Source organism: Shewanella sp. GutCb (assembly GCF_002836135.1).
In the GTDB taxonomy this organism is placed as follows: domain Bacteria; phylum Pseudomonadota; class Gammaproteobacteria; order Enterobacterales; family Shewanellaceae; genus Shewanella.
In genome coordinates this window covers 1-57,671 of sequence record NZ_PJBL01000004.1, presented here as the reverse complement: position 1 = coordinate 57,671, position 57,671 = coordinate 1, and the positions used below count along the sequence as shown (strand labels likewise).

At 43.6% G+C, this 57,671-nt stretch carries 55 protein-coding genes (1 of these 55 running past the window's edge); 51 read left to right on the top strand and 4 right to left on the bottom strand.

The features are described 5' to 3' along the window. From CXF86_RS05030 to CXF86_RS04990, 9 genes are all read left to right on the top strand, one after another. On the top strand, window positions 1–34 hold the 3' end of the coding sequence (locus CXF86_RS05030) for a flagellin (RefSeq protein WP_102038505.1). 1,178 nt of this gene lie to the left of the window's left edge; 34 of the gene's 1,212 nt are visible here — the last part of the coding sequence; the start codon falls outside the window, past its left edge; its stop codon occupies window positions 32–34. Between the two features lie 503 nt (window positions 35–537). After that, entirely contained in the window at window positions 538–1,746 is a 1,209-nt protein-coding gene (locus CXF86_RS05025; protein ID WP_102038504.1) for a flagellin, read from the top strand. 289 nt (window positions 1,747–2,035) lie between these two features. Continuing rightward, a complete protein-coding gene (locus tag CXF86_RS05020; protein WP_102038503.1) occupies window positions 2,036–2,488 on the top strand; it encodes a flagellar protein FlaG in 453 nt (150 codons plus the stop codon). A gap of 89 nt (window positions 2,489–2,577) precedes the next feature. Then, window positions 2,578–3,939 carry a flagellar filament capping protein FliD gene (gene fliD / locus CXF86_RS05015; RefSeq protein WP_102038502.1) on the top strand — a complete coding sequence of 454 codons (1,362 nt, stop codon included), beginning with the start codon at window positions 2,578–2,580 and terminating at the stop codon, window positions 3,937–3,939. A gap of 151 nt (window positions 3,940–4,090) precedes the next feature. After that, the gene (locus CXF86_RS05010) at window positions 4,091–4,444 is read left to right on the top strand and encodes a flagella biosynthesis chaperone for FliD, FliT (RefSeq protein ID WP_102038501.1); all 354 of its coding nucleotides are present in this window, start codon (window positions 4,091–4,093) and stop codon (window positions 4,442–4,444) included. A gap of 6 nt (window positions 4,445–4,450) precedes the next feature. Further along, complete coding sequence (gene fliS / locus CXF86_RS05005; RefSeq protein ID WP_102038500.1) at window positions 4,451–4,852, top strand: flagellar export chaperone FliS; 402 nt, start codon at window positions 4,451–4,453, stop codon at window positions 4,850–4,852. 346 nt (window positions 4,853–5,198) lie between these two features. Continuing rightward, window positions 5,199–6,632, top strand: coding sequence for a sigma-54 dependent transcriptional regulator (locus CXF86_RS05000; protein WP_101092222.1), 1,434 nt, complete (start codon window positions 5,199–5,201; stop codon window positions 6,630–6,632). A gap of 452 nt (window positions 6,633–7,084) precedes the next feature. Beyond that, the gene (locus CXF86_RS04995) at window positions 7,085–8,164 is read left to right on the top strand and encodes a sensor histidine kinase (protein WP_101092221.1); all 1,080 of its coding nucleotides are present in this window, start codon (window positions 7,085–7,087) and stop codon (window positions 8,162–8,164) included. Between the two features lie 4 nt (window positions 8,165–8,168). Continuing rightward, window positions 8,169–9,521 (top strand): sigma-54-dependent transcriptional regulator, encoded by a 1,353-nt coding sequence (locus tag CXF86_RS04990; RefSeq protein WP_101092220.1) that lies wholly within the window; start codon window positions 8,169–8,171, stop codon window positions 9,519–9,521. A 205-nt stretch (window positions 9,522–9,726) separates the two neighbouring features. Here the strand turns inward: CXF86_RS04990 and CXF86_RS22670 are convergent, their stop codons facing one another. Then, the gene (locus CXF86_RS22670) at window positions 9,727–9,897 is read right to left on the bottom strand and encodes a hypothetical protein (RefSeq protein ID WP_180961015.1); all 171 of its coding nucleotides are present in this window, start codon (window positions 9,895–9,897) and stop codon (window positions 9,727–9,729) included. 95 nt (window positions 9,898–9,992) lie between these two features. On the opposite strand from CXF86_RS22670, the gene fliE reads away from it, so the two are divergent. From fliE to CXF86_RS04850, 28 genes are all read left to right on the top strand, one after another. After that, the gene (gene fliE / locus CXF86_RS04985) at window positions 9,993–10,325 is read left to right on the top strand and encodes a flagellar hook-basal body complex protein FliE (protein ID WP_101092219.1); all 333 of its coding nucleotides are present in this window, start codon (window positions 9,993–9,995) and stop codon (window positions 10,323–10,325) included. Window positions 10,326–10,363: 38 nt separating this feature from the next. Further along, window positions 10,364–12,061 (top strand): flagellar basal-body MS-ring/collar protein FliF, encoded by a 1,698-nt coding sequence (gene fliF, locus CXF86_RS04980; RefSeq protein WP_101092218.1) that lies wholly within the window; start codon window positions 10,364–10,366, stop codon window positions 12,059–12,061. Beyond that, window positions 12,051–13,106 carry a flagellar motor switch protein FliG gene (fliG, locus tag CXF86_RS04975; RefSeq protein WP_101092217.1) on the top strand — a complete coding sequence of 352 codons (1,056 nt, stop codon included), beginning with the start codon at window positions 12,051–12,053 and terminating at the stop codon, window positions 13,104–13,106. Before fliF ends, fliG begins: the two co-directional genes overlap by 11 nt. Beyond that, window positions 13,106–14,047 carry a flagellar assembly protein FliH gene (gene fliH / locus CXF86_RS04970; protein ID WP_102038499.1) on the top strand — a complete coding sequence of 314 codons (942 nt, stop codon included), beginning with the start codon at window positions 13,106–13,108 and terminating at the stop codon, window positions 14,045–14,047. Before fliG ends, fliH begins: the two co-directional genes overlap by 1 nt. Beyond that, window positions 14,016–15,356, top strand: coding sequence for a flagellar protein export ATPase FliI (fliI, locus tag CXF86_RS04965; RefSeq protein ID WP_102038498.1), 1,341 nt, complete (start codon window positions 14,016–14,018; stop codon window positions 15,354–15,356). The genes fliH and fliI overlap by 32 nt, the downstream gene beginning before the upstream one ends. A 21-nt stretch (window positions 15,357–15,377) precedes the next feature. Continuing rightward, a complete protein-coding gene (gene fliJ / locus CXF86_RS04960) occupies window positions 15,378–15,824 on the top strand; it encodes a flagellar export protein FliJ (RefSeq protein WP_102038497.1) in 447 nt (148 codons plus the stop codon). A gap of 151 nt (window positions 15,825–15,975) precedes the next feature. Next, the gene (locus CXF86_RS04955; RefSeq protein WP_102038496.1) at window positions 15,976–17,532 is read left to right on the top strand and encodes a flagellar hook-length control protein FliK; all 1,557 of its coding nucleotides are present in this window, start codon (window positions 15,976–15,978) and stop codon (window positions 17,530–17,532) included. A 95-nt stretch (window positions 17,533–17,627) separates the two neighbouring features. Beyond that, a complete protein-coding gene (gene fliL, locus CXF86_RS04950) occupies window positions 17,628–18,137 on the top strand; it encodes a flagellar basal body-associated protein FliL (protein WP_102038495.1) in 510 nt (169 codons plus the stop codon). A 53-nt stretch (window positions 18,138–18,190) separates the two neighbouring features. Then, window positions 18,191–19,219, top strand: coding sequence for a flagellar motor switch protein FliM (gene fliM, locus CXF86_RS04945; protein WP_101092211.1), 1,029 nt, complete (start codon window positions 18,191–18,193; stop codon window positions 19,217–19,219). A gap of 12 nt (window positions 19,220–19,231) precedes the next feature. Continuing rightward, window positions 19,232–19,612, top strand: a complete 381-nt coding sequence (gene fliN, locus CXF86_RS04940) for a flagellar motor switch protein FliN (protein WP_101092210.1) — start codon at window positions 19,232–19,234, stop codon at window positions 19,610–19,612. A gap of 12 nt (window positions 19,613–19,624) precedes the next feature. Then, window positions 19,625–19,999 (top strand): flagellar biosynthetic protein FliO, encoded by a 375-nt coding sequence (gene fliO, locus CXF86_RS04935; RefSeq protein WP_101092209.1) that lies wholly within the window; start codon window positions 19,625–19,627, stop codon window positions 19,997–19,999. A gap of 11 nt (window positions 20,000–20,010) precedes the next feature. Continuing rightward, window positions 20,011–20,745 carry a flagellar type III secretion system pore protein FliP gene (gene fliP / locus CXF86_RS04930; protein WP_374702323.1) on the top strand — a complete coding sequence of 245 codons (735 nt, stop codon included), beginning with the start codon at window positions 20,011–20,013 and terminating at the stop codon, window positions 20,743–20,745. A gap of 96 nt (window positions 20,746–20,841) precedes the next feature. Then, entirely contained in the window at window positions 20,842–21,111 is a 270-nt protein-coding gene (locus CXF86_RS04925) for a flagellar biosynthetic protein FliQ (protein WP_101092207.1), read from the top strand. A 67-nt stretch (window positions 21,112–21,178) separates the two neighbouring features. After that, a complete protein-coding gene (gene fliR, locus CXF86_RS04920; RefSeq protein WP_102038494.1) occupies window positions 21,179–21,979 on the top strand; it encodes a flagellar biosynthetic protein FliR in 801 nt (266 codons plus the stop codon). 105 nt (window positions 21,980–22,084) lie between these two features. Continuing rightward, window positions 22,085–23,218, top strand: coding sequence for a flagellar biosynthesis protein FlhB (gene flhB / locus CXF86_RS04915; protein ID WP_102038493.1), 1,134 nt, complete (start codon window positions 22,085–22,087; stop codon window positions 23,216–23,218). A 189-nt stretch (window positions 23,219–23,407) separates the two neighbouring features. Then, a complete protein-coding gene (gene flhA / locus CXF86_RS04910; RefSeq protein WP_102038492.1) occupies window positions 23,408–25,507 on the top strand; it encodes a flagellar biosynthesis protein FlhA in 2,100 nt (699 codons plus the stop codon). 11 nt (window positions 25,508–25,518) lie between these two features. After that, complete coding sequence (gene flhF, locus CXF86_RS04905; protein ID WP_102038491.1) at window positions 25,519–26,919, top strand: flagellar biosynthesis GTPase FlhF; 1,401 nt, start codon at window positions 25,519–25,521, stop codon at window positions 26,917–26,919. A gap of 4 nt (window positions 26,920–26,923) precedes the next feature. Further along, window positions 26,924–27,805, top strand: coding sequence for a MinD/ParA family protein (locus CXF86_RS04900; RefSeq protein WP_101092310.1), 882 nt, complete (start codon window positions 26,924–26,926; stop codon window positions 27,803–27,805). Beyond that, a complete protein-coding gene (locus tag CXF86_RS04895; protein ID WP_101092202.1) occupies window positions 27,798–28,517 on the top strand; it encodes an RNA polymerase sigma factor FliA in 720 nt (239 codons plus the stop codon). The genes CXF86_RS04900 and CXF86_RS04895 overlap by 8 nt, the downstream gene beginning before the upstream one ends. 40 nt (window positions 28,518–28,557) lie before the next feature. Further along, window positions 28,558–28,941 carry a chemotaxis response regulator CheY gene (gene cheY / locus CXF86_RS04890; RefSeq protein WP_101092201.1) on the top strand — a complete coding sequence of 128 codons (384 nt, stop codon included), beginning with the start codon at window positions 28,558–28,560 and terminating at the stop codon, window positions 28,939–28,941. Between the two features lie 13 nt (window positions 28,942–28,954). After that, window positions 28,955–29,692 (top strand): protein phosphatase CheZ, encoded by a 738-nt coding sequence (locus tag CXF86_RS04885; RefSeq protein WP_101092200.1) that lies wholly within the window; start codon window positions 28,955–28,957, stop codon window positions 29,690–29,692. A gap of 13 nt (window positions 29,693–29,705) precedes the next feature. After that, on the top strand, window positions 29,706–31,850 hold the full coding sequence (locus tag CXF86_RS04880; RefSeq protein ID WP_102038490.1) for a chemotaxis protein CheA: 2,145 nt from the start codon (window positions 29,706–29,708) through the stop codon (window positions 31,848–31,850). 93 nt (window positions 31,851–31,943) lie between these two features. Then, a complete protein-coding gene (locus tag CXF86_RS04875; RefSeq protein ID WP_101092198.1) occupies window positions 31,944–33,092 on the top strand; it encodes a protein-glutamate methylesterase/protein-glutamine glutaminase in 1,149 nt (382 codons plus the stop codon). Continuing rightward, entirely contained in the window at window positions 33,085–33,789 is a 705-nt protein-coding gene (locus tag CXF86_RS04870) for a hypothetical protein (protein ID WP_102038489.1), read from the top strand. The genes CXF86_RS04875 and CXF86_RS04870 overlap by 8 nt, the downstream gene beginning before the upstream one ends. Window positions 33,790–33,853: 64 nt before the next feature. Next, window positions 33,854–34,645 (top strand): ParA family protein, encoded by a 792-nt coding sequence (locus CXF86_RS04865; protein WP_101092196.1) that lies wholly within the window; start codon window positions 33,854–33,856, stop codon window positions 34,643–34,645. After that, on the top strand, window positions 34,629–35,543 hold the full coding sequence (locus CXF86_RS04860; protein WP_102038488.1) for a chemotaxis protein CheW: 915 nt from the start codon (window positions 34,629–34,631) through the stop codon (window positions 35,541–35,543). Before CXF86_RS04865 ends, CXF86_RS04860 begins: the two co-directional genes overlap by 17 nt. Window positions 35,544–35,728: 185 nt before the next feature. Next, window positions 35,729–36,220 carry a chemotaxis protein CheW gene (locus CXF86_RS04855; RefSeq protein ID WP_101092194.1) on the top strand — a complete coding sequence of 164 codons (492 nt, stop codon included), beginning with the start codon at window positions 35,729–35,731 and terminating at the stop codon, window positions 36,218–36,220. Between the two features lie 431 nt (window positions 36,221–36,651). Beyond that, on the top strand, window positions 36,652–37,068 hold the full coding sequence (locus CXF86_RS04850) for a DUF2802 domain-containing protein (protein WP_180961017.1): 417 nt from the start codon (window positions 36,652–36,654) through the stop codon (window positions 37,066–37,068). Between the two features lie 223 nt (window positions 37,069–37,291). Here CXF86_RS04850 and CXF86_RS04845 read toward each other — a convergent pair whose 3' ends face one another. Together CXF86_RS04845 and CXF86_RS04840 are read right to left on the bottom strand one after the other, a co-directional pair. Then, entirely contained in the window at window positions 37,292–37,600 is a 309-nt protein-coding gene (locus CXF86_RS04845) for an EscU/YscU/HrcU family type III secretion system export apparatus switch protein (protein WP_102038487.1), read from the bottom strand. 31 nt (window positions 37,601–37,631) lie between these two features. Further along, complete coding sequence (locus tag CXF86_RS04840; protein WP_145992375.1) at window positions 37,632–39,278, bottom strand: hypothetical protein; 1,647 nt, start codon at window positions 39,276–39,278, stop codon at window positions 37,632–37,634. 233 nt (window positions 39,279–39,511) lie between these two features. On the opposite strand from CXF86_RS04840, the gene CXF86_RS04835 reads away from it, so the two are divergent. The 3 genes from CXF86_RS04835 to CXF86_RS04825 all read left to right on the top strand — a co-directional run bounded on the left by CXF86_RS04835 (window position 39,512) and on the right by CXF86_RS04825 (window position 42,182). Continuing rightward, window positions 39,512–40,276: an MlaA family lipoprotein gene (locus tag CXF86_RS04835; protein ID WP_102038485.1), complete on the top strand. Its 765-nt coding sequence runs from the start codon at window positions 39,512–39,514 to the stop codon at window positions 40,274–40,276. Between the two features lie 101 nt (window positions 40,277–40,377). Continuing rightward, window positions 40,378–41,484, top strand: coding sequence for a response regulator (locus CXF86_RS04830; protein ID WP_102038484.1), 1,107 nt, complete (start codon window positions 40,378–40,380; stop codon window positions 41,482–41,484). 347 nt (window positions 41,485–41,831) lie between these two features. Further along, on the top strand, window positions 41,832–42,182 hold the full coding sequence (locus tag CXF86_RS04825) for a four helix bundle protein (RefSeq protein ID WP_101092187.1): 351 nt from the start codon (window positions 41,832–41,834) through the stop codon (window positions 42,180–42,182). Between the two features lie 489 nt (window positions 42,183–42,671). Here CXF86_RS04825 and CXF86_RS04820 read toward each other — a convergent pair whose 3' ends face one another. Further along, window positions 42,672–44,177, bottom strand: coding sequence for a peptide MFS transporter (locus CXF86_RS04820; RefSeq protein ID WP_101092186.1), 1,506 nt, complete (start codon window positions 44,175–44,177; stop codon window positions 42,672–42,674). A gap of 430 nt (window positions 44,178–44,607) precedes the next feature. Here CXF86_RS04820 and rfaH point away from each other — a divergent pair, with 430 nt between their 5' ends. From rfaH to CXF86_RS04765, 11 genes are all read left to right on the top strand, one after another. After that, window positions 44,608–45,159: a transcription/translation regulatory transformer protein RfaH gene (gene rfaH, locus CXF86_RS04815; RefSeq protein ID WP_102038511.1), complete on the top strand. Its 552-nt coding sequence runs from the start codon at window positions 44,608–44,610 to the stop codon at window positions 45,157–45,159. Between the two features lie 499 nt (window positions 45,160–45,658). Continuing rightward, window positions 45,659–48,430: an SLBB domain-containing protein gene (locus CXF86_RS04810; RefSeq protein WP_102038483.1), complete on the top strand. Its 2,772-nt coding sequence runs from the start codon at window positions 45,659–45,661 to the stop codon at window positions 48,428–48,430. 143 nt (window positions 48,431–48,573) lie between these two features. Next, complete coding sequence (locus tag CXF86_RS04805) at window positions 48,574–49,533, top strand: Wzz/FepE/Etk N-terminal domain-containing protein (RefSeq protein WP_102038482.1); 960 nt, start codon at window positions 48,574–48,576, stop codon at window positions 49,531–49,533. A 230-nt stretch (window positions 49,534–49,763) separates the two neighbouring features. Continuing rightward, window positions 49,764–50,840, top strand: a complete 1,077-nt coding sequence (gene rfbB / locus CXF86_RS04800) for a dTDP-glucose 4,6-dehydratase (protein WP_102038481.1) — start codon at window positions 49,764–49,766, stop codon at window positions 50,838–50,840. Between the two features lie 51 nt (window positions 50,841–50,891). Then, on the top strand, window positions 50,892–51,779 hold the full coding sequence (gene rfbA, locus CXF86_RS04795) for a glucose-1-phosphate thymidylyltransferase RfbA (protein WP_102038480.1): 888 nt from the start codon (window positions 50,892–50,894) through the stop codon (window positions 51,777–51,779). Further along, the gene (gene rfbD, locus CXF86_RS04790; RefSeq protein WP_102038479.1) at window positions 51,779–52,657 is read left to right on the top strand and encodes a dTDP-4-dehydrorhamnose reductase; all 879 of its coding nucleotides are present in this window, start codon (window positions 51,779–51,781) and stop codon (window positions 52,655–52,657) included. The genes rfbA and rfbD overlap by 1 nt, the downstream gene beginning before the upstream one ends. Then, complete coding sequence (rfbC, locus tag CXF86_RS04785; protein ID WP_102038478.1) at window positions 52,658–53,221, top strand: dTDP-4-dehydrorhamnose 3,5-epimerase; 564 nt, start codon at window positions 52,658–52,660, stop codon at window positions 53,219–53,221. After that, a complete protein-coding gene (locus CXF86_RS04780; protein ID WP_102038477.1) occupies window positions 53,215–53,889 on the top strand; it encodes a GNAT family N-acetyltransferase in 675 nt (224 codons plus the stop codon). The genes rfbC and CXF86_RS04780 overlap by 7 nt, the downstream gene beginning before the upstream one ends. A gap of 1 nt (window position 53,890) precedes the next feature. Continuing rightward, window positions 53,891–55,030 carry a dTDP-4-amino-4,6-dideoxygalactose transaminase gene (rffA, locus tag CXF86_RS04775; protein WP_102038476.1) on the top strand — a complete coding sequence of 380 codons (1,140 nt, stop codon included), beginning with the start codon at window positions 53,891–53,893 and terminating at the stop codon, window positions 55,028–55,030. Window positions 55,031–55,065: 35 nt separating this feature from the next. Next, window positions 55,066–56,118, top strand: a complete 1,053-nt coding sequence (locus CXF86_RS04770; RefSeq protein ID WP_102038475.1) for a TDP-N-acetylfucosamine:lipid II N-acetylfucosaminyltransferase family protein — start codon at window positions 55,066–55,068, stop codon at window positions 56,116–56,118. A gap of 19 nt (window positions 56,119–56,137) precedes the next feature. Then, window positions 56,138–57,562, top strand: a complete 1,425-nt coding sequence (locus tag CXF86_RS04765) for an oligosaccharide flippase family protein (RefSeq protein WP_102038474.1) — start codon at window positions 56,138–56,140, stop codon at window positions 57,560–57,562. The last annotated feature ends 109 nt before the right edge of the window (window positions 57,563–57,671 follow it).

Sequence of the window (57,671 nt, the reverse complement as noted above, 5' to 3'; positions counted from 1 at the left end):
ATTACCACAAGCTGCATTGTCACTATTAGGTTAATACTTTTAGACGTCAATTAGGTTAGCATAGCATAGCGTTAGCCCCTGCATTGTACTGTTTTAATGTTTATTACCGTGTAAAAAGCTTCGATATTACTATCGAAGCTTTTTCATTTTGAAGCGTGAATATGTCAAACACATTTGTTAACCCAGTAATTTAAAAGCTTTTCACTGCCGCTTTATATTAATAAAGCCTCCCACCACAGCTCTGAGCTCACCCAAGCGATTGTTTATTAACCCGTTAGATTATGATTACCGGTCTGGCCTTAAGCACTATGGATACGAAGCTCACTAATTTAATTAATATTATGGCTAAATTAAGATGTTGATTTATAGTGATTTATAATTTTTTAGTGCGAAATCCAAAATAAATGCTAAAGGTTAAAAAGAACGTGCCGTTATAGATACTGTAACCAACATGATTCGCCTGGCTTTAGAAAGACAGGCACTAATATAGGTACTGTTGTTAGGTACTGTCTAAAGCAAGGTAATAAGGAATTAATAATGGCTATTTCAGTAAATACCAACGTCACCTCAATGAAAGCGCAAAGCAACTTAAACAGCGCAGGCAGCAAGCAACAAACCTCTATGGAGCGTCTAGCCTCTGGTATGCGCATTAACAGTGCGAAAGATGATGCTGCTGGCCTACAGATTTCTAACCGTATGACCAGCCAGATTAATGGTATCGGTGTCGCCATGCGTAATGCCAACGATGGTATCTCGATTGCGCAAACCGCTGAAGGCGCAATGCAGGAATCAACTAACATCTTGCAGCGTATGCGTGATTTGTCACTGCAATCAGCTAACGGTTCAAACTCTGCTGATGACCGCGGCGCAATGCAAAAAGAAATTAACTCGCTAAACAGTGAGTTAACTCGTATCTCTGACACTACCTCTTTTGGTGGTCAGAAGTTACTTAATGGTGATTTTGAGAGTAAGAATTTCCAAGTTGGTTCTAACGCTAACGAAGTGATTGCAATTGAATTATCTGACATCTCAGCTGACAAATTGGGCGTAGTAGGTGGTAAATCAATTGAAGCTACAATGTCGGCCGCTCACGTTACCAGTGTAATGGCAGATACTGTGACCGCTGATGGTGCTACTCCGGGTACGGATGGTACAGCGGGTACCATTCAGTTTGCTTACACTGACGCTGGTGGTGCTTCATCGACATTGGATGTAGTTGTTCCTGTTGGTGGCACTGCAGAAGACTTAGCGACTGCGATTAATGACCAAATAACTGACACTGGTGTTACTGCTACGGCAGCTGAGGATGGTACAATTGCATTTAGCGGGGCAATTGACAATGATGCGTCATTTGGAATGACAGTGAAGACAGATGTTACTGCTGCGGCTGCTTTAGTAACTACGATTACTGAAGGCGCAGAAGACTCGGGCATAAGCTCAGTCGCTGCTATCGATATCACTTCAGAGGGTGGCTCTCAGAGTGCTATTGGCGTGATTGATGCTGCAATTGCACAAATCGATGGTGAACGTGCTGATTTGGGTGCGGTGCAAAACCGAATGAACTTTACCATTAACAACTTGAGCAATATACAAACTAACGTGTCAGATGCCCGTAGCCGTATTCAAGATGTCGATTTTGCTAAAGAAACTGCCGAGCTAACGAAGCAGCAGATCCTGTCGCAAACCTCTTCTGCAATGCTTGCACAGGCTAACCAATTGCCACAAGCAGCATTGTCACTGTTATAAGTCTAAGTCGCAGTAAGGTTTGACCTTATGTTGATAATAGTAGTTAAGAGTATTTAGCTAATTGATTAAAGGGAGGGTCGGCAACGACGCTCCCTTTGTTGTTTTAATTTGCGAAAATAAGCTTTTTAGATCACGTTTGAACACGGCGATTAATGAGCGTTCTTTGAACTAGCGGTTGTGGATAGGTTATTGCTTAAAGAAACTCGCTTTGAGTGGAGCTTTAAGACGACACCGTGGTGATTTCATCTATCAAACCGACTTATAATAATGAAAGACAGGAGTGGTAAAAATGGAACTTAACTTAAACAGCTCTGTGGCCCCTATAGCTGTTGATACAACTAAAGTTCACAATCAGTTACCAAGTGAAGAGCAAGAGTCGAGTCATACGCTAGCCAGCACAGAAACAGTCAATAAGCTGCAAGATGGCAATACCGTTAATATCATTGAGCCATCCGCAAAAGCGGAAGAGTTAGCGAAGCTTGAAGAGGTAGAACAAGCGACTGAGTCACCTGAAGAGATGGAAGAGGTTGCAGCTAAATTGTCTGATATGATGGCCATGTTACGCAAAGGACTCACCTTTAAGGTCGATGATTCTCTAGGGACCCAAGTTGTTAGTGTACTTGATATCGACACTGGTGAATTGATAAGGCAAATCCCTAATGAAGAAGCATTAGAGTTGGCCATTAAATTGCATGAGAAAATGGCAGAGATGGATGGCATATTGATGTCGACGCAAGTGTAGTGATTTTCGGCTGTTGAAGAACATAAAGATAGTTAGAATAATGGTTTTTTTGGTTTTTTGGTTTTTTGTATTAGCGTATTGAGGTTGTTATGGGATTAACATCGGTTGGTATTGGTTCAGGAATGGACATTAATGGCATTGTATCTGCGTTGGTGCAATCCGAAAGTGCGCCTAAAGTAGCTCAGTTTGATGCTGATGAAGGCAAGATTAATACCCAGATATCAGCAATGGGTACACTCAAAAGTGCATTTACTGATTTTCAAGACAGTCTTGAAAAGTTGACCGACCCAGATACTTTCATTGCCCGAAAAGTTAAACTTTCAAGTAGCGGTTTTATCAGTGCAACGGCGGATGCAAATGCAGTCCCGGGTAGTTACAAAGTTGAAGTCGAGCAGTTAGCCGAGAGCCAAAAATTGGGCTCAGCCCCTGTTACTGATGCGACCGCTGCATTGGGTGCGGGCTCATTAACTTTTGGCGTCGCTGGTGAAGACTTTACCGTAGCCGTTGAAGCGGGCGATTCGCTTGAAACAGTGATGCAGAAAATCAATGATGCTGAAGATAACGTTGGCGTTACGGCTACTATCATCAACGGTGACAATGGTCCGCAGTTAGTGATGACATCGGATAAAACCGGCACTGATAACCTGATTACGGTAACGGCTGCAGATACTGACGGTGGCACGGGCTTAGTTGATACTTTTACCATGACCGAGTTAAGTACTGCTAAAGATGCAGTACTTTATGTTGACGGCCTTAAAGTGACCTCAAGCAGTAATAGCGTTGAAAACGTCATTACCGGCGTAAGCATTACCTTATCTGATGCGGATCTTAGTAAAAGCACCCAGTTAACCGTTTCAGCAGACACTGCCACAGTTGAGAAAAGCATTGAAGGCTTCGTAGAATCTTATAACGCCTTGATGAAAACGGTTTCTGATTTATCAGGTTATAACGCCGAAACGAAAAAAGCGGGGACTTTGCAAGGTGACTCGATGATCCGCAGTATTCAGAGTCAGTTGCGTGGGGTTTTGTCGAGTAGTTTTGATTCTGAAGACGGTGCAACCATGTTAGCCAATATTGGGGTTAAAACCACTCAACAAGGCACATTGGAGATTGACGAGAAGATCCTCGACAAAGCACTTGAAAATGACATGACACAAATTAAGGATATGTTTAGCGCCGAGGATACGGGGCTGGCAGCCAGGCTGGATGGCTTAGTCGAGACCTATGTAAAAAAAGGTGGCACTCTCGATAGTCGTGACGAGACCTTAGATAATCAAATAACCCGTATTACCGATAGTCGCGAGCAACTGACTCGTAAAATGGTCTCCTATGAAGCGAGATTGTTAAAGCAGTTTAATGCGATGGATTTGATTGTGGCTAACTTGAGTGCGCAATCTACCGATTTGACCGCTCGCTTAGCGTCACTCCCTGGCGTAGTACCAAAAAAATAGCAGTGAATTAGCATTTAAGGAGTGACTCAATTACGAGACTCCTTCAAGTTCGATAATCTCCTTACACAAACGACCATGTTAATCAGTGTCCCCTGCGGAAATGCTGGCCTTAGCGATTACCTATATCAGTGACCTTTGAAGTGAATATCTTATGAATACAGCCCAAATTTCAGTAACTGAAATCATTCATCAACTGACCACCGTTGATACAGCTATGACTGAATTACTCGAAAAACTGGAGAAATTGCAGTTTGAAAATGATGACACTGACACCTTGGTATTTAAATTGCATGAAGTCATTAGTGCGCGTCAAATTTTGATTGGTCAGTTAGTGGTCGATAGTCAGTTCGAAGATCGAACTTACCTGCAAGCTCAGGCGGACAAGACGTTGGAATTTGAACATCGGGCCAAAAAAGTATTAGTCGATCGCGAAGCCTTATTACGTGGAATACGTAAGGGTAAACGCCAAATCAACGTATATAAAACAATAGATTCAAATAGGTAGGTATTTATGAGAGGTTCGCTTCAATCATATCGTAAAGTTTCTTTAGATAGCAGTATGGCCGTTGCTTCACCGCACAAGGTGATTCAAATGATGTTTGCGGGTGCACTAGAGCGTCTAGCACAAGGGCGCTATGCCATAGAGCAAAACAACTTGGAGTTTAAAGGTGTGAGCTTAGGCAAAGCTGTCAGTATTGTTGCAAGTCTCAATAGCAGCCTTAATATGGAAGCTGAAGGTGATGTTGCCGGTAATCTAAGTGCTCTTTATGATTTTATGTTGCAGAAAATATCTGACGCAAACATGAATAATGATGTACAAGCCATTGATGATGCGGCAGGTATTCTACGTGTTATTAAAGAAGCTTGGGATGCAATTCCAACTGAGCTTCACGAGTTATCTTCTGAAAGCTGATGATTTATCAGACTATTGTTGAGAATGTTGGCAGAGGATACGTATTAGAGCCTATTGACTTAAGCCTGTCAGTTAAGTGCTAAAAGAGGGGTGGTGAGCTACTCCTTTTTGACTTATGTCAAAAACTTGTCACAGCTAAATTAGCGAGTGCTGAGTTTTTAAGCAAAACAGATCCTGTTTATCATAAACTTCATCAGAGGCTTGCTTATAGCGAGCCGATAATACACTATTCAGTTTGGTAGTGAATTTAAAGGTATTTCTTTGAGAGAAGCTACCGGCTTTAAATAATAAGCAACTAACACTAATAATTAATGCGCTGATACATATAAGCCTAACGGCCTTCGGAATGATGCAAAAAGATCAACGAATTCTACTTGTCGGTAACCAGTCTGAGCGAATTAATCGCTTGTCATGTGTTTTTGAGTTTTTAGGTGAGCAAGTCGAGTTAGTCGGTTTCGACAAACTTGAGTTGTATACAAAACAAGCGCGTTTTCGTGCGATTGTTTTGCCCGCTGAAGCTCAATCAAAAGAACTTATTCAGTCTTTGGCTGGAGCGCTTCCGTGGCAGCCATTTTTGCTGCTGGGTGACGTTGCCGATGTTAAAGCCTCGAATATTCTTGGCTGTATCGAAGAACCACTAAATTATCCTCAGCTCACTGAGTTACTTCACTTCTGCCAAGTTTTTGGCCAAGTGAAGCGAGCTGATGTGCCTACTAGTGCCAATCAAACAAAACTGTTTCGCAGCCTCGTTGGCCGCAGTGAAGGTATCGCTAACGTGCGCCACCTCATTAGCCAAGTTGCCAGTTCTGAAGCCACAGTGTTAATCCTTGGGCAATCAGGTACAGGTAAAGAGGTTGTAGCACGAAATATTCATTATATTTCAGAGCGTCGCGATGGACCGTTTATTCCAGTTAACTGTGGTGCAATACCGGCAGAACTGTTAGAAAGCGAGTTGTTTGGCCACGAGAAAGGCTCATTTACCGGTGCAATTAGTGCCCGTAAAGGTCGATTCGAATTAGCAGAAAAAGGCACTCTGTTTCTGGATGAAATAGGCGACATGCCGCTGCAAATGCAAGTTAAGCTACTACGTGTATTACAAGAGCGAGTATTTGAACGTGTGGGTGGCAGTAAGTCTATTGCGGCTGACGTTCGAGTTGTTGCGGCGACACATAGAAATCTTGAAAACATGATTGAAGAGGGGAGCTTTAGAGAAGATCTCTATTACCGCTTGAATGTGTTTCCAATAGAAATGCCTGCGTTGTGTGAACGCAAAGAAGATATTCCATTATTACTGCAAGAACTGGTTAGCCGAGTTTATAACGAAGGCCGTGGCCGAGTGCGCTTTACCCAAAGAGGCATCGAGTCGCTTAAAGAGCATGCATGGTCTGGTAACGTTCGTGAGTTATCCAACTTAGTTGAGCGCTTAACCATCTTGTACCCCGGTGGACTTGTTGATGTTAATGACTTACCGATTAAGTATCGTCATATTGATGTACCAGAATATTGTATAGAAGTCAGTGAAGAGGAGCTTGAGCGTGATGCGCTAGCCTCTATCTTTAATGATGACGAACCTATTGATATACCAGAGTCTCGTTTCCCAAGTGAGCTGCCTCCAGAAGGGGTTAACTTAAAAGATCTGCTGGCTGAGCTTGAAATCGACATGATTAGACAAGCATTAGATCAGCAAGATAACGTGGTTGCCCGCGCTGCTGAAATGCTCGGTATTCGCCGTACAACGCTCGTTGAGAAGATGCGTAAATACGGTTTAGGTAAAGATTAAAAGCCGGATAGTGCTGAGATGGTACAAGCTGAGACGGTGAAAATCGGTTAAGAGCCGGTTCGAGCAGAGACGATTTAAAGCCGGATAGTGCAGAGATGGTACAAGCGACAGTGAAGCCAAGACGATTAAAGCTGAGACGATTCAAGCCACGCTAATTGTATGCACCGATTTAAAATTAGAAAGCCAGAAGCATAGCTTCTGGCTTTTTTTGTTTTTTTGTTTTTTTGTTTTTTTGTTTTTTTGCTTTTTTGCTTTTTTGCTTTTTTGCTTTTTTGCTTTAATCTTTTCCTGCTTTTCCCGTAAGCGAAGCGTCCGTCTTTGCTTGTTCCGTCTTAGTTCTATTCGTTTTTTTAACCATTCGTCTTAGCTTTATTCTGCTTTCCTCGTTCCTTCCTAAGTTGGCACAAAACCTGCTTCACCCCATCAAATGCAGTTTTTTTGACGGAGTCATAATGTCCGCAGTCCCTCAGCCACAATTTGATGCACTAACAAGCTATCGTCCACAACAGGTCGACGTTCAGCAAGCCGCAAATATGTCCAATCGTATGGATCATATTCTGCAGGCGATGCCATCTGGCGTAGTGATCATCAATGGTGATGGTATTGTGACAGACGCAAATCCGGTAGCCATTGAGTTGCTTGGCGGTCCATTAGAAGGGCTACGCTGGTTTAAAGTGATCAATCAGGCTTTCTCACCTAAAGATGATGATGGTCATGAAGTGTCACTGCGTAATGGGCGCCGCGTTAAACTGGCAATTACGCCATTAACGCCAGAACCAGGTCAGCTTATCGTGTTAACTGATTTGACTGAAACACGTTTATTGCAAAAGAATTTGTCACATCTACAAAGGTTGTCAGCATTAGGCAAAATGGTGGCTACACTGGCACACCAAGTGCGTACGCCATTGAGTGCCGCCTTGTTGTATGCCTCTAATCTTGCCAACCCTAAAATTTCCGATACCGCAAGAAAGCGCTTTCAGGGAAAGCTGGTCGATAGACTCAACGAGTTAGAGCACCAAGTTAACGATATGCTGCTAATGGCAAAAGGCCGCAAGCAGGAGCTGGACGTGATTGTCTCTATTGAAGAGGTGATTGATAGCGTATTGAATAACTGCCAACCGATCTCGGCGCAAAAAGGCTGCCAGCTGGATTTTATCAATCATTCGACACAGGGCATTCGCGCAAATGACTCAGCGTTAAGTTCTGCGATAAATAATCTGGTGGTGAACAGCATTGAAGCTGGCGCGACCAAGATAGAGATAAAGGCCTACGATACGGCCACAGCACTGCATGTTGATGTGATCGATAACGGTAAAGGGTTAGATGCCGATATGCAGCAACAAGTGCTTGAACCCTTCTTTACCACTAAGCCACAAGGCACGGGGCTTGGGTTGGCAGTGGTGCAATCAGTGGTGAATAATCATGGTGGCATGATGCAGTTGAGTTGTCATGTTGGTGAAGGCTGTACCGCCTCGCTTAAATTCCCTTTAGTGGCTAAAGCCAATATCACTGAATCAGTCGTAGGAGCTTAAGCGCATGTCTGAAGGTAAATTACTGTTAGTTGAAGATGATGCTTCATTACGAGAAGCCTTATTAGACACGCTGATGCTAGCGCAATATGAATGCGTCGATGTTGAATCGGCTGAAGCTGGCATTTTGGCATTAAAAAGTGACTCATTTGATATGGTGATAAGCGATGTGCAAATGGAGGGGATTGGCGGCTTAGGCTTGCTTAATTACCTGCAGCATAATCACCCTAAAGTGCCCATGTTATTGATGACGGCTTACGCAACGATTGATAACGCGGTCAATGCGATGAAGTTAGGCGCCGTCGATTATCTGGCTAAACCTTTTTCACCCGAAGTGTTGCTTAACCAAGTATCAAGATACCTGCCCGCTAAATCGACAGAGGGCACACCCGTTGTCGCAGACGAAAAGAGTTTAGCCCTGCTATCTCTGGCTCAGCGAGTGGCAGCATCAGATGCATCAGTGATGATCATGGGCCCAAGTGGCAGTGGTAAAGAGGTCTTGGCGCGTTATATTCATCAGCACAGCAATCGCTCTACAGGGGCTTTTGTCGCGATAAACTGCGCCGCAATTCCTGAGAACATGCTTGAAGCAACGCTTTTTGGCTATGAAAAAGGTGCGTTTACGGGGGCTTATCAAGCCTGCCCAGGTAAATTTGAGCAAGCACAAGGCGGCACGCTACTGCTTGATGAAATATCAGAGATGGAAGTGGGCTTGCAAGCTAAGTTACTGCGAGTGCTGCAAGAGCGTGAAGTGGAGCGACTCGGTGGCCGTAAGACCATTAAGCTAGACGTACGAGTATTGGCGACCTCAAACCGTGATTTAAAAGCGTTGGCGGCATCGGGAGAGTTTAGAGAAGATCTTTATTATCGGATCAATGTCTTTCCGTTAACTTGGCCAGCGCTAAATCAACGTCCCGCGGATATTTTACCCTTAGCAAGACACCTTATTAATCGTCACTCTTTAGCGATGAATAAAACCGAAGTACCGGTATTGGCTGAATGTGCGTCGCGGAGGTTGTTAACTCATCGTTGGCCTGGCAATGTGCGCGAACTCGACAATGTGGTACAACGTGCGCTGATTTTAAATATTTCTAACGAAATAACCCTCGCTGATATTATTATCGATAATTGCGATATTTCACTTAACGCAGAGTCATTTCCTGTCGAAGAGGAAAAGCCCACTGAGCTTGACGGTTTAGGGACTGAACTTAAAGCACAGGAACATGTGATAATTCTAGAAACCTTGACTCAGTGTAATGGCAGTCGTAAAGCCGTCGCCGAAAAACTGGGGATCAGTGCTCGAACTTTACGTTATAAAATGGCCAAAATGCGCGACTCCGGGATTCAAATACCGGCTTAATAGCGGGTTCAAACAGAGACGGTGAGAATCGGTTAAGAGCTGGTTAAGAGCCGGATAGAAGCCGGATAGGGCTGAGACGATACAAGCTGAGACGATGAAAATCGGTTAAGAGCCGATTTAAAGTCGGGTAGTGCTGAGATGGTTCGAGCTGAGACGATGAGAATCGGTTAAGAGCCGATTTTAAGTCGGGTAGTGCCAAAACGATTTAAGCAGAGATGGAAGAACTTTGTTGGATACCTAGAGGTATTTCGTTTGAATCTTGGCTGCTTTTTGTTTTAAGCTTTTCCTGCTTTTCCTGCTTTTCCTGCTTTTCCTGCTTTTCCTGCTTTTCCCGTAAGCGAAGCGTCCGTCTTTGCTTGTCCCGTCTTAGCTCCATCCGTTTTTCACCGTTAATTTAAATTCTGGCACGATTACTGCTTTATCTAGTTCAATATAAGTTTTTCGTCAAGAAAACGACATTGGGAGATAGTAATGCAAATCGGCGCTAATTCTTTACTGCAAGAGATGCAGTCACTTAACGGCCAAATTGGCTCACCTGGGATCCAAACAGGTATTGCTCGCCAAGTGAATAACACTTCTGGCGCTGATTTTGGGCAACTTCTTTCTCAAGCTGTTGGAAATGTGAGCGAACTTCAATCGAATGCAGGTAATTTGGCCACTCGCCTTGATATGGGCGACACCACAGTGACATTATCTGATACCGTGATTGCGCGTGAGAAATCTAGCGTTGCTTTTGAGGCAACAGTGCAAGTAAGAAATAAGCTGGTACAAGCTTATAAAGACATTATGAGTATGCCTGTTTAGGCCTAAACTAACAGCAGGTAGCAATTGTGAGTACAGAAATGGTCGTAGGAACAGGTTCAAATGTCGCAACCAGTGGACAATCAGGTGGCGTTCAAGAGGAACATAAATCTGGTGTGATGGGCTCTATTGGTAATATCGATATGTTACGCCAAGTGACCATGATCTTGGCATTAGCGATCTGTTTGGCATTGGCTGTTTTTGTGATGATTTGGGCGCAAGAGCCTGAATATCGTCCTTTGGGGCAAATGAATACCCAGGAGATGGTACAAGTACTCGATGAACTTGATAAGAATAAAATCCCATACCAGATCCAAGGTGATGTGGTTAAGATCCCAGAAGACAAATATCAAGATGTGAAGATGATGCTAAGCCGCGCAGGTTTAGATCAAGCCGCTACAAATGACGACTATTTAAGTAAAGACAGTGGGTTTGGCGTGAGCCAGCGAATGGAACAAGCCCGCCTTAAACATAGCCAAGAACAAAACCTTGCAAGAACCATCGAAGAGTTAAAAAGTGTTAGCCGCGCTAAAGTTATCTTAGCCTTACCAAAAGAAAACGTATTTGCTCGCAATCGCTCAAAGCCGAGTGCGACAGTGGTAGTGAGTACCCGACGTGGCGGCCTTGGCCAAGAAGAGGTCGACTCAATTGTCGATATTGTGGCGTCAGCGGTACACAACTTAGAACCGAATAAAGTCACTGTGACAGACGCAAACGGTCGCTTGCTTAATTCCGGCAGTCAAGATGGCGTATCGGCTATTGCGCGCCGCGAGCTCGAAATTGTTCAGCAAAAAGAGTCTGAGTATCGTAACAAGGTTGAGTCTATTTTGATGCCAATCTTGGGGCCTGAGAACTTTACTTCTCAAGTGGACGTTAGCATGGACTTTACCGCCGTAGAACAAACCGCTAAGCGCTACAACCCCGATTTACCCGCACTGCGCAGTGAAATGGTGGTGGAAAATAATTCAAATGGTAACACCAGTGGCGGTATTCCAGGGGCGCTGTCTAACCAACCGCCAATGAACGCGGATATCCCACAAGAAGTTGCTAGCGAATCGACCTCGGTTAGATCTGGTAGCAACCATAAAGAAGCCACCAGAAACTATGAACTCAATGAAACGATTAGCCATACTCGCCAACAAGTAGGCACGTTAAGACGTGTGAGTGTGTCGGTTGCCGTTGATTTTAAAAACGCCCCAGTTGCCGAAGACGGCAGTGTGACCAGAGTGCCACGCACCGAGCAAGAATTGGCTAACATTCGTCGCTTGCTTGAAGGTGCTGTAGGGTTTAATACTCAACGTGGCGACATGATTGAAGTGGTTACCGTACCGTTTATGGACCAACTCATTGAAGATGCTCCAGCAGTTGAAGTTTGGGAACAACCTTGGTTCTGGCGTGGAGTGAAGTTGGGCTTGGGTACTTTAGTTGCGCTGGTTATTGTGGTGTTTGTTATCAGCCCGATGCTTAAACGTATTGTTTACCCTGATAGCGCCAAAATGCTTGACGAGCCAAAGGTGGGTGATGAGCTTGCTGAGATTGAAGATCAGTATGCCGCAGACACATTAGGCATGCTCGAGCGACCCGAAGCTGAATACAGTTATGCCGATGATGGGTCGATTTTAATCCCCGATCTGCATAAAGATGATGACATGATTAAAGCCATCCGCGCCATTGTCGCGAATGAACCTGAACTATCGACTCAAGTCGTGAAAAATTGGTTATTAGAAGATGACAAATAATATTGGTGTAGAGGGCAAAACCGTTGCGCCTGCTGCAGGTTTTAAAGCTCAAGATTTAACGGGTGTTGAAAAAACGGCCATATTGCTCCTGAGCCTAAGTGAAAGTGATGCAGCTTCTATTTTGAAACACCTTGAGCCTAAGCAGGTACAAAAGGTGGGTATGGCAATGGCAGCCATGCAAGATTTTGGACAAGAGAAAGTCATTGGCGTGCATAAGCTATTCTTGGATGACATCCAAAAGTACTCCTCTATCGGTTTTAACAGTGAAGAGTTTGTACGTAAGGCGCTTACTGCTGCGCTTGGCGAAGATAAAGCCGGCAATCTTATCGAACAGATTATTATGGGCAGTGGGGCTAAAGGTCTCGATTCACTTAAGTGGATGGACGCGCGTCAAGTCGCGACCATTATCCAAAATGAGCACCCACAAATTCAAACGATTGTGTTGTCTTATCTTGAGCCCGACCAAGCGGCAGAAATTTTTGCCCAGTTCCCAGAAAATACTCGTTTAGACTTAATGATGCGTATTGCCAACCTCGAAGAGGTGCAACCTGCCGCGCTGCAAGAGCTTAACGATATTATGGAGAAACAGTTTGCTGGCCAAGGTGGCGCACAAGCCGCCAAGATGGGTGGCCTGAAAGCGGCTGCTAACATTATGAACTACCTCGATACTGGCGTTGAAAGTCACTTGATGGAAACCATGCGCGAGTCTGATGAAGAGATGGCACAGCAGATCCAAGACTTAATGTTTGTCTTTGAAAACCTTAGCGATGTGGACGATATGGGCATTCAGGTATTGCTTAGAGAAGTGCAGCAAGATGTGTTGATGAAGGCGCTAAAAGGCACAGATGATCAACTCAAAGAGAAGTTACTGAGTAACATGTCTAAACGTGCCGCTGAACTGCTGCGTGATGATTTAGAGGCGATGGGTCCAATTCGAATTAGTGAAGTGGAAGTTGCTCAAAAAGAGATTTTATCAATTGCACGACGTCTGAGTGAAAGTGGTGAGTTGATGCTCGGTGGCGGCAGTGGTGAAGAGTTCTTATAATGGCTGATCCTAAAGAGCCCAAAGGGGTAACCGTCAATACCACTGATGAGTTTGGTCATTGGGACCTTCCCGATATTACAGAAGAGATTGATAGCTCATCGCTGAATATGTTTGGTCGACATGGCTTGCATGTTGACGTAGACAATGAGACCGAAATTGAAGCGATTTTACCGCCAACGCTGACCGAAATTGAAGATATCCGTGCTCACGCCGAGCAAGAAGGCTTTGTACAGGGTCAAGACAATGGCCATGCCGAAGGGCTTGAAAAGGGCCGCTTAGAGGGACTGGAGCAAGGCCATACTGAAGGTTTTAAGCAGGGACAAGAGCAAGGTTATGAAGCGGGTCTGCAGGCATCTGCTGAGATACTACAAAGATTCGAAGCGTTACTGACCCAATTTGAACAACCGCTGAGTATATTAGATACCGAAATTGAAAAAGAGCTGTTGTCGACATCAATGAGCTTGGCTAAAGCAGTGATCGGTCATGAGCTTAAAACGCATCCTGAGCATATCTTGAGCGCGCTGCGTCAAGGCGTTGACTCACTGCCGATCAAAGAGCAGAAAGTGAATATTAGATTGTCACCAGACGATGAATCTTTAGTCACCGATTTATACACTGCTGCGCAATTGGAACGCAACCGATGGGACATTGAAGCCGACCCCAGTTTATCGGCAGGTGATTGCATCATCAACAGTGTCCGTAGCCACATTGATATGACCGTGGATACGCGTATTCAGCATGTGTTTTTTGAACTAGAGAAAAGCCAACAAGATCTGTTGCAGCGCAAAGAGCAACAAGAAGAGGCGTTACTTAACCAGCGCCAGAGCAGTCAAACCGCAGCGGCTGCAGAAGTCGCCACTGCGACGGTACAGCCCTCACAAGATCAGCCTCCAGTAACCGAAGGTGAACATGCCAACACGCCAACACCGACTGCGCAGTAAACTGGCGCAGCACCACAAAAAAGTTAACCCTTTTGTAGCAGAAGCCAGCGGGCAACTCGTGCGAGTGGTGGGTTTGACGCTCGAAGCAACGGGTTGTAGGGCTTCGGTTGGCAGTCTTTGCTCCATCGAAACCATGACCGGTGATTTAGTCGCTGAAGTGATTGGTTTTGACGATGATTTACTTTACCTGATGCCAATTGAAGAACTCAACGGTGTGTTGCCTGGTGCTAAAGTGACGCCATTGGGTCAGCAATCTGGCCTGAGTGTGGGTTTGGCATTGTTAGGGCGAGTGCTCGATGGCAGTGGCGTACCAATAGATGGTTTAGGCAATCTACAAACCGATCAAAAAGCCCCTACACATACAACCGCAATCAATCCACTAGCAAGGCGTGCGATAAGTGAGCCACTCGATGTTGGTGTTCGCGCGATCAACTCGATGTTGACCGTCGGCAAAGGCCAACGAATGGGCTTGTTTGCAGGTTCAGGTGTGGGTAAAAGTGTGCTGTTAGGCATGATGACGCGAGGCACTAACGCTGACATTATTGTGGTGGGGTTAGTGGGTGAGCGTGGCCGAGAAGTCAAAGAGTTCATCGAAGAGATCTTGGGGCCAGAAGGACGTGCCCGCTCAGTCGTGGTGGCAGCGCCTGCTGATACTTCGCCCCTGATGCGACTTCGTGCTTGTGAAACATCGACTCGAATTGCCGAGTATTTTCGTGATATGGGTTATAGCGTGCTGTTACTGATGGATAGCCTAACCCGTTATGCTCAAGCGCAGCGAGAGATCGCGTTAGCGGTGGGTGAACCCCCGGCGACGAAAGGATATCCGCCTTCAGTATTTGCTAAACTCCCCAAACTTGTTGAACGCGCCGGCAACGGCGGTGGCAAGCAAGGCTCGATAACGGCATTTTACACCGTGCTTACCGAAGGCGATGATCTGCAAGATCCTATCGCCGATGCATCGCGCGCCATTCTTGATGGCCATATTGTGTTGTCACGTTCGCTTGCGGATTCAGGGCATTATCCTGCTATTGATATTGAAGCGTCAATTAGCCGTGTTGCGCCTATGGTGATTAGCACCGCGCATTTAGAAGCTATGCGCCGTGTTAAGCAGGTGTATTCGCTTTATCAACAGAATAAAGATCTGATTTCAATTGGGGCTTACACTCAGGGAAGCGACCCTCGAATCGATAATGCCATCCGCTTGCAACCGGCGATGAATGCATTTTTGCGACAAACCATGAAAGATAGCATTACCTTCGAAAGCAGTGAGCTAATGTTGAGCCAACTCGGTGCGCAATGTCATGTCTAGCGCTGATGAGTAAATACTAAAATGGCTAAAGTCGATCCACTTCTTACCGTACTTAAGCTCACTAAAGATGCGGAAGAGCAAGCATCACTACAACTGCGTACCGCGCAGTTAGAGCTGCAGCGTAGGCAAACGCAATTAAAGGCGCTGCAGGACTATCGTTTAGATTACATGAAGCAGATGGAGCAGCAGCAAGGAAAACAGATTAGCGCGAGCTACTACCATCAGTTCCACCAGTTTGTGCGCCAAATTGATAATGCCATTGTGCAGCAAGTTAACACGGTGCAAGAAGCGCTCACTCAACAACAACACCGTCAAAGCTATTGGCAAGAGAAACAACAAAAACGTAAGGCGGTAGAGTTATTGCTGGCTAAAAAAGCCGATGCAGCACAACTTGCAGAGCAACGTAGAGAACAAAAAATGGTAGACGAGTTTGCATCGCAACAGTTTTACCGAAAATCCCGCCGATAGTTTTTCCTCTGTCACTTTTGTTGGCATTATACTTGCTAAGTATGGTAATGAAAGCCATATATCAAGCCGATATTTTGACGCCTAATACCAGACTCATAACAAAATAAGATAAACATTTTGTGCTTGTTAAGGCAACGCTGACGGAGAAGTTATGCAGCAGATGACCAATATATTACTCAGTAGCGCTGATGCAGCTGCCGCAAAAAAGGTGAGCCCTAACAGTCAGCCTGAACTTAATGCCGATGGCGACAATTTCTCAGCAGCCTTAGAAAAAGCCAGTCAAACGGATCCTGCGTCAAATACAAAGCACAAAAATGAGCAAAGTAACACTGACACTCCATCAACAAATGCTACCACTGAAAACATTACGGTAGCAGCCTCAAAGGGTAAGGCAGAAGACGCTGAGGTGAGTGATGACGTTAGCCAAGTGCTAGCACAAATTAATCTTGCCAATAACTTCCCCAGCGATGCAGAGAGTCAATCGATGATTGCCGCCGACGGCGAAACCTTGCCGTTAGTCGATGATATGCAAATAGCGCAAGAAAAGGGCGTTAAAGAGGGGGATTTATCTGCCGCTACGAGCACTGACTTGCCCGATGAGATGTCTGATGAAATGTCTGATGAAATATTGCAAGCGTTAAGCTTTCAAAGTGGTATTTCTGAAGCTGCACTTCGCAATATGCCAGCACAAGATCTCAACGATTTATTAGCACAGAGTCAAATACTGGGTGCTGATGGTGAGCTTTTAACTCAATATGCCATTACAGCTCCTTCTCTGGCAGCAACGTCAACTGATGCCGCGAGAGCACAAGCGGTCAACGACGGATCAACAGCTCCAACGTCAGCAGCGCTGAATGGCGGTGTTGATGGAGCAAAATTCGCCAATGCCGTTCAAACGGGCAATGAACTGACAAGCCCAACGAGTAAAGCCGATAGTCGAGATATTTTAGGCAAAGAAGCGGCGATGCAAGCAGCTACAGAGCAGGGCGGAACGCAACGAGCTGAGATAGAAAAAGGGGTGAGCGCTAAATCTGCGCTGGGCGATGCTAACAATATGACTGCCGCGACAGAGCAGTTAAAAGGCGCCGAGCTTTCCGTTAGGTTAACGCCCATTCAGATGGGGCTAGAGGCCAATCTCGCCAGTGGCAGTGCAACGTTATCGACTGAAGAGATTAAAACTGCTGCAGGCTTACAGGCACATAATTTACAAATACAGCAAAGTTTAACCCGTGCTGAGCCGCAACAAATACAACTTTCACTTAAACAGCATGCGGACCAAGCCACACAGATGCAGGAGATGATCCAGCGATTTTCGCCGGTAATGAAGCAGCAATTAATCACCATGGTGAGTCAAGGTGTTCAACACGCTGAAATTCGCTTAGATCCGGCGGAGCTTGGCAGCATGATTGTACGCATTCAGGTGCAAGGCGATACTACCCAAGTACAGTTTCAAGTCTCACAACATCAAACACGTGATTTAATTGAGCAAGCAATGCCAAGATTACGTGAAATGCTGGCTGAACAAGGTATGCAATTGACCGATGGTCAGGTGTCTCAAGATAACGGTGGCAATGAACAAGCTTTCCAGGGGGATAGAGACAGCCAAGGCCAAAGTCACTCTGAAATGGACGAAATTTCAGCAGAAGATCGAGTTGTTGGCACAAATCTAGCTTCTAGTGCCGCATCAGGTATAGATTATTATGCATAAGCAGGTACCCTATAGCGCACATTATAATTTTGGTTTTATAGGTTGTCTTTGAACCTGTAAAGTAAGGGCATAAATGCTCGAGTTAGGGAAAGCAGATGGCAGAAGAACAATCATTAGAGCTCGAGGTTAATGACGAGCCCAAAAGTAAGAAAAAGTTAATCTTGTTTGGCGGTATTGCTGTAGCACTTTTCATTGTTATAGCGGTGACGCTATGGATGTTATTGAGCGGTGATGCTGAACAGAGCTCGGAGGGTCAACCTACCGCAGCAGAGACTGCAAATCAGGGAGAAGCCTTTTACGCTGCTATGCCACGACCGTTCTTATTTAACTTGCCAGGCAACGGCCGCACGCGACTTGTTGAAATCAAAGTGCAGTTGATGGTGCGCGGCAAGGACGATGATGTATTGATTAAAAAGCACATTCCACTGATTGAAGATGCACTACTGACCACATTTAGTGGTGCGGATGTGCAAAAACTCAGTACCCAAGCTGGCAAAGATGAGATGCGTTTGTTAGCCCTGCTCAATGTGCAAAACACCTTGCAGCCCATTATTGGTCGTAAAGTGGTTGAAAAAGTATTATTTACCGGCTTTGTGATGCAGTAAGTTTGCACGGCTTTTTGTAAACCAAACGTTTTTATATAGGCAAAGGCAATATCGTGAGTGATTTATTAAGCCAAGACGAAATTGATGCGCTACTACACGGTGTAGATGACGTTGAAGAGGACATGATTCAGGACGATGAGCTTGATGCACGTTCTTATGATTTCTCTTCGCAAGACCGTATTGTACGTGGCCGAATGCCAACGCTTGAGATTGTTAACGAGCGCTTTGCTCGCCACTTGCGCATTAGCATGTTTAACATGATGCGCCGAGCGGCGGAAGTGTCGATCAATGGTGTGCAAATGCTCAAGTTTGGTGAGTACGTCCATACCCTGTTTGTACCGACCAGTTTAAACATGGTGCGCTTTAGTCCATTAAAAGGCACGGCGTTGATCACCATGGAAGCGAGATTGGTGTTTATCTTGGTCGATAACTTTTTTGGAGGTGATGGACGATTCCACGCCAAAATTGAAGGTCGAGAATTTACCCCAACTGAGCGCCGTATTGTTCAATTGCTGCTAAAAATCATTTTTGAAGATTATAAAGAAGCGTGGGCGCCAGTAATGGATGTTGAGTTTGATTATCTCGACTCTGAAGTTAACCCCGCTATGGCGAACATCGTCAGCCCGACGGAGGTAGTGGTGGTGAGTTCATTCCATATCGAAGTGGATGGCGGCGGCGGAGATTTTCATATCACCATGCCGTATTCCATGATTGAGCCTATCCGCGAGTTACTCGATGCGGGCGTGCAAAGTGATACTCAAGATACGGACATGCGTTGGTCTCAGGCGCTACGAGATGAGATCATGGACGTAGATGTGGGTATTGATGCCACCGTGGTGGAACATCAACTGACCCTGCGTGAAGTGCTTGAGTTCAAAGCGGGCGATGTTATTCCCGTTGAACTGCCTGAATATATTGTTTTAAAAGTTGAAGACCTTCCCACTTATCGTTGTAAGATGGGGAAAACAAAAGAGAATCTTGCATTAAAGATTTGCGAAAAAATTCCTAGACCGGAAACGGCTAAGACAGAGTTGCAGTTGGTTACGCATAAAGGTAAGCCACGCGAACGTTCTGAGATATAAGGTGATACGTCGATGAGTACAGATACAGGTGATGATTGGGCTGCAGCAATGGCTGAGCAAGCAATTGAAGAAGCACAAGCAGTTGAACTTGATGAGTTTAGTAGCGATGCTGCTCATTTCAGTCAAGAGGAAGCGTCAAAACTCGATGCGATAATGGACATTCCGGTGACTATTTCGATGGAAGTAGGCCGCAGTTTTATCAATATTCGTAATTTGCTGCAGTTAAACCAAGGCTCGGTGGTTGAATTAGACCGTATCGCTGGCGAGCCATTGGATGTCATGGTCAATGGTACGTTAATCGCCCACGGTGAGGTGGTTGTGGTCAATGACAAGTTTGGTATTCGTTTAACCGACGTTATTAGCCAAACTGAGCGCATTAAAAAGCTTAAATAGAAAGGATGAGTAATGAGTTTTCAGATGGTATTAGCAAGTCTTGCTAGCGTTGCCGCTACAGCAGAGAAATCGGCAGCGCCCTCAAGTGTTGCTACGCTTGCCAGTATGGTGGGAGGCCTAATTGTTGTTTTATTGCTGATTTTTGCCTTAGCTTATATGGTGAAGCGACTGAATCTAGTGCCTAGTAACCAAGGGGTGCTAAAAACCATCGCCGTTACGCCGCTGGGCCAAAAAGAAAAACTAGTGTTAGTTGAAGTCGATGGCCAGCAATATCTGCTCGGCGTCACACCTCATCAAGTCAATTTGGTCGATAAACTCACCACGCCAGTTGAGCAGCCTAAAGTCTCCTTTGCGGATCGATTACGTCAAGTGAAGTCGTCACAATGATAAAATGGAATATGTTGTTTGTTGGGCTGGCGCTGTCTTTGCTCTCACCGACGGCCCTTGCTGCAACGGGGATTTTACCTGCCGTAACGGTGTCAACAGGGGCTGATGGCTCGACCCAATATTCGGTGACAATGCAGATTTTGCTGTTGATGACAGCGTTAAGCTTTATTCCTGCAGCGGTCATTATGTTGACTTCATTCACTCGTATTATTGTTGTCTTATCTATTTTGCGACAAGCGATTGGTCTACAGCAGGCACCGTCGAATCAAATTCTAATCGGCATCAGTATGTTTATGACATTTTTTATTATGTCGCCGGTGTTCGATAAAATTTATGATCAAGCAGTATTGCCCTATATTGAACAGGGAATGCCAATCGATCAGGCGTTCAATACAGGTAAAGGGCCGTTAAAAGACTTTATGTTAGCGCAGGTTCGCTTAACTGATTTAGATACCTTTATTGAAATATCAGGTTATCAAAATATTAACGAGCCTGAAGATGCGCCAATGAGCGTGATTATTCCTGCCTTTATCACCAGTGAGCTGAAGACCGCATTCCAAATTGGTTTTATGTTATTCGTGCCATTCTTGGTATTAGATTTGGTGGTGGCCAGTATTTTGATGGCAATGGGTATGATGATGTTGTCGCCGATGATTGTCTCTTTGCCGTTTAAAATCATGCTGTTCGTATTGGTTGATGGCTGGAGCTTAGTCATGGGTACGTTAGCGAATAGTTTCGGATTATAGGTAGGCTATGACCCCAGAGGCGCTCATTAATATTGTAGATATCTGCCATGAAACATTAGCAGCCATAGTTTCTCGCTTGTTTATTGAAGGTAGCTTATGACTCCAGAAGCCCTGATTGATATCTTTCGAGAAGCCCTTACCGTGATTGTCACCATGGTATCGATGATTATTGTACCAGGATTGATTGTGGGTTTGGTTGTTGCCGTTTTTCAGGCGGCGACCTCAATTAACGAACAAACATTGAGTTTCTTACCTCGTCTACTGACGACGTTATTTGGCTTGATGTTCATGGGCCATTTGCTGGTGCAAACCATGATGGAGTTCTTTTTGCAGATGGTGAATATGATCCCGCAGGTCATAGGCTAATCATGCCTACTATACGACAACATGTTATTCCGATGCTTAATAGGCATTTAGGCGTAGTGTTGTAGCTATGGATATTTTACTCGATACTATTATGGGCGGAATTGCCGGTTACATGTGGCCGCTAACACGCATATCCAGTATGTTTATGGTGATGGCTGTTTTCGGCGCCAATACCACGCCCTCGCGAGTGAGATTAATGCTGTCACTGGCCGTTACCGCTGCCGTTGTGCCTGTTTTACCTCCAATGCCAAACATTGAACTGTTTTCATTAAGTGCTGTTTTTGTCACGTTCCAGCAGATCATTATTGGTGTATCAATGGGCTTTGGCTCTTTATTGTTGATGCAGACCTTTGTGCTAACAGGGCAAATCATCGGCATGCAAACCAGTTTGGGTTTTGCTTCGATGATCGATCCCAGCTCAGGTCAGCAGACCCCCGTAGTGGCTAACTTCTTCCTGCTGCTGACCACTCTGATATTTCTGGCCGTAGATGGGCACCTAGTCTTAATTAAAATGGTTGTTGCCAGTTTTGACTCCATTCCAGTGTCGATGAACGGCCTCAGCTTAGCCAGTTATCGGCTGTTCACTGAATTTGTCGGTTACATGTTTGGCGCGGCGCTTACGATGTCGCTGTCAGCTATTGTCGCACTGCTCACTATCAACCTCTCATTTGGTGTCATGACTCGTGCATCACCGCAATTAAACATTTTTTCTATTGGTTTCCCGGTCACCATGGTAAGCGGCCTGTTTATTCTATGGCTTACATTGACGCCTATCATGGCTCACTTTGATGAGGTTTGGCGTGAAACGCAGATTTTGCTGTGTAATGTACTAGAGCTGCAGTGTAATTCAGAAGGCACAATCAATTAATGGCTGCATTAATAGCGGGACTTATACCGGGATTAAGCCTTAATGGCTGGCGACCTTGCACTTTGAAGCCTTGTAGCTTCAAAGATAACACTCTGGTCAGTCACAATGGCTGAGAACGACAGCAGCCAAGAAAAAACAGAGGAAGCAACCGCCAGGAAGTTGCAACAGGCCAAAGACAAAGGGCAGGTTGCACGCTCCAAAGATTTAGGCACCTCTGCAGTGCTTATTGCGGCTGCTGTGGGATTAGTGATGACTGGGCCGAGCATTGCCAAGGCGATGCACAACATTATGACTAACTTGTTTGTCATGACCCGCGAAGAGATTTTTGACACGCGGCAAATGATGAATATCTGGAGCATGGTCGGTAACGAGTTAGCGTCGCCGTTGTTGGGTTTTATCGCATTTCTCGCCCTAATAGCTTTCGTGGGCAACATCGCACTTGGTGGCATGTCTTTCTCTGCTAAAGCCTGCATGCCAAAATCCAGTAAAATGAATCCAGCTAAAGGCTTAAAACGCATGTTCGGTGTGCAAGCTGTGGTGGAGTTGACTAAAGGTATCGCGAAGTTCTCCGTTGTGGCAATAACGGCTTATTTAGTCCTTAATATTTATCTGAATGATATTTTGATGCTGTCGCAAGATCACTTGCCCGGCAATATTTATCACGCGCTTGATCTCGTCTCATGGATTTTCATCTTACTGTGCGCATCAACATTCTTAATTGTTGCCATTGATGTTCCCTACCAAATTTGGAATCACAGCAAAGAGCTGAAGATGACCAAGCAAGAAGTGAAAGACGAATATAAAGATACCGAAGGTAAGCCGGAAGTTAAGGGACGTATTCGCCAGTTACAACAAGAGATGGCTCAGCGCCGTATGATGGGCGAAGTGCCCAATGCCGATGTTATTGTGGTTAACCCCGAACATTACGCCGTTGCGGTGAAATATGATGCGACTAAATCGACAGCCCCTTTTGTGGTGGCTAAAGGGGTCGATGAAGTGGCATTTAAGATCCGCGAAATAGCCCGAGAGCATAATGTAGCTATTGTCACTGCAGCGCCATTAGCGCGTGCTATCTACCATACGACTAAAATAGATCAAGAGATCCCTGAAGGTCTATTTACCGCGGTTGCTCAGGTGCTTGCGTATGTATTTCAGCTTCGGCAATTCCAAAAAGGTAAAGGGCGTCGCCCTAATGCCGTCCCCACAAAACAGCCTATTCCTGATGAGTTGAAGCACTAGCGGCTATAACTCACATTTCTCAGCTATAAATTGTATAATAAACAGTCAGTTGTTTGGTTGTCCATTCTTTGGTTATTCGTTTCAGGTTATAGTGTGCGCCGCTCTATGGTGTGAGCAGATTGATCTTGTTAATATTGGTACTAATTTTGCAGTACAGCTAACAAGCGTCAAAGATTGGACTCAGGGTGAATGGAACTTAAGGCAAGACTAGGGCAATTAAAGCAATTAAAGCCCGCACATTTTAAAGGATTGGGTACCCCTATATTGGTTTTAGCTGCATTGGCTATGATCACGTTACCCATGCCTGCTTTTCTGCTGGATATTCTGTTTGCGTTTAACATAGCACTTGCCTTAGTGGTGTTGCTTGTTGCTATCTACAGTGACCGTCCACTTGATTTTGCCGCATTCCCGACAGTCCTGCTGATCGCAACCTTACTTAGACTCGCACTTAACGTTGCCTCTACTCGAGTGGTATTACTTGAAGGACACAATGGTGGTGATGCCGCAGGTAAAGTCATTGAAGCCTTTGGCTCGGTGGTGATTGGCGGTAACTATGCCGTGGGTCTAGTGGTGTTTTTAATTCTAATTATCATCAATTTCGCGGTAGTGACCAAAGGTGCTGGCCGTATCTCTGAAGTTAGTGCTCGCTTTACGCTAGATGCCATGCCGGGTAAGCAGATGGCCATCGATGCTGACCTCAATGCCGGGCTGTTAAGCCAAGAGGAAGCCCGTGTCAGACGTGCAGAAGTGACCCGTGAAGCCGATTTCTATGGTGCGATGGACGGTGCGTCAAAATTTGTAAAAGGTGATGCGATTGCAGGAATAATGATTTTAGTGATTAATATTCTTGGCGGTTTTGTCATCGGTATGGCGCAGCACGGGCTTAGTTTTTCCGATGCTATCGAAATTTATACGCTACTCACCATTGGTGATGGCCTCGTCGCTCAGATCCCGGGTCTTTTATTGTCAATCGCCGCCGCCTTAATGGTGACTCGCCAAAATGAATCGGGCGATATGGGCGAAATGATGATGAGCCAGATGTTTGACAGCCCCAAAGCACTTGCCATTGCCGCAGCGGTTATGTTTGTAATGGGTATCGTGCCGGGCATGCCACACTTGGTGTTTATATCGCTGGCTGTTGTTGCCGGCGGCTCTGCTTACTTAATTAAGAAAAAGAAAGAGACTGATCGCGAGCGAGCATTGGAGTTGGCGAAAACTGGCCCCGTTGAAAAGCGTGATACCCAACCTAAAGAACTCAGCTGGGATGATGTTCAACATGTTGACACCATTGGTCTTGAGGTCGGTTATCGTTTGATCCCGCTGGTAGACAAAGGTCAGGGCGGCGAGCTACTTGGCAGAATTAAAGGCGTGCGTAAAAAGTTGTCGCAAGAGTTAGGTTTTTTAGTGCCAGCGGTACATATTCGCGACAATTTAGACCTGTCGCCTAACGCGTATCGGATCTCATTAATGGGGGTTTCATCTGGTGAAGGCGAAATTCGTCATGATTGCGAGCTAGCGATTAACCCCGGACAAGTTTTTGGCAAGCTCGATGGTATTGAAACCACAGATCCAGCCTTTGGTTTAGAAGCCGTATGGATTGCACCAGAGCTTAGAGAGCATGCACAGACCCTAGGCTATACCGTCGTAGACGCTGCCACGGTAGTGGCCACTCACATCAGCCAGCTGCTTACCAATAATGCCTCTAAGTTATTGGGTTATGAAGAGGTTCAGCAACTACTGGATATGTTGGCTAAAAACGCACCTAAGTTGGTTGATGGCTTTATTCCGGATGTAATGCCGCTGGGAACCGTGGTTAAAGTGATGCAAAACTTACTAAACGAAGGCGTGTCTATTAGAGATATGAAGACCATCGTACAAACATTGTTAGAGTATGGGCCTAAGAGCGCTGATACCGAAGTGCTCACTGCCGCTGTGCGAATTGCGTTAAAGAGAATGATCGTACAAGAGATCAGCGGACCAGAACTGGAAATCCCTGTCATTACTTTGGCGCCAGAGTTGGAACAAATGTTGCATCAGTCTATGCAAGCAACGGGAGGCGACGGTCCTAATATTGAACCCAGCCTTGCAGAGCGTATGCAGAAGTCATTGGTTGATGCCACACAGCGCCAGGAAATGGTCGGTCAACCCGCAATATTATTAACATCTGGCATGCTACGTTCAACGTTATCAAGATTTGTTAAGCATACGATTCCAAACCTGAGGGTGATCTCTTATCAAGAGGTACCTGATGAAAAACAGATACGCATCGTATCCGCTGTTGGGCAGTAGAGGGCGAATAATTGAAGATTAAAAGATTTTTTGCAAAAGATATGCGCTCGGCCCTAGCTCAAGTTAAAGAAACTTTGGGTTCAGACGCTGTGATCATGTCGAATAAGAAAGTGACTGGCGGCATTGAAATTGTCGCGGCGGTAGATTATGACGATCCAAAACCACAGATCCCTGCAGCAGCGCCGTCTCCTGCAGCATTTACCGACCTTAGCGATGAAAAAGTGACCTTAGGTTCGCGGGCGAATATAAAGACGGAAACGCGCATTAAGCCAGCGCTGGCTCCCGATTCACTGCAAGCCCTGCTTGAACGTCAGCAAAGCCGCATGAGCCAGCAAACATTGGCAATGGGCAGCGAAGAGCTCGATATGCCGCAATGGGCTAAGGGATTACAAGCCCAAGTTCCGCAAACTAAGCAACCGCTTAAGGCAGAATTTACGCCGAATAGGGCACCAGACAGTTTTAGTCCTCAAAAGCAAAATAACAGTGCAGAAATGGACGTGATGAAAGAGGAGCTCGCGTCAATTCGTAGCTTATTGACTCATCAAGTTAGCGCGTTAATGTCTGAGCAAAAGAAACGTATCGATCCTGTCGGCGCAATGTTAGAAAGCAAATTGCTTGAAGCTGAGTTTTCACCCGCAATCGCCAAAAAATTGTCAAGTTTGAGTGAACATTACAGTCCAGCAGAATTAGTGGCCTCTTTACCGCGTAGTTTAGCGAATTTACTCGACAACCAAGGCGACGATATTGTGCGTCAAGGTGGTGTTGTGGCATTTGTGGGCCCAACTGGGGTGGGTAAAACGACGACAATTGCCAAATTGGCGGCCAGATTTGCCGCGCATCATGGCTCAGATCAAGTCGGACTGATTACCACGGACCATTATCGCATTGGTGCCTTTGAGCAATTGGCAACCTATGGCAAAATAATGGGCTGTCCAGTTAAGCAGGCTCATGATTCTCATGAGTTAGAACAGATTCTGTATCAATTTAGAAATCGTAAGTTGGTTTTGATTGATACCGCAGGCATGGGGCAGCGAGATCTGCGACTCTTCCAGCAACTCGATAATTTAACTGCAAATAGCAGAATACCTATCCGTAGTTATCTGGTAATGTCTGCCACTGGTCAGCGTCGCGTATTAGAAGATGCTGTAAAACAGTTTACCCGTATCCCGCTTTCCGGCGCGGTACTGACGAAGTTAGATGAATCAGTGTCATTAGCGCCAGCGCTAAGTGTATTGATCCAAAGTGGGTTACCTTTGAGTTATGTGACCGATGGACAACGCGTTCCAGAAGATATGCAAGTGGCTGACACATTAGCTTTAGCCAATCGAGCATTAGCGGTGTTAGATAACGAACAATTAGAACCATTACATAATAGTGAACGGTCACAAGAGATGACCCATGCATTCGAGTAAAAACATGACTCCCGATCAAGCAAGCGGTTTACGTATGATGAATCAGCCAAACAATGCAAAAGTAAAAGTTATCGCCGTATCAGGTGGTAAAGGTGGCGTTGGTAAAACCAGCGTGTCAATTAACACGGCTGTCGCGTTAGCAGAAAAGGGCAAACGTGTCGTGGTTTTGGACGCGGATTTGGGTCTAGCGAACGTCGATGTGATGCTAGGTTTGCGCGCAGATAAAAATTTATCTCATGTTTTGTCTGGAGATGCCGAATTAGATGATGTCATCTTAAGAGGACCAAAAGGCATTGGGATCATTCCAGCGACTTCTGGCACTCAATCTATGGTCGAACTGACTCAGGCACAGCATGCGGGTTTAATTCGTGCCTTTAGTGAGATGAAAACCCAGTTTGACATCTTAATTGTGGATACCGCAGCGGGTATTTCCGACATGGTGCTGAGTTTTTCTCGTGCATCACAAGATGTGTTAATTGTGGTGTGTGATGAACCAACGTCGATTACCGATGCCTATGCATTGATTAAAATTTTGAGCCGCGAACACGGTGTGTTCCGTTTCAAAATTGTCGCCAATATGGTGCGGAGTTTGCGAGAAGGGATGGAGCTATTCGCCAAGTTAAGTAAAGTAACAGACAGATTTCTGGATGTTGCCCTTGAGTTGGTCGCGACTGTACCTTTCGATGAGAATTTACGTAAGTCTGTCAGAAAGCAAAAGTTGATTGTGGAGATGTTTCCTAAGTCTCCAGCAGCGATTGCTTATCATGGACTCGCGAATAAAATATTGAGCTGGCCTATACCTTCTCAACCAGGTGGACACCTAGAGTTCTTTGTTGAACGATTGGTGCAACGTCCTGATTATCAAGAGGATAAGTCTGGTGAATAAAGCGGCCGCGTATACTCGTTTTGATAATAAGACCTCTATCGTTGAACAGTATGCACCGCTAGTAAAAAGAATTGCCCATCATTTATTGGCGCGCTTACCGGCGTCGGTGCAGTTAGATGATTTACTGCAAGCGGGTATGATGGGGCTGTTAGAGGCTTCATCGAAGTTTGATGGTAGTAAAGGCGCGAAATTTGAAACCTTTGCCGGGATCAGAATTCGTGGCTCTATGTTAGATGAAATAAGACGCGGCGATTGGGTACCTAGATCGGTACATCGTAATCAACGTCGCGTTGCACAAGTGATTGATGAATTAGGCCAAGAGCTTGGGCGTGATGCACGTGATCCCGAAATCGCCGAGCGACTAGAGATGCCGCTCGAAGATTACTACAGAATTTTGAATGATGTGTCTGTGGGTAAAGTGGTCGGGATAGAAGATTTAGGCGTTGCCGTTGATGTGGTTAACCACGACGATAACCAAGATGATGTAGCCTATGAGTCGTTAGCTAAAGTTGAATTTCATTCAGCATTAGTGGCGGGGATAAAGCTATTACCAGAACGAGATGCGCTGGTATTGTCATTGTATTACGATGAAGCATTAAATTTAAAAGAGATTGGGGCCATTCTTGAGGTCAGTGAGTCTAGAGTTAGCCAGATCCATAGTCAGGCGATGCTAAGACTCAAAGGTAAACTCAAGCACTGGACGCAAACATAACAATAAACGAACATAAAAAATAAGCTCCGCGGAGGAAACCTTGAACAAGAATATGAAGATTCTTGTTGTTGATGATTTTTCAACAATGAGACGTATCATCAAGAACTTGTTGCGAGACTTGGGATTTAATAATACCCAAGAAGCAGATGACGGTTCGACAGCCTTACCTATGTTACAGAAGGGTGATTTCGATTTTGTCGTCACCGACTGGAACATGCCTGGAATGCAAGGTATTGACTTATTAAAGGCGATTCGTGCCGATGATAACTTAAAGCACCTTCCAGTACTGATGGTGACAGCGGAAGCTAAACGCGAGCAGATTATTGCAGCCGCGCAAGCTGGGGTAAATGGGTATGTAGTTAAACCCTTTACTGCAGCAACGCTAAAAGAAAAATTAGAGAAGATTTTTGAGCGCTTAGGTTAAGCAAGGATGAGCAATGCAGCAATATACTTCAGGGCTCATTACTCTCGAGCAAGCTGAGAGTCTCGTCGCGTTACTTCGTGATGGCGAGCAAGCACAAGCCGATGAATTGGTGAGAGAAATAGCTTCACCTATTCAAAAAGAACTCTTCGATGAAGTGGGCCGTTTAACGCGCCAACTTCACAGTGCTATCGTAGACTTTCAAGTGGACAACCGCTTGGTAGAGCTAGCGAATACCGAAATTCCAGATGCCAAAGAGCGTTTGACCTATGTCATCGAGATGACAGAGCAAGCGGCTAATAAGACCATGGATGCGGTTGAAGAGTGTTTACCTTTAGCAAATGCATTAAGTGATAATATTCAGGCAGTGAAACCGGCTTGGGACAAACTCATGCGCCGTGAACTGCCATTAAATGAATTTAAAGCTCTGTGCCATGATATTCAACAATTTGTAGATAGAAGTGAATCGGACGCAAGTCGAGTCAGAGAACTGCTTAATCAAATACTACTAGCACAAGACTTCCAAGACCTCACTGGCCAAATGATCCGTCGTGTAATTGAACTCGTCAGAGAAGTGGAAAGTAGCTTGGTTTCTATGTTAACCGTCTTTGGTGAGCAACCTGCGTCAATTGCAGAAAGTACACCCTTGCTCGATGTTGAAGCTGAAGGTCCTATTATGAATGCAGAAAAACGTCAGGATGTTGTGACGGGTCAAGATGAAGTTGACGATCTGCTTTCGAGCTTAGGTTTTTAAAGGAGTCAAAAGAATGTCCTTTGATGTTGATGAAGAGATACTGCAGGACTTTTTGATCGAAGCCGGTGAGATTTTAGAGCTTCTACAAGAACAACTAGTCACGTTAGAAAATAACCCTGACGATACCGATCTGCTCAATGCCATTTTTAGAGGGTTCCACACGGTAAAAGGTGGTGCGGGTTTCCTCAGTTTGACTCCAATGGTAGATGTTTGCCATGAAGCTGAAAATACCTTCGATCTATTGCGTACTGGCAAGCGACAAGTCAGTGCTAATTTAATGGACGTTATTTTACAAGCGGTCGATGCCATCAATACTATGTTTGCTGAAACTCAGGCGGATCAGCCTCAGTCTCCAGCGGATCCGAACTTGTTAGCGCAGCTTAAAACACTCAGTGCAGGGCAATTATTGCCTTCAGAGTTAGCGGATGCTCAAGCGGATCAAACAACTGCAGGTGTTGAAGAAGCAACGATTATCGAAACCGTTGTTGCCCCTATTACAGCGGCAGTAGACATTACCAGTGGCGGCAGTATTGACGACATCAACGACGCTGAATTTGAAGCTTTGCTCGATGCTTTGCATGGCAATGGTAATAGCCCTAGCGCGAATGCCGCGGCTGATAGCGTTAATGTAGCGAGCGCAAGTACTAGTGACATCACCGACGACGAGTTTGAATCGTTACTTGATGAATTGCATGGCTCGGGTCAGTTTAAAGCCCCCTCAGCGCCAGCCGTTGTAGCAGAACCCGCGCACGTTGTGGACTCTGATGAAATCAGCGACGATGAGTTTGAACGCTTACTTGATGAACTTCATGGTGCTGGCAGTAGTCCAGGAGCGGTGACTGAAGTCACTCAAGCATCGCAAGCAAGTTCTGCGCCCGTAGTGCAAGCCATTACCACGTCACAGCAAGCAGCTGTGGTCGCTCCAACACCAAAACCCGCGGTTCAAGCCAAAGCTAAGCCTGCGGCTAATACCCCGCAAGCAGAAACGACGGTACGCGTCGATACTTCAAGACTTGATCAGATAATGAACATGGTCGGTGAGTTAGTACTGGTTCGTAATCGCTTGTTGAGCCTTGGAGTCTCCCGTGATGACGAAGAGATGTCGAAGGCACTGGCAAACCTAGACTTGGTTACCGCTGACTTGCAAGGCGCGGTAATGAAAACGCGTATGCAACCGATTAAGAAAGTCTTTGGCCGTTTTCCTCGTGTGGTGAGAGACTTGGCTCGTACCCTCAATAAAGAAATTGACCTTATTATGGTGGGTGAAGATACCGACCTTGATAAAAACTTAGTTGAAGCATTAGCTGATCCGTTAGTGCATTTGGTCAGAAACTCCGTTGATCATGGTATTGAAATGCCAGATGAACGTGAGGCAAGCGGCAAACCTAGATCAGGCACTATTACGCTCTCTGCTAGCCAAGAAGGCGACCATATCCTACTGAAAATTGAGGATGATGGCGCGGGAATGGATCCGCAAAAGCTTAAAGATATCGCTATTAGCCGCGGTGTGCTTGACGCTGATGCCGCAGCGCGAATGACTGACGAAGAAGCTTATAATCTGATTTTTGCCCCCGGTTTCTCTACTAAAGTAGAAGTCTCGGACATATCCGGTCGTGGCGTTGGCATGGACGTTGTTAAAACCCGTATTACCCAATTGAACGGTACGGTTTACATCGACTCGCTTAAAGGTAAAGGGACACGTTTAGAGATTAAAGTGCCGCTCACCTTGGCGATTATGCCCACGCTTATGGTTGAAGTTGCCGAACAAGTATTTGCATTACCCCTGTCTAGCGTGAGTGAAATATTCCACTTAGATCTCACTAAAACCAATGTAGTTGATGGCCAATTAACGGTTATCGTGCGTAATAAAGCAGTACCGCTGTTTTATTTAGAGCATTGGCTTGCTCACAGTCGCTCAACGTTAGTCCATGGTGACAAACAACATGGACACGTGGTGATAGTGCAGTTGGGAACGATGCAAATAGGGTTTGTAGTTGATGGATTAATAGGACAAGAAGAGGTGGTCATTAAACCACTGGGCACCTTGTTACATGGTACGCCGGGAATGGCGGGGGCAACAATAACCTCCGACGGTGGTATCGCGCTGATTTTGGACGTTCCAGGACTACTAAAGCACTACGCTCGCAATAAAAGCTAGCGTTTCAATAAAGGAATAAGCAGAAAGTCTACTTTCACTTATTCCTTTTTGTATAGTGGCAAAGCAGTAACCCCATGCGTTATAGGAATTTAAATGGGCATTAAAGTACTAGTTGTCGACGATTCGAGTTTTTTTCGACGACGCGTTAGTGAGATAGTCAGTCAAGATCCAGAGCTTGAAGTCGTGGGTACCGCAGTCAATGGCGCAGAAGCCGTTAAACTCGCTGCCGAGCTTAATCCACATGTGATAACAATGGATATTGAGATGCCAGTCATGGATGGGATCACTGCCGTTAAGCAGATTATGGCCAATCGGCCTGTCCCCATTTTGATGTTTTCATCATTAACTCACGACGGCGCTAAAGCGACATTAGATGCACTTGAAGCGGGAGCGCTCGACTTTCTCCCCAAGCGTTTTGAAGACATCGCAACCAATAAAGATGATGCAATTGCATTATTACAGCAGCGGATTAAAACCTTAGGGCGTCGTCGTTTATTCAGACCCGCTGTGAGGCCACAAACTGTTACTACAAGAACACGCACTAGCACGGCGCAACCGCTAGCGCCTATGCGCTCAGGAATTATAGCGAGTGCTTCATCGCCATCACCAGTGGTAGCTGAACGGGCGAGTAGCCGTTCAACGGTCGTTGCGCGTGCCAGTGGCAAGAAATACAAAGCGTTGCTTATCGGCACCTCAACCGGCGGACCCGTTGCACTTCAAAAAGTGTTAATACAACTGCCGGCAAACTATCCGTACCCGATCATCCTTATTCAACATATGCCCGCGGCGTTTACACCGACTTTTGCAACCCGCCTTAATAGCCTATGTAAGATCGAGGTCAAAGAGGCTCAAAACGGCGATCAACTGCGTGCGGGTTGTGCCTATTTGGCGCCAGGCGGTATGCAGATGATGCTTGAACGTGGTGGCAGTTTTGGCCGCATTAAAGTGCTGGCTGGTAAGCCTGAAATGAATTACAAGCCCAGCGTTGATATAACCTTCGCCTCAGCATCTAAGGTGTTTGGTGGCGATGTGCTAGCAGTGGTATTAACGGGCATGGGCGCAGATGGGCGAGAAGGGGCACGCATGCTGAAAACGGCAGGTGCCAATATCTGGGCGCAAGATGAAGCAAGTTGTGTGGTTTACGGCATGCCTCAGGCTGTGACGAATAGCGGTATCTCAACAAAGTCCATTAGCATCGACCAAATGGCGGAATCGATACTAAGAGAGACGTTCCATGGCTAGTCAATTACAGCATTTACGGGGTAAAAAAAGTATCAAAGGCGCAGTTAATACAGTGTCATTGTTGCTGATCTTTTTACTCAGTATCGCTGTATTTACCTTGGGTTCGCTTTATTTGGAACTCAGATATAAACATCAGTTGCTCGTTGGTGAAGTTACAGAATTAAAAAACAGTCAAATTTTGTTTATGGTGCCAGATGAACAAGCCGAAGTTATGGCTCAATGGATGGCGAATAATCCCGTTTTTGTGCAGTCATATGCTGAGCGAGCCCGCAAGGGAGAGATAACGACCATGCCGCTAGGTGATGGTAGTGCCGAGAGTGTCGCTCGTTTGGAAAGTGTTGCACCAGATAATGGCGCTATCACGATCAACACAGCAACAACACAACTCGGCGCTGTGAATATTGCTAAACAAATAATCCAAGAGGTTACCGCTAATACTATCGATGAACGAGCGAGTGATAGCGACAAGATTGCGACAAATATTACCAAAGACCGAGTCGCTGTTGATATTAAGGGGGAAACCCCGCCGTTAGCGATAATAGATGCCGATAGTAAAGGTGCTGAGGTGATACTTGATGAGCCGCAACTGACTCTTCCTGTAAAAGCGAAGAGGGTAACCATCGCTGAAGATGGGGTGAAACTGATAAGTCTCCCTCATGGTGGGATCAGGATCACAACTCGAGCGCTAGAAGAGTAACAGTCGGTTAAGTGCGAGTTAAAGTACCTCTTAAGGCGATGGCTGACCCATCATAAGGATCATTTTGAAAATTTGGACCATAGCAAACCAGAAAGGCGGCGTTGGTAAAACAACGACTGTTGCTAGTTTAGCTGGCGTATTTACCAAAAGAGGTAAGCGCGTATTGATGGTCGACACCGATCCGCATGCCTCTTTAGGTTACTATTTAGGGATCGATAGTGAGGAGATCCCTTGTTCCTTATACGATCTGTTCTTAGCGAATAAAAGTTTAACCAAACAAAATATTGGCAATTATATTGTGCCTACAAATGTTGCTGGACTCGACTTAATTCCGTCAACCATGGCATTAGCGACCTTAGATAGGAGCTTGGGTCATCAAGAGGGCATGGGGCTGATTTTAACGAAGGCTCTCGCGCTGTTAGACGACCAATATGATGTGGTATTAATCGACTGCCCGCCAGTGTTAGGTGTGTTGATGGTGAATGCTTTAGCGGCCAGTCAGCATATTATCGTGCCAGTGCAAACCGAATATCTAGCGATTAAGGGACTTGATCGCATGGTTAAAACCATGATCCTTATGGGGCGATCTAAAAAAGTCCAATATAGCTATTCCATCGTGCCAACCATGTTTGATAAACGCACCCGCGCAAGTACCGCAGCGTTGTTGCAATTGAATCAAGATTACCATGACAATCTTTGGGATGATGTTATTCCCGTAGACACTAAATTTAGAGATGCAAGCTTGAGTCATTTACCTGCTTCACATTATGCACCGCGCAGCCGTGGTGTTAAAGCTTACGAGCGATTACTTGATTATTTGCTCGCGAAGGATTTTTCCCATGTCAAAAATGGTTGATGACGCGGTATGTGATTATTTCGCTTTACTGCTTAATGATGCTCCAACGGTTGATGACGCAGCCACAGACACCAGCAGTGTAGACAGCTCCCATTTGCGCACAGAGCCAAGTCGGCTGCGACAAAATGACACTGCGGCGCAGAGTAAAGAGTTTGCTCCTGTAGAGGTTGAAGCACGTATCAATCAGCAAGCGCTAGCTCAGTTATTAGCACCAGTGTCGGCATTAGAACTCAAGATAGAGCCAAAACCTGAATTTGAACCAAAGCTTGAACTTAGTCATCAAGATACAATCGTTAATTCAGCTCAAGCAACAATACTTCAGCCGCAAAAGTCTGCGTTACCAGAACAAACAGCCCTCAACCCATTAGCTGAAAGCATTGATCTCAAACAAGTTAAGCATGCTGCAGCACCGTCAGTGGCGGCCAGTATCACTACAGGCTTGATTGAGCAATTAGATGATGAGTTCCAGGTGCTATTTTTTAAAGTTGCCGGGCTGACATTAGCGGTACCGTTAGTGAGTTTAGGCGGGATAGTCAATATTGAACGTATTAATCATTTGATGGGCCGACCTCATTGGTATTTAGGCGTACAGCAATATCGGGAAGCACAACTTAATATAGTGGATACTTGTGCTTGGGTGATGCCTGAAAAGTATGATCAAACATTAGCGCAAAATGTTGCCTATAAATACATCGTGGTACTGCAAGACAGCAACTGGGGCTTAACGTGTGAATCACTGGTCAATACCGTAAAAATTCATAAGTCTCAAGTTAATTGGCGCAGCCAAGCAGGGAAAAGACCTTGGCTTGCAGGCGTGGTTAAAGAGCAAATGTGTGGCATTTTAAATGTAGAAGCTTTGGTTGCGATGCTAGATTCAGGTCTCGGTAGCCAAGGCTAGTTTGAAGATAAATAGCGTAGGCTGGCATTATTTTAAAATGCCAGTTTAGAAATACGACCAAAGGCCGATAAAAGGGTTAGGTCGGTAATATTTCGATATTAAATTGATTGGTTTGAAGTGCATAGAAAGATATGCTTATTCTGAAATTTAAATAGATAGTCATAGTGCTATTGATTGAGGCGATTATGAAAAGTTCAAATAGTGCAGCTGTAGCAGGCAGTAATGACGATGCAGTATTACAATGGGTGACTTTTAAGTTAGATAACGAAACTTATGGCATCAATGTAATGCAGGTACAAGAAGTGCTGCGTTATACCGACATAGCTCCCGTTCCAGGTGCACCGCTCTATGTCCTCGGGATCATTAATCTACGTGGTAATGTAGTGACTGTTATCGATACGCGTTCACGTTTTGGTCTCGCCTCGGCAGACGTTAATGATGCTACTCGTATTGTGATTATCGAAGCTGAAAAGCAAGTTATTGGCATTTTGGTCGATAGCGTTGCAGAAGTTGTTTATCTTCGCCGTTCAGAGATTGATAATGCACCAAATGTGGGTACTGAAGAGAGTACTAAGTTTATCCAAGGCGTGAGCAATCGTGAGAACGAGCTATTAATCTTAGTTGATTTAGATAAGCTACTGTCAGATGAAGAGTGGATGGAATTGACAGAGATTTAATGAAGTAAAAGCCGGTTCGAGCAGAGACGGTTCGATCTGAGGCTTGAAAGCCGGTAAAGAGACGGTTGAAAGCCGAATAAAAGCCGGTTTAGAGACGGTTAAAAGCCGATTTAAAGATGGTTCGAGCTGAGACTTGAAAGCCGGTAAAGAGCCGAATAAAAGCCGATAGTGCTGAGACGATGATCAGTTAAGAGCCGGTTTAAAGACGGTTCGGGCTGAGACGGTATAAGCTGAGACGGAAAAGCCGGTACAAACTAAGACGGTGAAGTAGAGATGGAAGAAGTTTGCTGGAGCTTAGCTGTATTTTGTTTTAAGCTTTTCTGCTTTTTCCGTAAGCGAAGCGTTCCGTAGTGACGCAGTCGCGTTCCGTTATCCGTAAGCGAAGCGTTCGTCTTAGATTTTAATCCCTTTTAATAAAAGAGCCATTAATGATCACAACTGAACTGCTTATTGCTGCTGCGATATTATTTGTCGTTACCTGTATCTTGCTCGGCCTGTTTTTACAAAAACAGGCGGAAAAACTGCGCACAAAAGTCGAGGCGTTAACCTTATTGGTTAAAGATGGCGATAAGCAAAGAGAAGCGGTTAAGCGAGAACTTCAAGAGCTCAGAAGTGGCACTATTGGCGTGGGTCGCAGAGTGCTAGAGCTGGAAAAGAAGCTGCAACAGCAAGATGTCAAACTTGACGAAGCCAATCAACAAGATCCACAAACCCGATTGTATTCCCGGGCGATGAAAATGGTCAGTCTTGGCGCTGGAATTGACGAGCTGATCCAAGAGTGTGAGCTACCAAAAGCGGAAGCCGAATTGCTGATCCATTTGCATGGAAAGAACAGTAAGAGTCGGTAAAAGTCGATTAAGGGCCGGTTAAAAGCCGGGTGAAAGCAGATACAAGCTGAGACGGTAAGAGCTGATTAAAAACCGGGTTAGAGCCGAATAAACTGAGAAGGTCGGCATTTACACCGTCGCTTTGCTCTTTTCTAGTTTTTACCGTAAGCGAAGCGTTCCGTAGTGACAAAGTCGCGTGCTGTAAGGCCATCGGCCGTTCGTCTAAGACTTTACCGTCTTTGCTTTAAACCTCTTCCATTATTTTCTGATGCATGTTGTTCCATTTCTCTGGAAATTTGCCATCAAGCACATAAGCAAACGCGATCAGCTCTGCAATAAGCAGGTAGAGCTCTTTAGGGATCGCGTCACCCACTTCCAGCTTGTGTAGAAAATCACATAAGTGTTCATCTTGATGAATATACACCCCAGCTTCTTTGGCCAAAGCAATCATCTCTTGCGCTAATGCATCTTCACCTATAGCGGATACCGTCGGAGCTGAGCCTTTATCGTATTTTAATGCAACGGCTTTGGTTGGCTGTTCATGGTTACTCATCTAACACCTTTTTAGTTTTCTATTGGCATCATTACACTTTCACTTTAACGAGGTAGTGCTCACCTGGAAGTAAAGTGGCAGGTACCGATTGCTTGTGAGTGTTTACGCTGCTAATTGATATTCCTAACTGCTCGACTTTACTGCTAAGACTCGGGCTGAGTAATTTAACTTTGTTTAACAGTGTTTCACTATCACTGGCGAAATCGACCGATAAGCGTAACTGATGGTCTGTTGCTTCAGCAGCATGCGCAGTGGCTGTGATCAATAAGGGGCCGCCAGACAAGTTAAATTTGAGTCTAAGTGTCCATTTATCGCTGCGTTTAGATTGATCTTCTACCTGCTCAAAATGGCCTTCAAACTGCTCTTGATAATGATTGATGGAGTAGGGCAAGGCAAAGTACCAATGGTTAACACCGTCGAGTGTGCCTGATTGCTGCTGATATAGATTTAGGTTGTTGAGTAAACTTGCCAAAGAGGTATGGGTGCTCGTTGCTTCAAGTAATGACAATAGCTGCGGTGAAAGTCCAAGTTGGGCTTGTAATAACGCCAGCCTGTCTTGCAATGCGGGGCTTAACCCTTGGTTTATGGCTGCATGGCCGAGCATAAGCTGGCACAGTAAACTTAAGCTGCTGATATGGGTGGTGGGTGCCGTATTCCATGTGTCAGGGTCAACGTTGAGTTTAGTGAGGCTCAACAGTGCTTGTTGTAGCCTTTTGGGCTCACTTAACAATGGTATTGATTCAGGGGTCAGTTTTGGTATTAATTTAAACAGTGAACTTGCCAAGCTTGTTAGCGGCGAACAGTGCTTAACGGATGCTCTTGGCAATCCGCCCGCTTTTGCTAATGCTGATGCCAAATAAAGGTTGTGGTTTTGATTGGTGGACTGACTCTGGATATTGGGCTGGTTTTTGCTATGACTCACAGCCAATGAGCTTGTTGAGCTTTTTGACTCTAATGGTGATGAGGCAAGTGATCTGGGTAATGGGGTATTTTCAAGTTGTTTGAATAGCTGTTGATATTCATAGTTAACATTGGTTTTAGCTTTACCTGTTTGCACTGTGGATTGAGCCAAGTCGTGTGCATTTTGCTGCAGGTTATTATGCTTAAGTTGACCGTCAAAACTGATGGGGAGCTTAGCTTGAATAGGCGACAGTTTGAGTAACAGTTGCTGCTCTTTCGTTTTGATGGCGACGGAGTACTCGCCATCGGGTAGCGAGGCTAGCATCAGCAGCGTTAGATTGGGTCCATTATTAAACTGCAGTTCAGTCCCTTGGTTTTTGGCATTCGGTAACAAGTACCCCTCAGATTTTCTGCCAAGATTGAGTAGCTTTCGTTCAGAAATATTATTTCGGTTTGCGAGTGCTAACATCGCCTTAGGCATAGGAAAATAGAGAGATTGACCTATGGTAAGCAACTGCATCTGGGTCGCATTAGTGGCAAGCGTATTTTGCTGCACTATATTAAGTAGGAAAGAATGCGCTTTAGTCAGCAGTTGTGCAGCATGCGGCGTTTCCAGTATGACGGTATGTGTTTGTCCTGAAAATTGCAGCAGCGTACCATTTTTGCTCATTGTCGCAGTGACAGGAATAAGCGAAGTTGAACTGGCTGATAACGGCACATTTATGGACGCCTTATCCCCTTTTATAGCAGCTGAAACTGAGTTAACAACGTTATCCAAAAGTCGGTCCTGTTTTAGCTAATAAATCGATATGTTTTATCACAATATTATGTTTGACCTAGCGGCTGTACTGAGTATCCTATGCCGTCTTACGGGCAATCATAATATTTATCGTTAATAACGTTAGATAAAGCTTAATTATGCGCTCTTATCACTGTATCGGCAGCAAACTGAAAAGACTTTAGTCGAACAGTCGCAGTAAGAAATTTAGCCCCTTTTTCAAAGAGACAATTATGAAGTGTAAATGGATTGTGCTTTCTCTGGCGATAGTTGGATTTTCTACCATAGCTGCAGAAGATAACACCACGGAAGGTAATGAAGTAACAGTCACCTACAATGACCCGCGAGACCCTATTGAGGGGTTTAACCGAGCCATGTGGGATCTTAACTATTTGTACCTGGATCGATATTTTTATCGGCCAGTCGCACATGGTTATAACGACTATGTGCCGCGCCCGGTTAAAAGTGGCATTAATAATTTCGTGCTTAACCTCGAGGAGCCAAGCAGTATTGTCAATAATACGTTGCAAGGCAAGTGGGGCTGGGCCGCAAATGCAGGTGGTCGTTTTACCGTCAACACCACTTTAGGCTTATTAGGCGTGGTAGATGTTGCTGAAATGATGGGCATGACACGTAAGCAAGATAACTTCAACGAAGTGCTAGGTTATTACGGCGTTCCTAACGGTCCCTATTTCATGGCGCCTTTTATAGGTCCTTATGTTACAAGAGAACTCGCATCTGATTGGGTTGATGATCTATACTTTCCTTTATCAGAGCTAACATTTTGGCAGACAGTGTTGAAGTGGGGTCTTAAAAGCCTGCACCAAAGGGCATCTGCAATCGATCAGGAGAGATTGGTTGATAATGCGCTCGATCCATATATTTTTGTCAAGGATGCATATTTTCAACATATGGATTACAAAGTATATGATGGCGATATTCCTCAAAATGAAGATGACGACGAACTACTTGATGAATACATGCAGGAACTTGAGTAAATAATTATATTGTCGGTCATGAATAGAAAAGTGAGCCGACATAAAGCGGAAACATAACAACAAGGATGTGAGTTTACGCTGTTGTGAGTTAAGGGCAGCAAATGGCGCTAAAACAACTAACTATTCTATTCGTGGAGGACGATCCCGTCTTCCGCAAAATTGTTACGGCTTTTTTAGAGAGCCGAGGTGCCATTATTATCGAAGCAGATGATGGCGAACTAGGGTTAAATTGTTTTAAAAAACAAGATTTCGATGTTGTACTAGCTGATTTGAGCATGCCAAACCTTGGCGGCTTAGAAATGCTAAAGGCCATGAATAAATACCGTCCAGGCACCCCTTCTATTATCATTTCTGGCAATCAAGCAATGTCTAATGTGGTTGATGCACTTAGAAACGGCGCCAGTGATTATCTGGTAAAACCTGTAGCTGATCTGTACCTCATCGAAAATGCGATTCAAGAGTGTTTAAATGGCTCATTGGAGGAGTCATTACAAATTGATGAATTGGAATCGCTGTCTTACATGGAGTTAAATCAGAACCTTGAGCTGTTAGAGCAAAGCGAGGAAGCGGCGAAAAGCGTACAGCAACAACTCTTCCCGCCAAGTCGAATCGAGTACAGTAAAGCCGCCATAGATTATAGTCTGTTTAATACTAACGAAGTCAGTGCCCATTTTATCGATACTGCCATGTTAGACGATAGCCACATCATGATGTACATGGCACATTTTCACCCTCACGATAATCGTGCAGCCTTTGCAAGTGTCTTGCTAAAAAGTTTTGTCAATCATAAGCTTAAGCGCTATCAGAACAAATTGTCGACAGTGATAGCAGAGCCTTTCAATATGCTAAGTTATCTCAATGATCGCATGCTAAAATCCGGTTTAGATATTTACGTTGATATGACTTACGTGGTGATCAATCTCAGTAATTACCGTGTTGCAATAGCTCAAGCTGGCGCAGAGTTTCGTTGTTATCTGCGAAACAGTGAAGGGTTGTCGCCACTGGCATTAGCCGAAACACTGCAACTTGGCATGGTAAACTGGGGAAACCCCTCCATTCAGTTTCGAACCCTGATGCCAGGTGAGCAATTGTGTATATCTACCAACGTCAGTGAGCACAAACGACAACTGCTGAACGATCAATTCCACGGCCTTATCCATGACACCAACACCCCCCCAGGCGGTTATATTCAGCTTTCGGCGTCTTGAGATCGAAAGCTAGGACGGTTAGAAGCCGGATAAATGCCGGATAAATACCGATTAAGAGCCGATTTAAAGACGGTTCGAGCGGAGACTTGAGAGCCGGTTTGGAGCCGATTTAAAGACGGTTCGAGCGGAGACTTGAGAGCCGGTTTGGAGCCGGATAGTGCTGAGATGATACAGACAGACGATACAGGCTGAGACGATACAGGCTGAGAAGGTTACGAGCCGGATAAGCTAGGACGGTTGGAAGCGGGATAAAAACCGATTAGAAGCCGAATAAGCAGAGACGGTCAAGCTGAGACAATAGAAGCTGAGATTTAAATATAAGGATTGGGTATTCAAGGATGAATAATATGAAATTTAAGAAGTTAGAAATTTGGGAGCGATCGTGTGCGCTCAGTTGTTCGATTTATGAGTTAACGAAAGACACACGAGATTTCGGCTTTAAGGATCAAATAACCAGAGCGGGATTATCAATCCCTTCCAATATTGCAGAAGGAATAGAAAGGGAGTCAATAAAAGAGCAGATCCGTTTTCTATACATATCAAAGGCTTCAGCTGCTGAAGTTATCACCCAATTAACAATAGGAATTAAAATCGGCTATCTTGAATCTAATTCAGGTGTTCAATTAATTAGAGAAACAGAAAGTATAATAATGATGACAGCCGCCCTTATTCGAACAAAGAAAAGATTACTCACTTAACCAAAAAACCTCAAATATTTTATCAAAGCTTACTTCATCTCAGTTCTATCCAGCTCTAACCGGCTTTTATCTCGGCTTTAACTCGGCTTCTAAAGGTCTCAGCTTAAACCTGCTTTCCACCATCTCAGCTCATCCGGCTTCTAACCGTCTCTGCTTACCATCTCAGCACTCTTCGGCTCCCAGAACCTTCGCTCTTTCCGTCTCAGCTTAAACCGGCACTTATCCGACTCTCAGCTCATCCGGCTCCAAACCGGCTTTTAACCTTCTCTCATCTTACAATCGGATTTTCTTTCCCCAAACAAAAAGCCAGAAGATAAACTCTTCTGGCTTTGCTGTTTTCTAGCTTTTCCGGCTTTAGCTCGGCTTCTAACCGTCTTTTACCATCTCAGCTTATCCGGTTCCAAACCGGCTTCTAACCAGCTCTAAACCGTCTCAGCTTATTCGACTCTAAAGCTTCTCAGCTTAAACCGGCACTTATCCGGCTTTTAACTATCTCTTGATAGCTTCATGCTCTGCAGTAACGGCAATCTCTTGCTCAAGAATTTCTTCTTCAGTGTCTGCATGGCCTTCAGCGCCGTGCATCCAATTAACAAGCTTATCAGCCATGAAGTAAAGGATGATGCCAGAAACTGTTGCAGTGATTGCTATACCAGCAAAGATCCCCATGGCGTTAGCCAATTGTTCTTCTTTAGTACCATCGTGGCCGATGAATGAACCAACAATACCACCAATCTTATTGGCCGCTGCAATAAAGAGAAACCATGCACCCATAAGTAACGAAGCAATACGCAATGGAGCAAGCTTAGTCACCATAGACAGACCAATAGGAGACAAACATAGTTCACCCATTGTATGGAAGAAGTAAGCACCGACTAACCACCACATGCTTGACTTAACATCGGCACTACCGTCCATTTCCATAACAGCACCCATCATAAATAGGAAACCGACAGCGAGTAGAACTAAGCCAAGGGCAAACTTAACCGGAGAGTTAGGCTCGTTCTTACCTAAGCGGATCCAGATAGAAGCAATTACTGGGGCAAAAACAACGATGAAAATAGCATTCAGAGACTGGAACCAAGTCGTTGGTACTTCAAAGCTACCAATTGATCGGTCGGTAAATTCGTTAGTGAATAGGTTAAGTAGACCACCGGCTTGTTCGAAACCCGCCCAGAAAATGATGGTGAACAGACCCATGACCATAATCACCTTGATGCGATCACGTTCAATTTTGGTTAACGGTTCTTTTCGCACAATACCGCTTGCAGCTGACTTTTCTTTATCAACTTTAGCAGCAGGGTAGCGACCGATATCGCCAAGCAGTTTCTGAGCAAATATGTACTGGATAATCAAAGAGAAAATCATACCTACACCAGCGCAGAAGAAACCTGCTTGCCAGTTGTTAATGAAGACTTCCTGTCCTTCAAATATGACTGTTTGACCAAATGAAGTATAAGCCCAAGCAACAACAAAGCCCGCGAGTGCAGCACCGACGTTGATACCCATATAAAAGATAGTGAATGCACCATCACGACGATGATCGCCTTCTTTATAGAGATCGCCAACCATGGTAGAGATATTTGGCTTAAATAGTCCGTTACCTATAATCAGTGTGCCTAGACCTATATAAAAGGCCATAGTTTCTGAACCAGGAATCCAACTATGGGGGAAAGCTAGAGTAAATTGACCGATGGCCATTAAGGCGCCACCAATGTAGATAGATTTACGTTGACCAAGCACATTATCCGCTAACCAGCCACCGATAAGAGGAGTGAAATAGACTAAACCAGTAAAAGTACCGTAAAGAGAGAGGGCATCTGCACTCGTCCAACCTAAACCGTGACCGCCTTCGCCTTGTACTTTATCTACAAGATATAACACCAAAATGGCGCGCATCGCGTAATAACTAAATCGTTCCCATAATTCTGTTGTAAACAACAGGAACAGTCCCTTCGGATGCCCAAGCATCGTCCCCTGGGGTTTTATTCCGCTCATTTGTTCTTCCACCTTCAGCTTGTGATTACCTGCGGGTTAATAAAAACCACAGAAATAGTTTTGCTTAAATTAGCTTAACCTAATGCGTGAGATATATTCGCTGTAAATGTTATCTTTAGCATCTATATGTAACGCATTTGATTGCACTGTTACGGGCTTATATTCTAATTTTTATTATTTGAAGCTAAAAATAGCGCCAAATGCGATAAAGCCCACCTTATATACCCTTTTAAGGGGCCTTAAGTCAATTTTAAGGGAGTGACTGCTGAGATAATAACCACTCTAAGCGATTGCATTTATATCTTGGTAGACTTGAGACCAGTATTGGAAAACAGATAGAATTTACTTTCATTATGACTGTGGTTTTTGCTAGAATCTCTAGCCGTGAATGGAGTTCACTATTGTTAAGTTTAATATTGAAGAGGTTTTAATGAAAGCTTGGTACCTGTTGTATTGTAAGCCTCGAGGCGAAGTTCGAGCGCAGCAGAACCTAGCACTTCAAGAGATTGAAACCTATATCCCTACCTTCCCTGAAGAAAAGTTACATAAAGGAATAGCAACTGTTCGTCGTGTCTCTATGTTCCCTAGTTATCTCTTTGTCCATTTTGATCCTCAAATAACTAGCGTCGCGCGTATACACAGCACGCGTGGGGTAATAAGAATCGTCGGCTGTAAAGAATTAATGACATCAGTAAGTGATGATGTCATTAAAGCGATCCGGTTACGAGAGCACAAGTGGTTAACTGAGTTACTTCCCTACTCATCTAACAATGAAGCTCAAGCGCCCGATATTCAATGTGGTGACAAAGTTAAGTTTATAGATGGTCCTTTCGAAGAGTTAGAAGGCATTTTCGAAGAGAAAAATGGCGAAAAACGCTGTTTTGTATTATTCGATATTATGGGTAAGCGACAAAGGGTTGCTGTTGATAGAACTGCTGTTAAGCGGGCTGGACAGTTCGAAGCGGGAGTCAGTCATAAGTAAGCTATTTATGATTAACCGTGTAGGACATTAACCATGCGTCCAGATTTGTATTAAATGTTTTCATTGTTATCGTTTTGTTACTTTTTCAGGTAAGGCTATATACGTTAAGATATTATAAGTTCACTAGCGCTTTAGTATGATATTAATACGAGATGGTGCTTTAGCTATTTTATTATTCTGAACTTACGTCGAGTTAAAGCACGAATACAATGAAATGCCTATCGCGTACCAAGCTGTTTTTTTCATCATGTAGTTTATTACGTTATTTAGAGTTACTGCTCAAAAGCATTCGCTACTGTATAATGTCTGAGAAATTATGAGTTGTTTAGAACATTCGTAGTTTCGAACAAATTAAATTCCGCTTCGCGGGGGGCATGTTGGAAGCCGTAATCCATGGGCGGTAGCGTGTCTTAAATTAATTATATAGTTGTTATTTAAGGGTTTTACTTTAAAACCGTTACCTTTACTTTGTCATTATCACAACCGGAGATAAATCGCGGTGTTACAACTAACAAAAAAAATACTCTATGTAGGCGCAACCGCGCTAGCAGTGCTGAGCACTCAGGTACTCGCCCTTACACCATCTCCGCAAATGATTGAACAATTTAAAAATCTCCCAGCATCAGAACAGCAAAGACTTGCCAAACAATATGGCGTAGATCCTTCCATGATTGGCGGCAGCAGTAATTCGCAGCCAGCACTAGAAAATCCTAATGTGATTAATCAGCGTGCTCAATATGATGCAAAAGGTCAGCTTATTCCGACAGATTCATTTGGTAATCCTTTAAATCAAGGCGAAAAAGATGAAGAGCTTAAGTTTAAAGAAGATGCTGCGAAAACAGAGCTCAAACGCTTTGGCTATGACTTGTTTGCTGGAGAACCGACAACTTTTGCTCCAGTATCCGATGTGCCTGTCCCGAGTGAGTATCTCGTTGGTCCAGGCGATAACATCAAAGTTCAGCTTTATGGCAAAGATAACAAGGAATATGACCTAGTCATTAATCGTGAAGGAGTAATACAGTTCCCAGAATTAGGGCCAATCACAGTCGCAGGGTTAAACTTTAGCGAATTACGCAAAACATTATCCCAACGTATTGAAACACAGATGATTGGTATTCAATCAAATATTACCATGGGCGAACTTCGCTCCATTCGTATTTTTGTTGCAGGTGACGCTTATAAACCTGGTTCGTATACTGTTTCGAGCCTATCTACAGTTACTCAAGCCTTATTCGTAGCTGGCGGCGTTAACGAAATAGGTTCATTAAGAAATATTCAAGTAAAGCGCAATGGCAAGCTTGTCGGTGCCATGGACCTCTATGATTTGCTTCTAAGAGGTGACGCCTCCGGTGATGTCCGCCTTCGTTCTGGTGATGTTGTCTTTATCCCATCAGTTGGAGGACTTGTGAGTGTCACTGGAGAGGTCCGACGCCCAGCTATTTATGAACTTAAGCAACATGAAACAATGGCTCAAGTTATCGATATGGCAGCCGGTGTAAAACCCGGTGCATATCCCAAAAGAAGTAGTGTTGAGCGATACAACAGCAGAAGCTTAATGACGATAGTTAACGTCGACCTGACTTCTAAAGCTGGTAAGGCAACACCTGCTATCGCCGGAGATGTCATTCGCGTAAAAAGTGCCGCTTCACAATATGAAGATGCACTCACAGTGGTGGGTGCGGTGATTCGCCCTGGCAAATATCAATGGTATTCGGGACAGAGAGTGAGCGACCTTATTCCTTCTATCTGGGGAGACCTATCCGTTTCTGCAGATCTCGAGTACGCGATAATAGTAAGAGAAGTGAATAAACAGGGCGACATTGAGGTCTATCAGTTTTCTCCAGGGCAAGCGATTAATGGCAAGGTGTTATCGCAAAATTTAGTGTTAAGCCCTCGTGATAAAATAATATTCTTTAATTTCAGAGACGAAACTCAAAATAGATATGAGCTCAATAAACTCGTTAAAGACCGGGTACGCAAAGTACAATCTTTAGCGGGCGACTCTTTGATCGGCAACGATCTATTTAAAGCTGGTTTCTCTCAGCTCAACCAGAAAAAGTTTTCAGATCTATCAGAGCTAGGTGGCATAGCGATAAGCAGCAAGGCGGATGAGGATGAATCTCAAGCGATAAAGGGTGAGGTCAACAAAATGTTGCTCAACCTATTTGAAGACAAAGACCTTATTAAACTAAGTGGTGTAATGAATCGTGGTGAGCTGCTCTACCCAATCATTATGAAGTTAAATAGCCAAGGTCGAGCGGGTACAGGTGTTAAAGCTGTCGCTATCAACGGCAAAGTTAATAACCCAGGTATATACCCACTCGCTAATGGCGCTAAAGTTAAAGACCTTGTCACAGCAGCCGGCGGTCTAGAAGAAGGGGCTTACACAGCTAGAGCGGAACTAACAAGTACCATTACTGATGTTGAAGGCTCAAGCATTACACATAAAAATATCGCGCTAGACAAAGCGCTTAAGGGAGAGGTTCAAGACAATCTTCAGCTCAAAGGCCGCGATATATTAACCGTAATGACGACCCCAGATTGGCAAGAGAATAAATCTGTAGAAATACGTGGGGAAGTAAGATTCCCTGGTACTTACAATATACGCCGCGGTGAAACACTTAATGATGTGCTCAATAGAGCCGGTGGTTTTACCGAATACGCATATCTTCCATCATCAGTATTTGTACGCGAATCAGTGCGTCAGCAAGAGCAACTAGAGATTAAAAAGCTTGCCGACCAATTACGCCGCGATATAGCAACAAGAGGTGTTTCTAAAGACGGTAACGTTATTAACTATAGCGACGCACAGTTAATGTTGACGGATCTAGAAACCATTCAGGCGGTGGGGCGTTTAGTTGTTGATCTTTCCGCTGTATCTATCGGCATTGAACAAGCAGACCTGCAGCTAGAAGATAAAGATGTTCTTTACATTCCATCGACGAAGCAAACTGTAGCGGTTATGGGCGAAGTGCAACACGCAGCCACGCATCGATTCAAAGACGGTCAAACAATCGACCAATACCTTGCTATGTCAGGTGGGCCAAGAGAGCGTGCTGATGATGATAGAACATACGTGATCAAAGCTGACGGTTCGGTGATGCTTCCAAGTCATTCAATGTGGTTTAGTAGTGAGTCGAGCTTACAACCAGGCGATACTATTATCGTACCACTTGACACTGAGTACAAAGACAACTTAACGCTTTGGACGCAAATTACTAGCATCATCTACAACACCGCAGTTGCATTCGCCACCGTCGCAAATCTTTAGACTTCAAAGCAGTCTTAGAACGACTTTTAGCCTTACTGATCACGGAACGCTACGCTGACTTAGTTAGCGAAGTGTTCCGTAAGTGAGCTTGCGAACGTTCCGTCAACCGTATTCAAAAACTTAAATAATGAGATAAGTTTTAAATGTCGAATGAAATTAATAAATATACACAGGGTCAACAGTTTACGCAGGCTCCGTCAGATGATGTAATTGATTTAAGGGAACTTTTAGCTGTCATCTGGCAAGGTAAATGGTTGATTATCGCCATCACTGCAGTGTTTGCGATTGGCTCAGTTATTTTTGCCATTATGCAACCCAATACCTATAAGTCAGAAGCGCTCCTCGCTCCGGCTAGCGAAGAGCAGAGCGGAGGTTTAAGTGCATTAGCGGGCCAGTTTGGTGGACTCGCAAGCATGGCGGGCATAAATTTAGGCGGCGGTGGAGTTGATAAAACTCAAATGGCGATTGAAGTCATTAAATCACGCCAGTTTGCTAGTCAATTTATCCGAAAGCATAATATCCTTCCTGATTTAATGGCTGTGGAAAAGTGGAACGTAAACGACAGCACTTTGGTATACGATGATGAACTGTATGACATAGGTAAGAACGAATGGGTACGTGTAGTGAAAGCGCCATACAAGCCCGAACCTTCTTTGCAAGAAGCCTATAAAGAGTTTATTAAGGTTATTTCAGTTAACTCCGCCAAGGATACGGGAATGGTAACTGTATCAGTTGAGCATTTGTCGCCTGTTATCGCACAGCAGTGGGTGGCTTGGTTGATTGAAGACATAAATAGCGTCATGAAAGAGCGGGATGTTGCTGAAGCCAATCGGAGTCGAGAATTTTTAAATAAACAAATAGCACTCACTAATGTAGCTGATATTCGCTCTATTCTCTACAAGCTCATTGAAGAACAAGCAAAAACAATAATGTTCGCAGAAGTACGTGATGAATATGTTTTCAAGACAATTGATCCTGCTCTGATCCCTGAAGAGAAAGCAGGCCCTAAACGAGCACTGATTTGTGTGTTAGGGACATTGTTAGGCGGTATGTTTGCAGTGATGATTGTCCTTATGCGACATTTTGTGAGAAAAGAAGATTGATAAAATGATTACCATTTTCATCAAGTCTATTGGATTGCTTTAAGAACAACAGTGAAAACGTTGGTTTACAAGGGATTGTGACATATCGACTGTCTCAAAAAGATTTAAAAGTATCTCTGCATACCTGATTATACTGAGATAAAAAGTTGCAATTACTCAATTAATTTCATCTAGATAGAGCTCACTATAACTCATATTTAGCAATTAAAGACATTTCGGAAAACATAACTATGAACATTTTAGTCACAGGTGGAGCTGGTTTTATCGGCTCTGCAGTAGTGCGTCATATTATCAATAATACACAAGATAGCATTATAAATGTCGATAAATTAACCTATGCCGGTAACCTTGAGTCACTAAAGAGCGTCGAAGAGGATGAGCGTTATGCTTTCGAAAAAGTTGATATTTGTGACCGCGCTGAATTAGACCGAGTATTTAAGCAGCATAAGCCTGATGCGGTAATGCATTTAGCAGCAGAAAGTCATGTTGATCGTTCAATTACTGGCCCTGCAGAATTTATCCAGACAAATATCGTCGGTACTTACACTTTGTTAGAAGCCGCTCGTCAGTACTGGAATGGTTTAGGCGAGAGTGCCCAAAAGGCATTTCGTTTCCATCATATTTCTACAGATGAAGTGTATGGTGATTTACCTCATCCTGACGAAGTAGCGAAGGGCGTTGAATTACCCTTGTTTACAGAGACTACATCGTACGAACCATCAAGCCCATACTCTGCCAGTAAAGCCAGTTCAGATCATCTAGTACGCGCTTGGCTACGTACATATGGTTTTCCGACGCTTATAACCAATTGTTCAAATAATTATGGCCCATATCACTTCCCTGAAAAACTGGTGCCGCTGGTTATCCTTAATGCATTAGAGGGCAAGCAGTTACCCATTTATGGTAAGGGCGACCAAATTCGCGATTGGCTCTACGTGGAAGATCATGCTCGGGCATTATATAAAGTTGTTACAGCCGGCAAAGTGGGTGAGACCTATAATATTGGTGGTCATAACGAAAAACAAAATATTGAAGTGGTAAAAACAATTTGCAGTATTTTAGACACTCTAATACCTAGAGATACACTCTATGCTGATCAAATTACCTATGTCACAGACCGACCAGGCCATGATCGTCGCTATGCTATTGATTCAAGTAAAATGAGTTCACAATTGAATTGGATTCCTAAAGAGACTTTCGAAACTGGTTTATTGAAAACTGTGCAGTGGTATTTGGACAACAAAGATTGGTGTCAACATGTCCAGGACGGTAGCTATCAGAGAGAGCGATTAGGCATTAATGCTTAACTTACTGAGTTTTTTATTGCTAGTTTGTCTCCCAAATAAAGTTGAGGATTTATGAAAGGTATTATTTTAGCGGGGGGGTCAGGTACTCGCTTGTATCCACTAACGCGTGGCGTGTCAAAGCAATTGTTACCTATTTATGATAAGCCAATGGTGTTTTACCCTATTTCAACTTTGATGTTAGCAGGTATTAAAGAAATTTTAATCATTACAACACCGGAAGATAATGCAGGTTTTAGGCGCTTATTGGGTGACGGTTCTGATTTTGGTATTAAGCTTGAGTATGCCATACAAGCTAGCCCTGATGGATTGGCGCAAGCGTTTATCATTGGGGAAGAGTTTATTGGTGATGACAGTGTTTGTTTAGTGCTTGGCGACAATATTTTCTATGGTCAGTCTTTTTCAAAAACATTAAAAAATGCAGCTTCGCGTGAGTCTGGAGCCACTGTGTTTGGCTACCAAGTTAAAGACCCAGAGCGTTTTGGAGTGGTTGAATTTGATGCTCATATGAAAGCAGTCTCGATTGAAGAGAAGCCAGAGACACCTAAATCAAACTATGCTGTTACGGGATTGTATTTTTACGACAACCGTGTAGTTGAAATGGCAAAACAAGTCAAACCTTCTCATCGTGGTGAACTTGAAATTACCACTTTAAATGAAATGTACCTCAATGATGGTTCATTGAACGTCGAGTTATTGGGCCGTGGTTTTGCGTGGTTAGATACCGGCACTCACGAAAGCCTTCATGAAGCATCTTCTTTTGTTCAAACGATTGAAAATGTTCAAGGCCTAAAAGTGGCTTGCTTGGAAGAAATAGCGTGGCGTAATGGTTGGTTGAGTGACGAGCAAGTGTTAACACTGGCAAAGCCGATGATGAAGAATGAATACGGCCAATATTTGTCTCGTTTAGTGAATGAACATAAGAAAAAGGCAGCAAGCTAATGCGTGTATTGATTACAGGAAGTCATGGGCAAGTCGGTAACTGCCTTAATGAACGACTAAGTAATAACCAAAATACAACTGTACTCGCTGTCGATAGAGATGATCTTGATATTACCGATCAAGACGCAGTTAAAGCGACTGTAGCTGAATTTCGACCAAATATCATCATTAATGCCGCTGCACATACTGCAGTTGATAAAGCTGAAGTAGAAGTAGAACTTTCTTACGCAATTAATCGTGATGGGCCTAGATACTTAGCACAAGCCGCACAAGATGCTGGAGCAGCAATACTCCATATATCGACTGATTATGTGTTCGAAGGTAATAAAGTGGGTGATTACGTCGAAAGTGACAATACCAATCCACAAGGTGTGTATGGCGAGAGTAAGTTGGCGGGGGAAGTAGCCGTCGCAGAAGCATGTGATAAACATGTCATTCTTCGAACTGCATGGGTGTTTGCCGAAAATGGTAATAATTTTGTAAAAACCATGCTGCGCCTAAGTGAAACTCGAGAGGCACTGAGTGTAGTCGGAGATCAGTTTGGTGGACCTACATATGCAGGTGATATAGCTAACGCGTTAATTAAAATTGCTAAACAGATCACTGAAGGTAATGCCATTGAATATGGAGTTTATCATTTTTCGGGCTTACCGCACGTTAGCTGGTTCGAGTTTGCTGAATCTATTTTTGATACCGCAGCTAAACAGGGCCTGATTAACAAAAAGCCGACTTTGACTAGCATTATGACCGAGCAATACCCTACACCGGCCAAGCGACCAAGTAACTCTCGTTTAGGTACTGAAAAAATCAACAAAGCATTCTCAATAGAAGCAAGCGATTGGCAATTGGCAATAACACGAATGAAAGAGTATTTGTAAATGAAAATAATAGATACGAAAATTCCAGACGTTAAGATTATTGAGCCTGCAGTTTTTGGTGATGATCGTGGCTTCTTCATGGAAACTTGGAGCCAGGCTAAGTTTGAAGAGTTAGTTACGGGTAAACCAACACACTTCGTGCAAGACAACCATTCAAAATCAAAGAAAGGCATCCTTAGAGGCCTTCACTATCAAGCTGTGAACACGCAAGCAAAACTTGTTCGTGTCGTATCTGGTGAAGTATTTGATGTGGCTGTTGATATACGACAGGATTCTCCTACGTTTGGTCAATGGGTAGGTGTATATCTATCTGCTGAAAACAAACGTCAACTGTGGGTCCCTGAGGGCTTTGCTCATGGTTTTTACGTGGTTAGTCAAGAGGCTGAGTTTGTGTATAAATGCACTGATTACTACAATGCTGAAAGCGAAGTATCCATAAAATGGGATGATGAAGTTTTAGACATTAAGTGGCCATTGAATGAGGGGTTACCTTTAGTATCTGAAAAAGATATGAACGCGTTATCATTCGAACAATCACCTAAAGTGGAAACTTTCAAATGTTAAAAAAAAGAGATTGGGATTCCTGTTTCTTTTCAAAAAATATTTGGGAACTAGAACTGGGTGAAAACAGTGATAAAATTCAATCTAAAAGTGGATTAATTGTATCTAAAGTTAAAGCAGATTCTTATGAAGATATTAATAAATTAAATAGCTACAATTTTAAATATTGTGAAGGTGAACTTGATTTTGAATTTATGCTTTCTGATAAGGACCTGTTGAGACAAAGTTTAACAGTTGCCACTAAGAGTCAACTGACTGAAATTATTGACTCAGCCAAAGATCTATATGCATATAGTCGCTTCAGAGAACCATGGTTTACCGTAGCAGAAAGAGAAGCCTTTTATTCCGAATGGCTTACTAACTCTTTACTTTATGAATTCGAAGATTTGTTTTTATTAGATATTAAAGACAATGAACTTAGAGGATTCGTAACATTAAAGTTTGATGCCGATATAGCGAGAATAGGTTTAATTGGTGTTGCAGAAAAACATCAACAAAAAGGCGTTGGTCGACGTTTGCTGGACGGTGTTAAACTTGAAAGTGCTAAACGCGGTTTTTTTAAAATAAAGGTTGCGACACAGCTAAGTAATAAAAATGCCGTTAAACTCTATCAAAGAAATGACTTTCAATTGACAGATACGTTTTTGTGGTTTTATAAATCCGAGAAATAAAATGATCCCTTTTAATAAGCCGCCAGTTACAGGCAAAGAACTAAAATATATAGAGCAAGCCATGAATAGCAATAAGCTATGTGGCGATGGCTTCTTTGGGCTTAGTTGTCAAAAATGGTTTGAGGAAAAATTTTCTGCAAATAAAACACTACTTACTCCATCATGCACACATGCCTTGGAATTAGCAGCCCTGTTGATAGATATTAAGCCTGGTGATGAAGTTATCATGCCTAGCTATACTTTTGTTAGCTCTGCTAATCCATTCGTGTTACGTGGTGCAAAAATTGTGTTCGTGGATATTAGACCCGACACGATGAATATTGATGAAAAGCTAATCGAGTCAGCAATAACGTCGAAAACGATTGCGATCGTCCCTGTTCATTATGCTGGTGTAGCATGCGAGATGGACTATATTATGGATGTCGCTTCACGACATAATTTGGTTGTGATTGAAGATGCAGCTCAAGGTGTGAATTCATATTATAAAGGAAAAGCACTCGGTACTATTGGTCATTTTGGAGCTTATAGTTTCCATGAAACTAAGAATTATTCAAGTGGTGGAGAAGGTGGACTACTACTTATAAATGACACTAAGTATAAAGAAAGAGCTGAAATTGTAAGAGAAAAGGGAACAAATCGAAGCCTTTTTTTTAGAGGAATGGTTGATAAATATAGCTGGGTTGATGTAGGTAGCAGCTATTTACCATCCGAAATTCAAGCTGCATATCTATGGGCGCAATTAGAACATTTTGATGAGATTAATGAGAAAAGGCTTGAGATTTGGGATAAGTATCATAAGGCATTCAAAAAGCTAAAAGATTCTGGTTGTATTGACCTACCTATAATACCTAATAACTGTACTCATAATGCACATATGTTTTATTTGAAGCTGGGTAATTTTGAAGAAAGACAAAAACTTATAAATCACCTAAAGAAAAATGAAATTTTAGCTGTCTTTCACTATATACCTTTACATAGTTCTGATGGTGGGAAGTGTTTTTCAAGCATGGCTGGTGAAGATCGATATACCACAGAGCATAGTGAAAAGTTATTAAGGTTACCACTTTTTTATAATATGAAAGATACTGAAGTTGATAAAGTGATTTCATGCGTTCTGAGCTTCTTTGCTTCTAGTATATAGCACTGCTCTTACTCTAATCATTTTAAGGTTAAACAATGAGTTGTAAGGTTTTACATGTTGCCCCTTTGGAAAAGTTTATTCCACCATTTATAAAATTAATTAGAACTGAGTTTTCGGGCACTGGTCAATTTTTTTATACATATGGGAATTTCGATAAGTATCCATATATTGATGGTGAGGACTCCAAACATGTATTTAGAAAGGGAGGGAAGTTAAAGTACTTATTTGATAAGTACAGCCCATTGCTAATAAAAATGTATAAGGCTGAAAAAATCATATTACATGGCTTATCAGACTTCTCTTTGGTGATTTTACTTGCCTTTAACCCTTGGTTATTAAAAAAATGCCATTGGTGTATATGGGGAGCAGATCTATATTTTCATAAGACTAGCCAAAAATCAGTCAGAAAAAGTATACAAGAGATATTTAGAGGTTTCGTCATTAAACGGATTGGTTTTTTAGTTAGCTACCTTGAAGGTGATGTGGACCTCGCAAGGAAGTGGTACGGTGCAAAGGGGATCTATAAGGAATGTTTATTATATCTAAGTAATGTTTACACTTCACTTCCTCAAGCGGCAGAAAAAAATGTAACTATAAATATACAAATAGGTAACTCAGCTGAAGTTAGCAATAACCATATAGAAGTATTAGAAGCTCTACGTAAATATAAAGATGAAAATATTAAGATATTTGTACCTCTGTCTTACGGTGATAATAAGCATGCTTCAGAAGTTATAAGTAAAGGACGCGATTGGTTTGGTGAAAAATTTGTACCATTGAATGATTTTATGTCATTCGATAAATATTTGGAATTTCTTGGTAGTATTGAGATAGCAATTTTTAATCACAGGCGACAGCAGGCAATGGGGAATACTATTACGTTGCTTGGATTAGGTAAAACTGTTTATATCCGGGAAGATACGTCTCAATGGGAGCTATTTAAAAGTCAAAATATCGTCGTTAAATCACTTAATTCATTTTGTTTAGAGTTAATGACCCCAGATATTAGAGCCAAAAATATTTCAGCAGTAAAAAATACATACTCAAAAGAAAAATTGCTTCGTCAGTATAAGGCTATAATATCTTGAACTATATTGGATTTTGTTCATGACCCCAACAAAAATAATGCAATTTGCTTTAGGGCCAATTGGTGCTGCTATTTTAGGTTTTGCAACTTTACCTATTATTACTTGGTTTTTTAATGTAGAAGACTTAGGCAGGATCGCAATGCTACAAGTCGTACTGAGTTTTAGTACATTATTTTTTAGTTTAGGACTTGACCAAAGTTATGTTAGAGATTTTCACGAATCTAAAAATAGAGCAAAGCTCTTTAAAACCGCTATCTTACCTGGAGCCTTTGTACTGTTAGCGTCGCTTAGTTTGGTTATGATTTTTAATGGGCTATTATCTAAACTTGTTTTTGATGTTAAATCTAGCTGGTTGAGTGTCATGATCGCTCTTGCAATACTTTCAACATTCATCTCTCGATTTTTGTCATTAATCTTAAGGATGCATGAAAGAGGTGTAGCGTACTCAATGAGTCAATTGCTTCCAAAGTTTTTTTTACTATTAATAATAGGTTTTTACGTTCTAGCAGAGTCGAATAAAAACCTAGAAAATTTAGTTTACGCTTATGTTTTTGCTGCTATTTCGGTGAGTATTATATTTTCTTGGAACACTCGGTTTGAATTGTTTAGTTCCCTTAGTCAAAAAGTAGACTTTCAACAGTTAAAGAAAATGCTGTCCTTTGGACTGCCACTAATTTGGGGGGGAGTCGCTTTTTGGGGCTTGACTGCAACAGATAAAATAATGATTAGATCTTTATCAACCTATCAAGAACTAGGCATATATTCCGTCTCAGTTAGTTTTGCGGCTGCGGCCGCTATTTTACAATCTGTATTTTCGACAGTCTGGGCTCCAACAGTGTATAAATGGGCAAGTAATGGAGAAAGTATGGATAAAATACATTCAGTTACTCGTTATATTTTATTGTGTATTGTCATTATATTTTGCTTAGCAGGTTTATTTTCATGGTTAGTTACTTACCTATTACCTAGTGATTATGCTAATGTTCAGTGGATTTTGGTTTCATGTTTAGGTTTTCCATTATTATATACAATTTCTGAAACGACAGTAATTGGAATAGGTTTAGCGAGAAAAACATCATACTCAATGCTGGCTTCATTCCTAGCTTTGCTAGTGAATATATCCGGGAACTTCTTATTGATTCCAATCTTCGGGGCTTCTGGAGCTGCCATTAGTACATGTATTGCATTTTTTGTTTTTTTTATTTTAAGAACTGAGTTTTCCATTTATTTATGGAATCCTATTCCAAGATTAGTACTCTATGTTTATACTTCATTATGTGTTTTGGGCGCGGTAGTAAGTACTCTTTATGGAGAGGAAGTTTATGTGTATATGCAAATATATTGGTTAATAATGTTGCTTAGTTGTTTCCTTGTATTTAGACATGAGTTCAAGAGCCTGACAGCACTGCTGTTATCAAAATTTCATTCAGTAAAAAATGAATGAATTTCTGCGATGCCTGACTTTTACCTGATGAGTGATTGACAGGGTGCTTGCGATGATCTCACTAATATATAAAGATATTAACAACCATAACATGATGCTGTAGGTATAT

What these genes read in the sequence shown, in the direction of transcription:
- CXF86_RS05025 (WP_102038504.1), top strand. Translation starts at nt 538, where the DNA reads ATGGCTATTTCAGTAAATACCAACGTCACCTCAATGAAAGCGCAAAGC.
- CXF86_RS05020 (WP_102038503.1), top strand. Translation starts at nt 2,036, where the DNA reads ATGGAACTTAACTTAAACAGCTCTGTGGCCCCTATAGCTGTTGATACA.
- fliD (WP_102038502.1), top strand. Translation starts at nt 2,578, where the DNA reads ATGGGATTAACATCGGTTGGTATTGGTTCAGGAATGGACATTAATGGC.
- CXF86_RS05010 (WP_102038501.1), top strand. Translation starts at nt 4,091, where the DNA reads ATGAATACAGCCCAAATTTCAGTAACTGAAATCATTCATCAACTGACC.
- fliS (WP_102038500.1), top strand. Translation starts at nt 4,451, where the DNA reads ATGAGAGGTTCGCTTCAATCATATCGTAAAGTTTCTTTAGATAGCAGT.
- CXF86_RS05000 (WP_101092222.1), top strand. Translation starts at nt 5,199, where the DNA reads ATGATGCAAAAAGATCAACGAATTCTACTTGTCGGTAACCAGTCTGAG.
- CXF86_RS04995 (WP_101092221.1), top strand. Translation starts at nt 7,085, where the DNA reads ATGTCCGCAGTCCCTCAGCCACAATTTGATGCACTAACAAGCTATCGT.
- CXF86_RS04990 (WP_101092220.1), top strand. Translation starts at nt 8,169, where the DNA reads ATGTCTGAAGGTAAATTACTGTTAGTTGAAGATGATGCTTCATTACGA.
- CXF86_RS22670 (WP_180961015.1), bottom strand. Translation starts at nt 9,897, where the DNA reads ATGGAGCTAAGACGGGACAAGCAAAGACGGACGCTTCGCTTACGGGAA.
- fliE (WP_101092219.1), top strand. Translation starts at nt 9,993, where the DNA reads ATGCAAATCGGCGCTAATTCTTTACTGCAAGAGATGCAGTCACTTAAC.
- fliF (WP_101092218.1), top strand. Translation starts at nt 10,364, where the DNA reads ATGGTCGTAGGAACAGGTTCAAATGTCGCAACCAGTGGACAATCAGGT.
- fliG (WP_101092217.1), top strand. Translation starts at nt 12,051, where the DNA reads ATGACAAATAATATTGGTGTAGAGGGCAAAACCGTTGCGCCTGCTGCA.
- fliH (WP_102038499.1), top strand. Translation starts at nt 13,106, where the DNA reads ATGGCTGATCCTAAAGAGCCCAAAGGGGTAACCGTCAATACCACTGAT.
- fliI (WP_102038498.1), top strand. Translation starts at nt 14,016, where the DNA reads ATGCCAACACGCCAACACCGACTGCGCAGTAAACTGGCGCAGCACCAC.
- fliJ (WP_102038497.1), top strand. Translation starts at nt 15,378, where the DNA reads ATGGCTAAAGTCGATCCACTTCTTACCGTACTTAAGCTCACTAAAGAT.
- CXF86_RS04955 (WP_102038496.1), top strand. Translation starts at nt 15,976, where the DNA reads ATGCAGCAGATGACCAATATATTACTCAGTAGCGCTGATGCAGCTGCC.
- fliL (WP_102038495.1), top strand. Translation starts at nt 17,628, where the DNA reads ATGGCAGAAGAACAATCATTAGAGCTCGAGGTTAATGACGAGCCCAAA.
- fliN (WP_101092210.1), top strand. Translation starts at nt 19,232, where the DNA reads ATGAGTACAGATACAGGTGATGATTGGGCTGCAGCAATGGCTGAGCAA.
- fliO (WP_101092209.1), top strand. Translation starts at nt 19,625, where the DNA reads ATGAGTTTTCAGATGGTATTAGCAAGTCTTGCTAGCGTTGCCGCTACA.
- fliP (WP_374702323.1), top strand. Translation starts at nt 20,011, where the DNA reads ATGTTGTTTGTTGGGCTGGCGCTGTCTTTGCTCTCACCGACGGCCCTT.
- CXF86_RS04925 (WP_101092207.1), top strand. Translation starts at nt 20,842, where the DNA reads ATGACTCCAGAAGCCCTGATTGATATCTTTCGAGAAGCCCTTACCGTG.
- fliR (WP_102038494.1), top strand. Translation starts at nt 21,179, where the DNA reads ATGGATATTTTACTCGATACTATTATGGGCGGAATTGCCGGTTACATG.
- flhB (WP_102038493.1), top strand. Translation starts at nt 22,085, where the DNA reads ATGGCTGAGAACGACAGCAGCCAAGAAAAAACAGAGGAAGCAACCGCC.
- flhA (WP_102038492.1), top strand. Translation starts at nt 23,408, where the DNA reads ATGGAACTTAAGGCAAGACTAGGGCAATTAAAGCAATTAAAGCCCGCA.
- CXF86_RS04900 (WP_101092310.1), top strand. Translation starts at nt 26,924, where the DNA reads ATGACTCCCGATCAAGCAAGCGGTTTACGTATGATGAATCAGCCAAAC.
- CXF86_RS04885 (WP_101092200.1), top strand. Translation starts at nt 28,955, where the DNA reads ATGCAGCAATATACTTCAGGGCTCATTACTCTCGAGCAAGCTGAGAGT.
- CXF86_RS04880 (WP_102038490.1), top strand. Translation starts at nt 29,706, where the DNA reads ATGTCCTTTGATGTTGATGAAGAGATACTGCAGGACTTTTTGATCGAA.
- CXF86_RS04875 (WP_101092198.1), top strand. Translation starts at nt 31,944, where the DNA reads ATGGGCATTAAAGTACTAGTTGTCGACGATTCGAGTTTTTTTCGACGA.
- CXF86_RS04870 (WP_102038489.1), top strand. Translation starts at nt 33,085, where the DNA reads ATGGCTAGTCAATTACAGCATTTACGGGGTAAAAAAAGTATCAAAGGC.
- CXF86_RS04860 (WP_102038488.1), top strand. Translation starts at nt 34,629, where the DNA reads ATGTCAAAAATGGTTGATGACGCGGTATGTGATTATTTCGCTTTACTG.
- CXF86_RS04855 (WP_101092194.1), top strand. Translation starts at nt 35,729, where the DNA reads ATGAAAAGTTCAAATAGTGCAGCTGTAGCAGGCAGTAATGACGATGCA.
- CXF86_RS04845 (WP_102038487.1), bottom strand. Translation starts at nt 37,600, where the DNA reads ATGAGTAACCATGAACAGCCAACCAAAGCCGTTGCATTAAAATACGAT.
- CXF86_RS04835 (WP_102038485.1), top strand. Translation starts at nt 39,512, where the DNA reads ATGAAGTGTAAATGGATTGTGCTTTCTCTGGCGATAGTTGGATTTTCT.
- CXF86_RS04830 (WP_102038484.1), top strand. Translation starts at nt 40,378, where the DNA reads ATGGCGCTAAAACAACTAACTATTCTATTCGTGGAGGACGATCCCGTC.
- CXF86_RS04825 (WP_101092187.1), top strand. Translation starts at nt 41,832, where the DNA reads ATGAAATTTAAGAAGTTAGAAATTTGGGAGCGATCGTGTGCGCTCAGT.
- CXF86_RS04820 (WP_101092186.1), bottom strand. Translation starts at nt 44,177, where the DNA reads ATGAGCGGAATAAAACCCCAGGGGACGATGCTTGGGCATCCGAAGGGA.
- rfaH (WP_102038511.1), top strand. Translation starts at nt 44,608, where the DNA reads ATGAAAGCTTGGTACCTGTTGTATTGTAAGCCTCGAGGCGAAGTTCGA.
- CXF86_RS04805 (WP_102038482.1), top strand. Translation starts at nt 48,574, where the DNA reads ATGTCGAATGAAATTAATAAATATACACAGGGTCAACAGTTTACGCAG.
- rfbB (WP_102038481.1), top strand. Translation starts at nt 49,764, where the DNA reads ATGAACATTTTAGTCACAGGTGGAGCTGGTTTTATCGGCTCTGCAGTA.
- rfbA (WP_102038480.1), top strand. Translation starts at nt 50,892, where the DNA reads ATGAAAGGTATTATTTTAGCGGGGGGGTCAGGTACTCGCTTGTATCCA.
- rfbD (WP_102038479.1), top strand. Translation starts at nt 51,779, where the DNA reads ATGCGTGTATTGATTACAGGAAGTCATGGGCAAGTCGGTAACTGCCTT.
- rfbC (WP_102038478.1), top strand. Translation starts at nt 52,658, where the DNA reads ATGAAAATAATAGATACGAAAATTCCAGACGTTAAGATTATTGAGCCT.
- CXF86_RS04780 (WP_102038477.1), top strand. Translation starts at nt 53,215, where the DNA reads ATGTTAAAAAAAAGAGATTGGGATTCCTGTTTCTTTTCAAAAAATATT.
- rffA (WP_102038476.1), top strand. Translation starts at nt 53,891, where the DNA reads ATGATCCCTTTTAATAAGCCGCCAGTTACAGGCAAAGAACTAAAATAT.
- CXF86_RS04770 (WP_102038475.1), top strand. Translation starts at nt 55,066, where the DNA reads ATGAGTTGTAAGGTTTTACATGTTGCCCCTTTGGAAAAGTTTATTCCA.
- CXF86_RS04765 (WP_102038474.1), top strand. Translation starts at nt 56,138, where the DNA reads ATGACCCCAACAAAAATAATGCAATTTGCTTTAGGGCCAATTGGTGCT.